43 protein-coding genes (2 of these 43 running past the window's edge) are annotated in these 57,671 nt (G+C 46.5%); 25 read left to right on the plus strand and 18 right to left on the minus strand.

Annotated features, from left to right (window positions below):
- From FHW36_RS18765 to FHW36_RS18785, 5 genes are all read right to left on the minus strand, one after another.
- On the minus strand, positions 1-1,133 hold the 5' portion of the coding sequence (locus tag FHW36_RS18765) for a hypothetical protein (RefSeq protein WP_145671107.1). The gene continues 559 nt to the left of window position 1, outside the view; 1,133 of the gene's 1,692 nt are visible here — the first part of the coding sequence; the start codon lies at positions 1,131-1,133; the stop codon falls past the left edge of the window.
- Between the two features lie 18 nt (positions 1,134-1,151).
- Positions 1,152-4,622, minus strand: a complete 3,471-nt coding sequence (locus FHW36_RS18770; RefSeq protein ID WP_222429119.1) for a carboxypeptidase-like regulatory domain-containing protein — start codon at positions 4,620-4,622, stop codon at positions 1,152-1,154.
- A 27-nt stretch (positions 4,623-4,649) separates the two neighbouring features.
- Positions 4,650-5,621, minus strand: a complete 972-nt coding sequence (locus FHW36_RS18775; RefSeq protein WP_145671108.1) for a FecR family protein — start codon at positions 5,619-5,621, stop codon at positions 4,650-4,652.
- A 66-nt stretch (positions 5,622-5,687) separates the two neighbouring features.
- Positions 5,688-6,263 carry a sigma-70 family RNA polymerase sigma factor gene (locus FHW36_RS18780; RefSeq protein ID WP_145671109.1) on the minus strand — a complete coding sequence of 192 codons (576 nt, stop codon included), beginning with the start codon at positions 6,261-6,263 and terminating at the stop codon, positions 5,688-5,690.
- Positions 6,264-6,409: 146 nt separating this feature from the next.
- Complete coding sequence (locus tag FHW36_RS18785; RefSeq protein ID WP_145671110.1) at positions 6,410-6,877, minus strand: hypothetical protein; 468 nt, start codon at positions 6,875-6,877, stop codon at positions 6,410-6,412.
- Between the two features lie 260 nt (positions 6,878-7,137).
- On the opposite strand from FHW36_RS18785, the gene FHW36_RS18790 reads away from it, so the two are divergent.
- Together FHW36_RS18790 and FHW36_RS18795 are read left to right on the plus strand one after the other, a co-directional pair.
- A complete protein-coding gene (locus FHW36_RS18790) occupies positions 7,138-7,707 on the plus strand; it encodes a Crp/Fnr family transcriptional regulator (RefSeq protein WP_145671111.1) in 570 nt (189 codons plus the stop codon).
- Positions 7,708-7,798: 91 nt separating this feature from the next.
- A complete protein-coding gene (locus tag FHW36_RS18795) occupies positions 7,799-8,269 on the plus strand; it encodes an SRPBCC family protein (RefSeq protein WP_145671112.1) in 471 nt (156 codons plus the stop codon).
- A gap of 83 nt (positions 8,270-8,352) precedes the next feature.
- On the opposite strand, the gene FHW36_RS18800 is transcribed toward FHW36_RS18795, so the two are convergent.
- Positions 8,353-9,648: a DUF3108 domain-containing protein gene (locus tag FHW36_RS18800; protein ID WP_145671113.1), complete on the minus strand. Its 1,296-nt coding sequence runs from the start codon at positions 9,646-9,648 to the stop codon at positions 8,353-8,355.
- 247 nt (positions 9,649-9,895) lie between these two features.
- Between FHW36_RS18800 and FHW36_RS18805 the strand changes: the two genes are divergently transcribed.
- The gene (locus tag FHW36_RS18805) at positions 9,896-11,314 is read left to right on the plus strand and encodes a hypothetical protein (RefSeq protein WP_145671114.1); all 1,419 of its coding nucleotides are present in this window, start codon (positions 9,896-9,898) and stop codon (positions 11,312-11,314) included.
- 64 nt (positions 11,315-11,378) lie between these two features.
- Here the strand turns inward: FHW36_RS18805 and FHW36_RS18810 are convergent, their stop codons facing one another.
- The 3 genes from FHW36_RS18810 to FHW36_RS18820 form a co-directional block, all read right to left on the minus strand.
- Positions 11,379-12,575, minus strand: coding sequence for a Ca2+-dependent phosphoinositide-specific phospholipase C (locus FHW36_RS18810; protein ID WP_186452519.1), 1,197 nt, complete (start codon positions 12,573-12,575; stop codon positions 11,379-11,381).
- An 18-nt stretch (positions 12,576-12,593) separates the two neighbouring features.
- Entirely contained in the window at positions 12,594-15,392 is a 2,799-nt protein-coding gene (locus FHW36_RS18815; RefSeq protein WP_145671115.1) for a TonB-dependent receptor, read from the minus strand.
- A gap of 147 nt (positions 15,393-15,539) precedes the next feature.
- Positions 15,540-16,796 carry a helix-turn-helix domain-containing protein gene (locus tag FHW36_RS18820; RefSeq protein ID WP_145671116.1) on the minus strand — a complete coding sequence of 419 codons (1,257 nt, stop codon included), beginning with the start codon at positions 16,794-16,796 and terminating at the stop codon, positions 15,540-15,542.
- Positions 16,797-17,116: 320 nt separating this feature from the next.
- Here FHW36_RS18820 and FHW36_RS18825 point away from each other — a divergent pair, with 320 nt between their 5' ends.
- On the plus strand, positions 17,117-17,572 hold the full coding sequence (locus FHW36_RS18825) for an SRPBCC family protein (RefSeq protein ID WP_145671117.1): 456 nt from the start codon (positions 17,117-17,119) through the stop codon (positions 17,570-17,572).
- 74 nt (positions 17,573-17,646) lie between these two features.
- On the opposite strand, the gene FHW36_RS18830 is transcribed toward FHW36_RS18825, so the two are convergent.
- Together FHW36_RS18830 and FHW36_RS18835 are read right to left on the minus strand one after the other, a co-directional pair.
- Positions 17,647-19,212, minus strand: coding sequence for an FAD-dependent monooxygenase (locus FHW36_RS18830; protein ID WP_145671118.1), 1,566 nt, complete (start codon positions 19,210-19,212; stop codon positions 17,647-17,649).
- Positions 19,213-19,252: 40 nt separating this feature from the next.
- On the minus strand, positions 19,253-20,071 hold the full coding sequence (locus FHW36_RS18835) for a helix-turn-helix domain-containing protein (RefSeq protein ID WP_145671119.1): 819 nt from the start codon (positions 20,069-20,071) through the stop codon (positions 19,253-19,255).
- A gap of 175 nt (positions 20,072-20,246) precedes the next feature.
- On the opposite strand from FHW36_RS18835, the gene FHW36_RS18840 reads away from it, so the two are divergent.
- Complete coding sequence (locus FHW36_RS18840; RefSeq protein WP_145671120.1) at positions 20,247-20,756, plus strand: VOC family protein; 510 nt, start codon at positions 20,247-20,249, stop codon at positions 20,754-20,756.
- Between the two features lie 46 nt (positions 20,757-20,802).
- On the opposite strand, the gene FHW36_RS30965 is transcribed toward FHW36_RS18840, so the two are convergent.
- On the minus strand, positions 20,803-20,928 hold the full coding sequence (locus tag FHW36_RS30965) for a hypothetical protein (protein WP_262713399.1): 126 nt from the start codon (positions 20,926-20,928) through the stop codon (positions 20,803-20,805).
- Between the two features lie 243 nt (positions 20,929-21,171).
- Here FHW36_RS30965 and FHW36_RS18845 point away from each other — a divergent pair, with 243 nt between their 5' ends.
- Positions 21,172-22,263, plus strand: coding sequence for a calcium:proton antiporter (locus FHW36_RS18845; RefSeq protein WP_145671121.1), 1,092 nt, complete (start codon positions 21,172-21,174; stop codon positions 22,261-22,263).
- Positions 22,264-22,302: 39 nt separating this feature from the next.
- Here FHW36_RS18845 and FHW36_RS18850 read toward each other — a convergent pair whose 3' ends face one another.
- Positions 22,303-22,704 (minus strand): hypothetical protein, encoded by a 402-nt coding sequence (locus tag FHW36_RS18850; protein WP_145671122.1) that lies wholly within the window; start codon positions 22,702-22,704, stop codon positions 22,303-22,305.
- Positions 22,705-22,933: 229 nt separating this feature from the next.
- On the opposite strand from FHW36_RS18850, the gene FHW36_RS18855 reads away from it, so the two are divergent.
- From FHW36_RS18855 to FHW36_RS18865, 3 genes are all read left to right on the plus strand, one after another.
- Complete coding sequence (locus tag FHW36_RS18855) at positions 22,934-23,728, plus strand: alpha/beta fold hydrolase (protein ID WP_145671123.1); 795 nt, start codon at positions 22,934-22,936, stop codon at positions 23,726-23,728.
- A gap of 412 nt (positions 23,729-24,140) precedes the next feature.
- Positions 24,141-24,710 (plus strand): hypothetical protein, encoded by a 570-nt coding sequence (locus FHW36_RS18860; protein WP_145671124.1) that lies wholly within the window; start codon positions 24,141-24,143, stop codon positions 24,708-24,710.
- A gap of 3 nt (positions 24,711-24,713) precedes the next feature.
- Positions 24,714-25,370, plus strand: coding sequence for a glycosyltransferase family 25 protein (locus tag FHW36_RS18865; protein ID WP_145671125.1), 657 nt, complete (start codon positions 24,714-24,716; stop codon positions 25,368-25,370).
- Positions 25,371-25,506: 136 nt separating this feature from the next.
- Here the strand turns inward: FHW36_RS18865 and FHW36_RS18870 are convergent, their stop codons facing one another.
- On the minus strand, positions 25,507-26,637 hold the full coding sequence (locus FHW36_RS18870) for a TlpA disulfide reductase family protein (protein ID WP_145671126.1): 1,131 nt from the start codon (positions 26,635-26,637) through the stop codon (positions 25,507-25,509).
- A gap of 518 nt (positions 26,638-27,155) precedes the next feature.
- Here FHW36_RS18870 and FHW36_RS18875 point away from each other — a divergent pair.
- Positions 27,156-27,710 (plus strand): RNA polymerase sigma factor, encoded by a 555-nt coding sequence (locus FHW36_RS18875; RefSeq protein WP_145671127.1) that lies wholly within the window; start codon positions 27,156-27,158, stop codon positions 27,708-27,710.
- 50 nt (positions 27,711-27,760) lie between these two features.
- On the opposite strand, the gene FHW36_RS18880 is transcribed toward FHW36_RS18875, so the two are convergent.
- From FHW36_RS18880 to FHW36_RS18890, 3 genes are all read right to left on the minus strand, one after another.
- Positions 27,761-29,635, minus strand: coding sequence for a RagB/SusD family nutrient uptake outer membrane protein (locus tag FHW36_RS18880; protein ID WP_145671128.1), 1,875 nt, complete (start codon positions 29,633-29,635; stop codon positions 27,761-27,763).
- Positions 29,636-29,706: 71 nt separating this feature from the next.
- Complete coding sequence (locus FHW36_RS18885; RefSeq protein ID WP_186452520.1) at positions 29,707-33,063, minus strand: TonB-dependent receptor; 3,357 nt, start codon at positions 33,061-33,063, stop codon at positions 29,707-29,709.
- 241 nt (positions 33,064-33,304) lie between these two features.
- Positions 33,305-34,492 carry a FecR family protein gene (locus FHW36_RS18890; protein WP_145671130.1) on the minus strand — a complete coding sequence of 396 codons (1,188 nt, stop codon included), beginning with the start codon at positions 34,490-34,492 and terminating at the stop codon, positions 33,305-33,307.
- Between the two features lie 144 nt (positions 34,493-34,636).
- Here FHW36_RS18890 and FHW36_RS18895 point away from each other — a divergent pair, with 144 nt between their 5' ends.
- The 6 genes from FHW36_RS18895 (at position 34,637) to FHW36_RS18920 (ending at position 43,380) form a co-directional block, all read left to right on the plus strand.
- A complete protein-coding gene (locus tag FHW36_RS18895; protein WP_186452521.1) occupies positions 34,637-35,194 on the plus strand; it encodes a sigma-70 family RNA polymerase sigma factor in 558 nt (185 codons plus the stop codon).
- A gap of 69 nt (positions 35,195-35,263) precedes the next feature.
- Positions 35,264-36,310 (plus strand): FecR family protein, encoded by a 1,047-nt coding sequence (locus FHW36_RS18900; protein ID WP_145671132.1) that lies wholly within the window; start codon positions 35,264-35,266, stop codon positions 36,308-36,310.
- A 93-nt stretch (positions 36,311-36,403) separates the two neighbouring features.
- Positions 36,404-39,562: a SusC/RagA family TonB-linked outer membrane protein gene (locus FHW36_RS18905; protein ID WP_145671133.1), complete on the plus strand. Its 3,159-nt coding sequence runs from the start codon at positions 36,404-36,406 to the stop codon at positions 39,560-39,562.
- A gap of 17 nt (positions 39,563-39,579) precedes the next feature.
- On the plus strand, positions 39,580-41,181 hold the full coding sequence (locus tag FHW36_RS18910; protein WP_145671134.1) for a RagB/SusD family nutrient uptake outer membrane protein: 1,602 nt from the start codon (positions 39,580-39,582) through the stop codon (positions 41,179-41,181).
- Between the two features lie 166 nt (positions 41,182-41,347).
- On the plus strand, positions 41,348-42,280 hold the full coding sequence (locus FHW36_RS18915; protein WP_145671135.1) for a pentapeptide repeat-containing protein: 933 nt from the start codon (positions 41,348-41,350) through the stop codon (positions 42,278-42,280).
- 116 nt (positions 42,281-42,396) lie between these two features.
- Positions 42,397-43,380 (plus strand): methylenetetrahydrofolate reductase, encoded by a 984-nt coding sequence (locus FHW36_RS18920; protein WP_145671136.1) that lies wholly within the window; start codon positions 42,397-42,399, stop codon positions 43,378-43,380.
- A gap of 57 nt (positions 43,381-43,437) precedes the next feature.
- On the opposite strand, the gene FHW36_RS18925 is transcribed toward FHW36_RS18920, so the two are convergent.
- Positions 43,438-45,873 (minus strand): outer membrane beta-barrel protein, encoded by a 2,436-nt coding sequence (locus FHW36_RS18925; RefSeq protein WP_145671137.1) that lies wholly within the window; start codon positions 45,871-45,873, stop codon positions 43,438-43,440.
- Positions 45,874-46,066: 193 nt separating this feature from the next.
- Here FHW36_RS18925 and FHW36_RS18930 point away from each other — a divergent pair, with 193 nt between their 5' ends.
- From FHW36_RS18930 to FHW36_RS18970, 9 genes are all read left to right on the plus strand, one after another.
- Positions 46,067-47,080, plus strand: coding sequence for a sensor histidine kinase (locus tag FHW36_RS18930; protein ID WP_186452522.1), 1,014 nt, complete (start codon positions 46,067-46,069; stop codon positions 47,078-47,080).
- 9 nt (positions 47,081-47,089) lie between these two features.
- Positions 47,090-47,812, plus strand: a complete 723-nt coding sequence (locus FHW36_RS18935; protein WP_145671139.1) for a LytR/AlgR family response regulator transcription factor — start codon at positions 47,090-47,092, stop codon at positions 47,810-47,812.
- A gap of 185 nt (positions 47,813-47,997) precedes the next feature.
- Positions 47,998-48,516: an RNA polymerase sigma-70 factor gene (locus tag FHW36_RS18940; protein WP_145671140.1), complete on the plus strand. Its 519-nt coding sequence runs from the start codon at positions 47,998-48,000 to the stop codon at positions 48,514-48,516.
- 77 nt (positions 48,517-48,593) lie between these two features.
- Complete coding sequence (locus FHW36_RS18945) at positions 48,594-49,583, plus strand: FecR family protein (RefSeq protein WP_145671141.1); 990 nt, start codon at positions 48,594-48,596, stop codon at positions 49,581-49,583.
- 114 nt (positions 49,584-49,697) lie between these two features.
- Positions 49,698-52,247, plus strand: a complete 2,550-nt coding sequence (locus FHW36_RS18950) for a TonB-dependent receptor plug domain-containing protein (protein ID WP_145671142.1) — start codon at positions 49,698-49,700, stop codon at positions 52,245-52,247.
- 302 nt (positions 52,248-52,549) lie between these two features.
- Positions 52,550-53,281: a DUF4397 domain-containing protein gene (locus FHW36_RS18955; RefSeq protein WP_186452523.1), complete on the plus strand. Its 732-nt coding sequence runs from the start codon at positions 52,550-52,552 to the stop codon at positions 53,279-53,281.
- Between the two features lie 40 nt (positions 53,282-53,321).
- The gene (locus FHW36_RS18960; protein WP_186452524.1) at positions 53,322-54,428 is read left to right on the plus strand and encodes an efflux RND transporter periplasmic adaptor subunit; all 1,107 of its coding nucleotides are present in this window, start codon (positions 53,322-53,324) and stop codon (positions 54,426-54,428) included.
- A 26-nt stretch (positions 54,429-54,454) separates the two neighbouring features.
- Entirely contained in the window at positions 54,455-57,553 is a 3,099-nt protein-coding gene (locus tag FHW36_RS18965; RefSeq protein ID WP_145671145.1) for an efflux RND transporter permease subunit, read from the plus strand.
- A gap of 7 nt (positions 57,554-57,560) precedes the next feature.
- Positions 57,561-57,671: the start of a TolC family protein gene (locus FHW36_RS18970; protein ID WP_186452525.1), read on the plus strand. The gene runs 1,152 nt beyond the window's last position; the window shows 111 of its 1,263 coding nt (coding positions 1-111); it begins with the start codon at positions 57,561-57,563; the stop codon falls past the right edge of the window.

The following is a 57,671-nucleotide window of genomic DNA, read 5'->3' on the forward strand; positions in this document are numbered from 1 at the left end:
TCGCCACCATTCACCTGGATATTTTTTTCTACCAGTGATTTGCCGGCAGCATCTGTTATGCGAATGGCGTGTGCCCCTGTCACCAGCGTTACGTAATCGCCCGCTTTTCCATAGGCTACTGCGGGTGCGTCGTGGCCATCTACCCGCATGTGTATACCCTTCTCTCCTTCTACTGCCGCATTCACCAGCTGTATGCGTCCATAGGCGATATTGGCAGGTGGATCTATGTCGGTGACCACCACAGATGTATTGGGATATAATGGATTGTCGCCATACTGATAACCGCCTGAAATCCGGGCTACGACCACGGTATACACTCCTCCGGGCTGGAAAGTCTGCACCGGGTTATAATACACCTGCGTGCCGTTCAGCGAGTAATTATCCGGCGAAATAGTGCTAATGAGCGTAGGGGGTCTACCGGGAATCTGTGCACCTGTACCGTCTATTAATACTTTAAACTGGTAAGTACCGGCGGGCAGCTCTACGTAGTCCGACCAGGTATGATTCGCAATGTGAGAAGTAGTGGTATTCACGGGTGTACCATCTGCAAAGGCCAGTGTCAACCCTTCCGTACTTCCATTACCGGTAGCCGTACAAAGGTTTACCAGGCGGATACGTATATGGGTAGGATCGGCGGGAATAGCCGTGGTGCGTGGCACACGGGTAGTACTGTAAATACCCAGGTGATCCACTGCACTGGTATACAGGTAATAGTCCGAAGGTTGATAATAATCGTCTTTTACGGTAAAAGAATCAACCAGGTAATCCGGTTGCGAAGCGCCTTGCGCAAGACCTACTTTAATAATCGCCTCGCCTTTGCTATCAAGGAATTGCTGGGGTAAATACCAGCTGTCTTTCAGCTTGCCCGTAGTGGGAAAATACGGCGTTGGAAATGGTACACCTGCTAAAGGGCTGTTGCTGGGTACAAAGAACCAGTTAGTGACTTTGGTGCCATTCACGATGAGATCCCAGGTATTGAAGGTGACCAGTCTCACCGACGACCTGGCCGAATTACTGTAATCCGGTTCATTGCCGGTGCGCACGTCTTCCTTGTTTTTGCTGCACGCTGCCGTCAATAGCAATACACCAGCCAACAGGGTATGATAGAAAGTTTTTGTAATTGTAATGCTCATATGTTACTGGTAATTTTTTCAGAAGAGATTATAAGTAAGACCTAACATATACTCCGTACCGCGGCGATAACTTCTCCTGACGTACTTTGTTCCATAATATTTACCGCCCGTACCAGGATTGCTGTATACTTCTTCAAAGGCACTGTTCAACAAGTTTTTGGCGAATCCTTTTATCACCAGCCGCTTCGCCAGCTTTTGGCTAAACACCAGGTCCAGTACCGGCGTGGGCCGGCTGTAGAGATCAGGTGCACCGTCCATGTTCACCTGTATGAGGCGCTCTCCTACCATGTTGAAAGTGGCGGTGATGTCGGTACCCCATTGCTCGTGGGCATAGTTCAGGAAACCATTCACAGCATAAGGCGCCTGTTCAAACAGCGGGCTTTTTTCGGGCGACTGCCGGTCAATGATCCTTGCGGCATCCAGGCGCTCGTTGTTTTTGCGTACATTACTGGAAGCTACCATCAGGTTGGAGCCCAGGAAGAAATGTTGCAGCGGGCGCCAGAGCAATCCCAGGTTCTTCACCACTTCCAGCTCTATTCCCCATACATGACCTGTATTAGGGTTATTCTGGTAAGCAATGGTGGGAAATTCAGGGTAAGTAGCTTTTATGCCATCAGAATTTTGTATAAATACTTTCTCCAGCTGGTTATTGATTTCCTTTGCAAAAAGTGAGGCGGCCAGCACTTCTCCTTTGTTGGGAAACCATTCCCAACGGAAATCATAGCTTTTTGTTTGCTGGTTCACCAGGTGAGGATTACCAACAACCAATGCCTGCTGGAAAGGATCGAATTCAAAGACATTCGTCAACTCGCGGATTTCCGGGCGCGCCAGTGAGGTACCATAGGCCAGGCGGAAATTCATGGCATCGTGCAGGGAGTAAGTGAGGTTGGCAGAATAATAAGGCTTGTAACCCGAAATATATTTTGATACCGGATCAGTATACACCAGGTTAATCCCTCCTTCAGAAAGCGATGGATCGATATAAACACCGGCTGTATCTATCTTGCTTTGGATATTCGTTTTCTCAAAACGTACGCCGCCGGCTAAACGCAGGTCCTTCATCAAATGCAGGTCCAGCATGCCATAAAAGGCGTTCGTTTCATAAAAACCGGTGTAGTTATTGGGTGATTTCCTGATATTATATAAAAAACCATTTGCCAGCGGCATTCCTTCCGGTGAAGTAGCAGTAGGGAGATGGATGCCTACCTGGTCGTATCCTACCAGCCGATCCAGGTTACCATATACCTGGTACATGGGATACTGCTTCAGCGTAGAAAAGTTAGACCCGGGCAGCGACAATACATTTTCGCTGAAATCGCGCTCGCGGTACAGGTAGTTCACCCCTGCTTTAAACACCTGGTCTAGTCCGCGGATGCCGAACGGCCAACTAACATCCGCCTTGTAATTGTAGTTGGTTTCCGTCATCCCGCGGAAGCGGCGCCCATTAGGGTCTGCCTGTATTTTACCGTAGGGACCGAAGCCATTTACATAGCCAGATACCTGCGCATAATAATCAGTAACGCCGATGTAACTGGTACCGTTGATATCCGGAACAGGTGACTGGTAGTATCCGCCGCCTGCAGGCCGGTAATCGGCCAGGTTGATGAAGCGGTAGTCGGGGTCATCTTGCGTTGACTTCGACGAAGCGCCGTTATAGCTCAGGCGGGGCGCATATTTGCTATCGCCGAACTTATGCTCTCCCTGGAGATTATACGTATTGAAGGTGCGATATGTTTGCTTCAGCGAATAAATGTTGCTGTAAACAGGTCCGTTAAGTCCCGTTACATACGCATACTGCCCACTCAGGCTGGTGGCCTGTGTTTCTCCCCCGCGGCTACCCATATATTGGAAACTGATTTCATGGTTGGGATTAAAGCGATAGGCCAGTCCACCAAGTAATCCGTAGCTGAGTGTTTGTGTGCCGGTATTTTCTTTATACCCCACATACTTTCCCAGGTTAGGCGTATTGGGCGTGATATACGCCGGTATGTTGCGGGATTCATCTATCACCGGGTTACCGGTCATCACGCCCTGATAAATGCTGTACTGGTTCAGTGTTCCATCTACCACATCAGCGGTGCGGTTATAGTAGCTGCCGCTGAGGATCAATCCCAGCTTATGCTGTTTAAAAACGGAAAAAGAATTGCCATAAGTAATATTATAAATGCCATTTAGCGGCGCTCTTTTATAGCGGGTAGTCAACACCGGGTCAAAGTGATGCATGATACCATTGATACGATCGATTTCTGAGAGTAATGCCGGGTCATTTTTAGCACCCGCGGCCAGCTGCTGAATCTGAGGTAGCCCGCCAGGGTATTGCTTATTTAGGTCCATGAACGCGGGCTGCAGATCATGTTCCTTAATCTTATTACCCCAAAAACCCATATCGCTGTTATAGAAGCTGTTCACTTTGCCTCCCGGTCCCACGTTGGAGTTGAGTCCCGTTTGCGCAGTAAAGCTCAATGTTTGTTTAGTGGGAATCGACAGTGTTTTCAGTTCCACGATGCCCCCGGAGGCATCCGCTGGTTTATCGGGTGTCATGGTTTTATACACCACAATATTATCCAGCAGGTTGGCCGGTACCAGGTCGAGCGGAATGGTGCTCCTGTCGGGATCTGAGGAGGCCAGGCGGATACCGTTCAGTTGCCCGATTACGCTACGGTCGCCGAGCCCGCGTACGGCTACGTATTTATCGTCTGTCACCGTAACGCCCGACACCCGTTGCAAGGCTTGCGTGGTGGTGATGCTGGCTGTTTTCTCAATATTTTCTGCAGAGATACCATCAGATACCGTGGCGGCATGTTGTCTTTCATTGAGCAATGCTACTTCGCTGTTCATCCGGCGGCGGGAGGAAACGGTGACGCCGGACAATGTGCGGTTATCAGGCATCATCTTCAGGTCCATTGCCGTGTGGGTGTTGGCGGTGATTACCTGGCTGGCGTAGCCTGCGTGGGAAAAGATGAGCAGGTCGTGCGTTGCTTTTGCCTGCAGCGTAAAATCGCCGTTGCCATCTGTGGTGGCGGATACATGGCTTTCCTGCGCGTATACTTCCACATGTGCCACCGGCTTATGGGTGTGGGCATCGGTAATATGTCCTTTAAAGAGATATAACGCGGTGGTGTCGCCATTCACCGGAGGAGGCGCTGTGGTTACCTGTACGGAAATATTGTTTCCTGATACCTTGAAGTCCAGCGGCGCGAGGGCCTTCAGTTGCTGTAAAGCAGTACCCAGTGGCCCTTTTGACTGGAAGGCATTTATTTTTACCCTTCCCAGTTCTGCCGCAGTATAGTAGAAGGAACATCCGGACTGTTGCCCCAGGGAAGTGATGATCACGAGGGCGGTGGTATGTTCCAGCCGGAGATCCACTTTTTGTTTAAGGCCGCCCCATTGTGCCTGGCTGGAGTATACCCGCGGCAGGAACAATATAGTCAATAGCATAGCCTTAAGGAACCGGCGCTGTGCCGGTTTCTTTCTAATCTTATGATCCATTTTTAAACTAGTTGAATAAGGGTGTAGTTACCGCTTGTTTATATATACAATTCCGTTTTTAGTGGTATACTTCAGTTTGTGTATGAAAAGGATATTATCCAATACTGTTTGCCATTTATCGGGACTGAAATCACCGGTTACTCTTTTATGTTTTACCAGTTCCTTGTCATACTGCAGGGTAATGCCGTATTTGTAGGCAAAGCGGTCGAGTACATCTGCCAGCGGCAATTCTTCAAATATCAGGTGGCCGTTCAGCCAGTTGCGCACCATGTTGGAAGAGAAAGATACTACGCCCCATTTCTTATTTCCTTTAGAATAGCGCAACATTTCGTTGGGATGCAACAGCGTGTAGTTGTTGGTATGCATGTCTTTCACCGCTACGGCGCCATTTACCAGGGCTACCCTGATTTCTGCTTCACCGGGGTACGTTTCTATATTAAAGCTGGTACCCAACACCTGGGTGGCTATATTTTCTGAGATGACGATAAAAGGACGTGTATCATCTTTGGCAATTTCAAAATACCCTTCTCCTGTGAGGCGTACCTGCCGGTGTGACTTGTTAAACTCATCGGCTATGTATTCCAGTCTGGACCGGGCATTCAGCCATACGGCCGATCCATCGGGGAGTTGTATATGTTTGGCATCCTTACCGGTAGTGGCAATCGTAACATACACCGGTTCCTTGCGGCCTTTACGGATGCCGGTTAATAAAAACCAGGATAAAAAGGCGAATACCACTGCTGCTGCCGCTACTTTCCAGATAGTCAATAATCTTACTTTCGTTTTAACAGGCGGAGCGACTGTGGCAGCTCGCGGCGTGGCCATTACGCGGTGCAGCATCTCGTGTTTTTCGGCCTGCAATCTTTCTGCCGACATGGTAGTGTCGGAAATATCCATCGCCATCATCCAGCGGCGGACGAGTTCCTGCTCAGCATCGCTGGCCGTTCCTTTAAAAACGCGGTCGAGTATATCTCCAGGTATTTGTTGATCTTGCGCCATACATACAGTTAGAGCACAACCTTGAAAAAGTCCCGGGTAGTTTGGGTTAAGGAATTGTTACCAGATTTAATCTTCCAGGAACAGCAGGATAACAGGTAGTAAAGCAGTAGCGGGATAAGAGCCGGCAAAATCTTTCAGGCGGCGCATGGCATCGCTCAACTGGTTTTTAACCGTTTTGGGTGCAATGGCGTATAAGTGAGCAATTTCTTCGATCGATTTATTTTCATAGCGGCTCATGACAAATATTTGCTTCATGCGTTCCGGCATCCGGTCGAGTTCGGCCATGATCGCGATATTGATGGCCTCCAGTTCTGCTTCCATCTCCCCGGCATTAAAATGCGGATCGAGGCTTTCCTCATTTTCCAGGTAGGTCCTGAAATGGAGCAGGTGTTTTTCATTCAATCCCCTGGATCGTAAAAAATTGAATATCCGGTAATACAAACAGGTGATCAAAAAAGGTTTCGCAGTGGGCGTATCCAGTTGCAGCGTAGGAAACTGCTGCCATATATAAGTAAACGTATCCTGCACAATATCCATCGCATCGGGGGCATAGCCTATCTTCTTATTGGCAATCCCGAAAAGGGTATCCCAATATGTCAGGTAAATGTCCTTAAATAAATCGTGTGATACTGAAGATTCCATGGGCTGATCGTACGGCAAAAGTAAAATAGTTGCGGTAACAGGGGTAGCCAGGGTATGTTATCAATTTATTAAGTGGGGAGCAGCGGTATTAACGGGGCGTGATACCCTTTTGAAGATGGGTATCACGCCAGAAGATAAGTTATTTCTTACCAGCTTAAAGTAGCCAGCACATCCTCATCAATATCATCATTAGGATCGCTGGGGTTAGGCTGTATGCTGGCGGTTAAGCGGTATTGATCGCCTGCCTGTAAAGTAACTGTAGTAGTTCTGTAAGTGGCTTCCCCCGGCCAGGTAGTAAAGCGCTGGTAAGTTCCTTTTGTCAGGTTTTCAAAAGTAACATAGGGTTGCTTTACGCTGTGCCACAGGGGGATGTTCAGGGTCAGGCTGGCGGTTCCACCGGTGGTAGCGGTAAATACCTGGCTTCTGTAAGGATCGTTCGGTTGGTCGTCTTTTTTGGCGGCAACAAATACATAGCCCCTGGCTTTTTCTTTACCTTCCTTACTATCCAGTGCGGTAGATGTGGTGGAAGGATTTTCAGCGCCTGATTGTGCCTGTAAGTTAAAAGATGCGAACAGTACAATGCATAGGGAAAGGATTTTTACGGTGTTTTGCATGTGGTTTGGGTTTTATATTCAGGTAATCAAATGATAGATGTTCACTTACAAGGTTTTCCGGGCATCAGCGCAAACAGTTCGGGATATGCTACTACTACGCAGGTAAATATAATATGAAATTCAATCAGGCGTACCTGTTATTGGGGGGATAATGATTTGTTAATATATTAGCTACCTAGACTGCCATCCTGAAATAACAACCCCTTTATGTAAATTGCCAAACGGTACCAATAGATTTTATCACCATTCAATTTTTCGAATTGAACGAACTGGCACAATACATCAATAGTTACTTTGGCGTTCCTCCAGAGGAAATTGAAAAAATCGCGTCTTTTTTCAAAATAACGACGCTGCATAAAGGCGACTTTTTCCTGAAGAAAGGAAGGGTATGCGACCATCTCTCTTTTCACAGGAAAGGGCTAATGAGAATATATACAAGTACCGCAGATAAAGAGGTAACACAATGGATCTCCTCCCCCGGCTATTTTATTACAGATCTTGCAGGGATTATATTCAATAAACCCTCCAGGTGGAACATTGTGGCGTTGGCCGACTGTGAATGCTATACGATCCATAGAGATGATTACAACAACATTGGGAATATCATACCACAATGGCACTATTTAGAGAAGCTATTTATTGCCAAATGCTTCAACTCACTTGAAGACAGGGTTTTCACCTTATTATCTATGAGTGCGGAAGACAGGTATAAACAGCTATTACAATCCAACCGGGAGCTATTCAACCAGGTTCCACTACAATACCTGGCATCTATGCTGGGGATGACGCCAGAAACGCTGAGCCGTCTGCGTAAAAAGGTATTGGAGTAAATTCTTGATCTAAATCAAGAGCAGGCGTTCATATACGGGGGATATTTGTATCACAAAACAAAAATATTTTCATTCACATAAGCCACCCGATATGATGTCAGTATCCTCTCTTGAAAATGCAAATTTCCTCAGTATCGATCATGCCGCTGCTGTTCGTTGCAGCAAATCCATCCACATCCAGGCGAAACCTGAAAAAGTATGGTCATTATTAACAAATATCAATGAATGGCCTACCTGGCTCACCACCGTAAAAAACGCGCAGCTTAACGGCACCCTGAAACCCAAAACCACTTTCGACTGGAATAGCAGCGGCCTGAAAATACATTCCACCCTGGAAGTGGTGACCCCCTATTCAGATATAAGCTGGACTGGCGTCGTATTAGGCATACATGCCATTCATACCTGGCGCCTGGAACAAGCAGATGGAGGAACGACGGTATATGTAAGTGAAAGCATGACGGGCTTTCTTACCAGGATTTTCAGCAGGTTCTTTAATAAAACGCTGGAGAAAGGCATGATAGATTCACTGCATCTTTTAAAAGCGGCCGCTGAGCAGCTGTAAACAGACCGCAGCAAAAAAAATTTCAACAACTAAAAATGCCGCATACAAGGAAATGTATGCGGCATTTTTAGTTCGTATATACGCTACGCGCGTGTTTTCTTCAGCTTCACGTCTACCTTTTCCCCTGGCTTGCTCACCGTTACCACCTTCTTCACCACGGCGCTGGCGCCGGTGCTATAGTTCCTGTTTACCGTATTAGCGGTAGTTCCCTGGAACATCCCATTGATATAGTGATCGGTGTAACCGGTTACTTCTGTTTGGGTATAGCTATGATCGTAACCAAATTCGGTATATAGCAGGTATTCCCCGGGCATCAGGTTTACGAATTCGAAATGCCCTTCGTCGTCATACACGCGGGTACTTTTGATACATTGTGCGGCTTCATCCAGCAGAGCAATCCCTTCCCTGCCCTTTTTGCGTTGGGATTCGTTCACCTTAATCCATTCTTTGAAGTAATCGTTGTAAGGGATGAGAATCACCTGGGTACCGCGGGGCGCCACCTGCTTGGCCTGGATGTTCATCACCTGCACCCTGGAACCATAATCGTTGAAATCGCGGGCAAATACCTGTCCGTATATGATGGAGTTACCTCCCTTTATCATTTTCATGGTAAGATCCTTATCGAAAGGCGCCTTTACAGCGTTGAAATCTGTTTCCGTATCCACCATCCTGATTTGCTGGCCGTTGGACCACATATCTACCTGCCACAAGCGCCTGGTTTGTTTATCGATGTAAGAAACCGATCTTTCGTCGGTAGCCGGTTCCACTACCGTAACTTCCCACACATCATGTTTGCCGGTGTATTTACTCACCCAGGTGCTGTTCTTTACTTCTTCCACTACGGCCTTTTTCAGGTTCTCTTTGTTCTCCGGCTTGTATTCATACACGGGTAAATCCGTGCTGTAGCCGGAAGTCAACGGCAACAGCGATAAGAGGAAGGGGTAGGTATAGCTGTCAATGAAGTACTGGTTGCCCGGTTCTTTGATCTGGGTTTTTGCTTTTGTTTTCTTATCTACATAATACCCGGTAACATCGTTCCCGAAGTGCAGCACCATATCTTTCAGGGTGCTGTGAGAGGCGCGGTAAACGGGCTTAAAGTTGTTCAGGTTAGAGATGGCGGTATCTTTCCATTCTTCCAGTCCTGCCAGTGCGGTATTGGTGGTTAAGGTCAGCTTATCGCCGGTCGTATTGATACCAATCGTAAAAGTACCAATGACCGAGGCATCGCTGCCATTAACAGCATAACAGGCAAGGGTATACTTTCCATTCTTCAGCAGTTTACTATCAAATTTATCCTGTGCCTGGGCAGGTGCGGCGATGGCGATAAAGAGCAGCGAAGCCGCGGCCACCAGGATGGGTTTACGAAATTGAAAAAGCATATTCTGATCTTTTATCTGACGACGCAAAAATAGGTAATTCTGTAAGTACGGCATATACTGGATTAACGGGAAGCAAATCTACTGGTTTTTCAGTAGATAAGATGAGGAACAATAACGTTACCGGGTAATCTAAAATATTTAAATTGTAACTTATCACCGCTATAAATCGCCCTTTTGCATGCCAAAGAAAATATATCTATCTGTTCTCCTTCTCTTGTGCATCATAGTTGGATATACCCAACAAAAGGTGAACGAAAAATTATATTCCACCTACCTGGCAGACACGGTATATTATTCCGTGTACACACCCGGGGGATGGGATGCGAAAATACCATCACCTGTATTGTACTCCTTTAATTACGGTATGGTTACCGGCGACTATCTCGCAGCACAGGCAGATTATTTTTCAAAGGCAAATTATACATTTCCCGGTACCATCATTGTCAATATCCAGGCAGATATGGACCGCATTGGCTATGCCTATCGCACGGGGGAATTAACGGCTACCGGCCAAAAATTCGTGAACTGTCTTAAACAGGAGATCATCCCGGCTGTGGCACAAAAATACCATACCACGTTCCGGAGCTATATTGGCCACTCTTACGCCGCCAGCTACGCCAACTACCTGTTTTTGCACGACTGGCGCCTTTTTAACGGTTACATATTATTGGCGCCGGAGAAAGTGAACTCCGAAGAACCTCCTTTTTATATCAGCGACGAGGCAACAAATTTCTATAATAAAAATGTAACATTCTATTACGTGGCGGTGGGAGAAGCCGACATGTCGCGCCGGCAGGACTATGCCCGGGAAATAGCAGCCAACGTGACAGCGCTCGACAGCACGCATTTTTTCTTTCGGCGAGACAGCCTGCCAGGCGCCAATCATAGTAATATCGTTACACTGGCCATCCAATCTGCCTTTGAGCACCTTTACCAGCTTTACAATCCCTATCTCGAAGCCGGCCATACGCAAAACACGGCACAAGAGCTACAGGCAGTGAACAACCGGATAGCCGATGCCTATAAACTTCCTATGAGTAAAACGGCTCCCTTTTATCAGCGCTTTGCCATGCTGGCTATTCTTAATAAAGATACCACCGGGTTGGAACATGTCATGAATTTCTTCCTGAACAACAAGATGAAAGGCTGGAATATTATGCAGCTGGGGATGTACGGCGATCAGTTGGGATTAAAAGCCAAATCGAAGGCATATCTTGAACAAGCTATCGAAAAAATTCAAAGAGATGAAATGGATACGGAGCTGGGTCCGCCCAACCTGGCCGCCTGTTATACCTTCCTTGCTACCCGCCTGCTAACAGACGACAAGGCGAAGGCATGGGAATACCTGGAAAAGAGCCGGCAGCTTAGCGCGCTACCCAATAAGAATGGTTACAAAAACATAGACATCTACTACGACATGGGCGTATTTGCCGCCGACAATAACTACCGCATAAAAGATGGTCTTACCTGTTTAGAACAATTTATTTCATTATCGAAAGACGTAAGTGAAGATGCCCATTGGCTGGCCTATCGAAAAACAGACTACTATCTCGGCAAATGCTATCTTCTCCTGCATGATAAACCGAATGCCCGCCGCTACCTCGAGAAAGCGCTCAAAGCCAATCCAGAGAATAAACAGGCAAAAGCGCTGCTCTTACAATTATAGCAGCGCCGCTGGTATGTAACCCCGGTTGCTATAATTATGTAGCAACCGGGATTTTAATATTCACTTATCTGGCTGCATTCACTGGGTTAGCACGCACTTCGCCTCCCCCGGGAAGCCTCACAAAATAACTGGTGCCGTATGCATTACCAGGACGGAAAAAGTCGGTGGAAATAATTTGTGCACCGCTTTCAAACGCTGCTTTCGCCCGGCTATAGTCGTTTATTTTTGCTTCGTAGGTTTCAATATCGGACCGGGTTCTCACCATGTAACCCTCTTTTACATATTGCCGGATGTCCTGCTGTCTTACGATAGCATTGTCCAACAGGAAAAAAGCGGCAAAGCTATCTTTCGCTGTCGACTGCACAAACATCATTCTCTTTTCAAGATTAGGCCTGTTCTGAACATATGGCGTATTCATGTCCATCCCGGCAGTAGAAGGCAACAGGAGGAAAATAAACTTGCCCCTGGCAGCCTTCACGGTGGGCCAGTTTTGGGCGGTTACCGCTTCTTTCAGCGTAGTGTAACTTCCGCGTACATCGTCAGGCGTAATTAATTTATCTCTTCCGATGATGCTGGCCACCTCTTCATCGAGTTCGTCAAAAGCAGCTGCTGGAAAGGGCAGTACTTCGGCCGATTGAGGAAACATAGGCATGCCCTTATCTTTAGCTTCTACCATAATGGATATGGGTAAGTGATCCGGATGTTTGTCAGACCAGTCTTTTAAGGCCAGCAATGCAGATTTCAGCGTGGTATAATGCGTGCGGAAATCAAAATCTGCCATGTGCAGCACTTTAAATCCCGGCTTATCCAGGTCGGTACTATCGAAAGGCAGCAGGTTGCTGATGCCCTTCTCTGCCAATGCGCGATAAGACGCCGGATGGTTAAAACGGTTGCCGGTAGGATCATAGTAAATATCTATTTCGAGACTGCGAATACCGGCATCCAACTGTACATCGAAGGAAGGATGATTGTAATTCAGCCCTTCACTGAGCTTCATGCCATTCGGATGGTACTCCTTAAATGCGGCCGCCTGCTCTTTAGAGATATTCTTTGTTAACTGGCCCATCATTTTTTCTACGATGGGATCGGCCAGCGCGAGCAACTTCGGATCTACCGGGCGGGCGTAGCTGTTGTGCGTACCTAATACCTGGATCTGGTTTATTTTAAGTGCATCGATAGATTTTCCCTGCTGGGCATAAACAGCACTCATGGCAAAGGTTGCCAGCGCTGCTGCGGCTAATGTGGTGATCTTCTTTTTCATCTGGTTTGTTCTTAAAAATTAGAAAAGTTTTATACTGGCGCCTATTTGTCCGCGGAGGGAAAACCAACTGGCTTCTTCAGGTCTGTTGTAAGTGCCATGGTAGTATCGTACAGGCGCATTAGTGAGATTGTTGAGTTCTGCAAACAGCCTCACCTTCGGCGTAACCGACCAGGAGGAAGAAAAGTCGACCGTGAAGTTCTCTGCATACCAGCGATAATGATCTGGGCCCGCTGCCTGCCGGATTACATCGAGATATTTTCCTTTATAGTTCCCTGCTACCCTGGCGGTAAACTTGCCATATTCATACATCACGGAGGCGTTAAAAACATGTTTTGCCTGCTTGGGAATCACGCTGCCATCTTCTATTTTCTGCCCTGCTGCAAAGCGTGGTATCTTTACTTTAGAATCTGTGAAGGTGTAGTTTACATCAATGCCGAAGCCCTTCCAGAAGCCAGGCAGGCTTGTAAACCTTTTGGAAAACCCGGCTTCCAGGCCACCCAGCCACGCCTGCTGCATGTTTACCGGTTCGCTAACGCGGTATATTACCCCGTTGATGTCCTGTGAAGACTCGTTGGTATAGATAAGGTCCGTCAATCTTTTATAGAATGCACCGAAGGTGACCGATCCAACGCCGCCAAAATAATGTTCCGCCATCAGGTCGAAGTTGCTGGCAAACGTAGGCTTCAGGTTGGCGTTGCCGCGACTAATAGTACGGTTAATGTCGTCCTGGGTGGTTGCGGGATTAAGGTTGTTGAAATCAGCCCTGGCAAAAGTCCGTGTATAGGCCAACCTGATAATATCATTTGCGGTGGCATTCAACTTCACATGCAGCATCGGCAGGAAGGCATTGTAGCTATTATCCTGTGTCAGTGGCTCCACGCGGCTGCTACCGGCTTTGGTAGTTACCTTATTTCCGTTAAAGGTTACCTTGTTATACTCATTACGGATACCACCTATGATTGTTATTTTATCGGATAATTTGTACTCTCCCATTACATATACCGCATACACATTTTCTTTACCGGTGAAATATTTGGCAGCGCCGGCGGCATTGGTGGCGGAATCAACTTCCACCGCCAACAGGTTATATTTCCTGATTCCTTCGGGTGTAACGAGGCTTTTCACCTGGTTTATGGGCATCTGGTCGATCATCACATTTTTATAAGGCGTATTGATTTCAGAAAGAAATCCGCCGTTATACGGGTATGGCTCTGTCCCTATTTGCGTCAGCGTGGGCGCTTTCCCGGCAATACCAGCCATGTATACATTCATGGGAGATTCAACCAGCTTGTCTTTGTGAATCAGCTTACCCCCGAATTTTATTTTCAGTTTTTCGCTGGGATGATAATTCATATTAATACCAAAACGTTTGTTGGCTTCCCAGTTAGTACTTCTCAGCATGATCACCTGCGATAATGTCATGGCTTCCGGGCTGATGGTACTGGTGGCAGACAGGTGTGGCAATACGGCGTCCATCCGGTCGCCCGCGCCATTAGGGGCATCCATGGCCAGGTATTTCTTGCCATCAGGGGCTAAGCCATCATAGGTTACTTTTTGGGAGAAGAAAGCCATAGGATAAAATCCCGGATCACCAAACTTAAACCTCGATTTATCGATACTGGCAGCCCAGTCAAGGTCCAGTTTACCAGATAAAGTGGATTGCCCGCTAAGCTCGGCCGAATACAGGTTGGTATTATATTTAGCCGAACGGGTGGTAATCGTTGAAATACCGGTATTAAAGTAGAAATAATTTTCCCGCACCATCTGTACATCCTGGTATTCTGTATAAATTCCTTTGGCCTGTATTTTATGGCGATCGTTAAACTTATACTCAATGCCCCCATTCAGGCCTGTGGTTCTGCGTCCCGCCAGGTAATCGCGGAGCTGTAAATCTGTGATGGAATAAGACTGGGCAGTCTTGGGATTAGAGAAATCGTAGTTAACATTATACCGGTCGGTACCTGAAGTACGGTTCCAGACTACCGCAGACAAGATATAACCCAGTTTTCCTTTGGCGAGCCTGTCGCCATACACCAATGACGCATTGTAAGATCCTTTGTTGGCCTGGGCATTATATCCGCCGGCGGCGTTGATATTCAGCAACCGGTGTTGCGGGGCTGCCTTTGTAATAAAATTGATGGAACCACCGATGGCATCTCCTTCCATATCTGGCGTCAGCGCTTTCGAAAGCTGTACATATTCAATCAGCTCAGATGGGAAGATATCCATTTGAACCCGCCGGTCGGTATAATCGAGACTGGCAGAAGGTAAGCGGTTTCCGTTGAGTAAGGTAGCACTCCATTGGATGGGCGTTCCTCTTACAGAAACATAGCGTCCTTCTCCCCCATCGCGTTCAATAGATACCGCCTGGATTCTTTGCACCGCCTCTGCCGCATTACGGTCGGGCAACTTGCCGATGGCGTCAGCTGCCAATACTTCCATGATACCAGTGGCGTTTTTCTTAATGCTGATGGCCTTTACCTGGGATCCGGCAGTGGCCCCGCTGACAATCACTTCTCCCAAAACACCTGCAGCAGGGGCTAATTCAATATTTCCGATGTTGTTCAGACCTCCCTTCACCTCCACTTCCAGTGTTTTGTTGGCATATCCCAAGTAGCGGAAGGTAAGGGTAGTTTTCCCGGTATGTTTGAGTACCAGGGTAAATCTTCCGTTAAGATCAGTTTGCGTACCCAGGCCACCCGCACTAACCGTAGCGCCGGGAAGCAACTCGCCTTTCGACATGGTGACCCCGGTTATTTGTTGTGCCCAGCCCGTTACAGGCGCAAGTAAGAACACTAGTAAAAGAACCTTATTCATGGTGCATTTTAAATTTTGCACAAAGATGAAGGCGGAAAAATGCGGCGTCGTCCTTGCCGATAGCGCAGTACGTACGTTTAGATCAACGGCGTATGGATCTATTGCACATAATTGAAAATCAATCTATTATACAATATTAAGGATTTATTAAGCCCCATTTTTCAGGTAGGCAGAAGGGGTAAGACCGGTTGTTTTTTTGAAATATTGGTTAAAGGAAGACTTGGAATGAAACCCAGCTTCGAAGGCTACAGACAGTATATTGGGTACCGTATTATTTTGCCGGGCTCTTTCCATCTCCTCCACTACCTGGTTAATCCGGTATTCATTTACATATTGATAGAAAGATTTTCCCAGGTATTTATTGAGCGACTCCGACAGATGATGGCGGGGCACTTTAATCAATACTGCCAGCCTGTCTAATGATAAATCAGGATCGGTGTATAGCTTTTCTACCATCATCTGATGGTTTACTTTTTCTATGATGTCGGCCTGGAGTTCGTCAGCTAACCCGGATTTCTTTTGCCTGTTTTGCAACACCGTTTCTGCAGAAGGCATTTCTATCGAAGCTATTGCTGCATTTTCTACACGCTGCTCCCCATCTTTTACCAGGGGGTATTCCATTAACGCAGGAACGATAAAGTCCTTTTCGTCCTGGATTAAATGGGCCAGGGAGGAGCCAGACAATGCCAGGTTTCCGCTGGCAGCCGTTTCCATATGGTGATAGTAAATAGAAAGTATTTTCACCCTGCCGATAGCCAGGCAAATAATTAACAGGGTGGTATAGCTAACAATGCGGATCCAGAGATGTATATCCGCGTATGAAATTTCGTGGGGAAACATTCCACTTCCTACAGATAGTATTAACGCCAACGCCACAACGCCCATGAATATGATAGCTATCAACCGGATTAATTGCTTTCCAGAGAGCGACAATCCCGGCAATCGCTGTGATATGTTTAATGATTTGATCCCGTAAAAACTATAGGAGACCAGGCTGAAATAGCCAACGGCGTTGTTATACACTGCAATGAAGACGGGGGTTTTACCGCCGTGGGTAATCACATAGCCGCCAATGATAAAATATGCGATGGCTGCGATCCCGGCGGGGACAAACAGGAGAAAAACCTTTATCCCTGGCAGCTTCCGGCCCTGCTGCAGCTTCAATGCATACAACCACAATAGGGGTGCATACAGCAACGAAATAAAAGTAACATACCCATTGTGTATTTCCGCATCGGGAAATGCTTTATTCATGATGAAGCTGCCCGTCAGGTGCGTAAATATACAAGCCACCAGCCAGTTTAATATACGATCGCTATCAATGGGTTTGGGCGCGGAAAAAACACCAAAAATGCCCAGTATAATCAGTGCCTGGAAAGCACCTAGCAGACTAATATAGTTCACACCAAATTCTTTAATGACTTCTAATTCCTGTTTCCTGCCGGTAACATGTTGCGCAAAGCTAAGGTTCTTACATTAAGGAATTATTAATTCGCTATAGCTGCCTGTTGTAGTGGTGTTTATAAAATATTGACAAACAGACTAAGGTGAAGTCGCAAATCACCCTATAATTTGTCGCATAGCCCCTCCGTGTAAATCCTATTTTCCCTTCATCTTTGTGCTATCAAAAGTTAGCTAGCATACCTGATAAATGGAGCAGCCACCATTTCAAAAAACGGGCGGAACCGAAAAGCCAGATGAGTAGGAACCAAAAAGAATATGATATGTCCAACAATACCGTTTCATTGCACAGAATGTTGAAAACCTCTCCGGAAAAAGTTTACCGCGCATTTACGGATGCCCTGGCGATTGCTTCCTGGTTACCTCCTTATGGCTTCCTTTGCACCGTTCACGAAATGGATGTGAAAGTAGGTGGCACTTTTAAGATGTCGTTCCACAACTTTTCTACCGGCAATGGCCATTCATTCGGCGGCAGCTACCTGGAACTCAAACCCAATGAGTTTTTGAAATACTCTGATAAATTTGATGATCCTAATCTTCCGGGAGAAATGATCACATCCGTATCACTCCGGAAAACGATCGCTGGTACAGAAATAAAGATTACCCAGGAAGGTATCCCCGCTGCGATACCCGTGGAAATGTGCTACCTGGGCTGGCAGGAATCTCTGGAAAAGCTGACCAAACTGGTAGAACCAGAAATACCAGATGCCGGATTATGATATAGTAACCTGGTTAAAGCCGCGTAAAGTGGGCGATTTAAGCGGCTTTAACCAGGCATAAAAATGTTTCAGGATCACCTTTCGACCAATGCTTCTTTCCTCACCAACCAGCGTGCAGCTGCCCGCTGTAATTCACGCACATCCGGTGTACTGCTAGCCACCCAGACCATTATTCCATCAGGACGTATCAACGCAGCGCTGATGCCTAACCGGTCCTTTGCCAGCCCGGTGATATACCTGATCCCGTCTTCCTTTGCCCACATTTTGAGTGCAGCATTTTCATCGAAATCAAGCAATATCCATTGGCCACCGTGCATAAATGCACCCATGCGGGTACTATCTTCAAATGCGAAGTCAGGAACGCTGTGCCCGGCCAGCGGGTGGCCTTCTATCGGGTAATGCGTGAAAACGCCCCATATCCTGCTGGCAATGTAAGTAGCGCCATCGCGGGTATTGGCCAGGTCCTGCATAATGGCATACATAGCGCGTGCTCCCCTTTCCGGCTTCATAATGGCCACCTGGGCTCTGGACCAATCCAGTACCTGGGCGCCAATGGGATAACGTTCGGCATAATAGGTATCCAGCAGGCCTTCGGGCGCTTTTCCCTGGATGGTAGCTGCGAGCTTCCAGCCCAGGTTCATGGCATCGCCCAGGCCCAGGTTCAGTCCTTGTCCACCTAAAGGCGAATGAATATGCGCAGCGTCGCCGGCGAGCAGCACCCGGCCGTTGCGATAGGCAGTGGCCTGTCGTGCCCGGTCGGTCCAGGTAGTAGCCATATGCAAAGCGGTGAGTGTAACATCAGTGCCAGCAATGCGGCGTAATACCGACTGCACATGCTCCAACGTAACTGGCTCGCCCGATTGATGGAAAGCTCCACCATCAAAATCCTGTATACCAAAGTAGCCAGGCTGGGATTGCAGGTATAAGCCGGTAGGCGTAAGATTACGGCCCGGGCGGAGCTTTTCGGGATCGGCCATATCTACCTGGACAGAATAGCCGGTAAATTCCGGCTCTGTACCGGCGAAATCAAAGCCGCCGGCCTTGCGCACCACGCTGCGGCTTCCGTCGCAACCTACCAGCCATTTGCTGTGGAAGGACTGATCGCCTGCCTGCACCATTACGCCATCGGTAGTTTGGTGAAAGCCGGTAACCACCTGGCCTCGCCTGATTGCTACGCCCAGGGCGAGTGCGCGGCGGGTCAATACGGTTTCCAGCTCTCTCATTTCAGTCAGTAGATGTGTTGCTGGTGAGCCAGGCAACACATGCTGCCATTGTGCCGTATCAATATTATTTTCGTAAAATGAGATGCCGGCAAAATGTCCATCCTGGCGCGGAGGCGGTGGGCCTTGCGTAACGGCCGGAATAGCATGGGGATTTTTTACCCGTTTATGGAGTTCCAGTTCTTCCAGCAACCCACGGCGGTAAAGTGCTTCAATAGTAGGCGCCGAGAGGCCCCGTATACCGAAAGGAAATTGTTTCAATGGGGAATGCGGATCTTCCGCCTTTTCCAATATCAGCACGGAGCATTTAGCCAGGGCCAGTTCACAGGCGAGGAATAGCCCTACAGGGCCGCCACCGGAAATGATGACATCGTAGTTAACAGGTGTTGCGGGTTCCCGGTTTTCAAGTGTTATGTTCATATAGCATGATTGAAACACAAAATTCCGGAAAGCGCACCTATCAGGATTGTATAAACGCGACAAAATCGTCGCTTACCTTCTGCTTCCTTTTCCTGGCCTTCCGCGCAAATGCGGCGGGCGTAACGCCGCTGTAGCGTTTAAACTCCCGGCTCAGGTGCGATTGATCTGTATAACCCATCTCCGCTGCCAGGGCGGCGATGTTGGCATCAGGGTAATGCCATAACTGGTTGCGCACCTGTTCAAAGCGCATCAGGCCGGATACATCTTTTACCGTATAGCCGGAAGATTGCTTAAACTTCCTTTCCAGCGTACGTACCGTAGCATGTGCCGCCGAGGCTACCTGGCTTACCGGCAGTGTTCCGTTAGCTTTGCTCATGGCCACCCCCGCTTTATACAGCATGCTGTCGACCGCAATATGCGACCGCGCCTCCAGGAAATACTGTTTCACCAGGGTAATCGCATCCACGATCTTACCTGCACGGATACACGCACTCAGCGGTGATTGCAGCCGGGCAACAGGATGCTCAAACACATGTAATCCGTATTTACCGGACGGCAGGCCGAGCAAATCGAACACTGTCCAAGGAAAGCAGCGGATCGCAATAATCTCCAGGCAGTTTTTCGCGTAAAATTGAACAGGCTGATTGAGCAGCCCCACCATAAACGGAGAAGGCAATGGTTGCAGGTTGCCTTCATGAATAACGCTGCAGTCGCCTCCAAAATGGAAAATGATTTCTGCATAGCCATCAGGGACGACTTCGAAACTGGCGGGTTGCGCGCCAAAGTCCTCGCGGTTGTACCAGAAGCACTTAATAGCGTCTGATAGCTCTTCGGGTGGGGAAAATTCCTGGTGGTACATGTTCGATACAAAAATACTGAGTCATATTGCAAAGATTAGGTATTCTGCCGGAATAACCATCACCTGGAGGCAGCTAAATTCACTATCACGGTAGTCGTAAACCACCTCTATATTGGCGTAAATCCCCCCGACACAAACGCTCCATTCATTTTAACTTCGTTTCAAAGCAAATAACATGAATACTATCAACGATACCATTAGTGGATTAGAACTGGCACAAATAGGTTGGGTAGTTCCCGACATCCATGCGGCGGTGAAATTCCTGGAGAGCGCCCTGGGCATTCCCGGCTTTCCTGCACCACAACACGTTCTTGCGCAGGACCTGGATATGACTTACCACGGCGACGTTGTAGCTGCTGATTGGCTAACTACACAAACTTATAACGGAGGCACTTTCATAGAACTTATTCAACCGCTTTCCGGTCAAAGTATGTTCCATGATTACCTGGCGCAATATCCGGCTGGCGGCACACAGCACCTGGCTTTCCGTTTGCCGGCAAGCGATTTTGAGCGGATCACAAACGATTTACGTCAGCAAGGTTATGCTGTAATCAGTGAAGTAGATCATCCTATTGCCCGAATGGCTTTCTTTGATACCTATCGGACGCTAGGCGTTGCGACGGAAATCATGGGTATTACGCCGGAAGGATGGAAAGCGATTAAGCAAATGGAGCAGGTAAAATAGTGTTGATATTTGTGCCACAGATTGTGGCACAATTACAAAGCAGACTTTATTCAAATACTATCTCAAAGTATAACTCTTCCGGTCGCTTTTCCAAAAAGGCGAGCACATATTCATATTTACTATCCGTGAGTGATACGATCTTTTCTAACTGCCGGCGAAAAACCAACTCCATAATGGTATTTTTCATGCGATCTACCTCACATCAAAGCGTGACCTGGCGCATTGGTCATCCCATAATGTGAAAAGCAGCCTGAAGTAGGCTGCTTTTTACATTATTAAACCGGCGTTGGTAAATAGATTTCCTCTCTTTCATGCCATAAAAGCGGAATAAATTAATATTTTTAGATAATCCGGTACAAAACAGGAAACAAAAGCCGGGGAAATCTGTCAATAGTAAAAACAAGAAGGCTGAGCTATGAAATTGAACCTTACACTTCCCATCTGGACAATTATAAGCCCGGCGCTGGCCTGGATCGCTTACTTTACTGCCGGCGATAAATCGGGCGCCCTTGCTTTTACTATCCTGGCTGTTATACTCATTGCCAGCGTACTCGCGGCGGTTCACCATGCGGAGGTAGTGGCCCATCGGGTAGGCGAACCTTTAGGCACGCTTATTCTGGCCCTGGCAGTTACCGTTATTGAAGTAGCATTGATTGTTTCCCTCATGTCTTCAGGTGGGCCCAAAACTACTGCATTGGCCAGAGATACTGTTTTTGCAGCCATCATGATCATTCTTACCTTCATTATAGGTATCTGCATCCTGTTAGGAGGCGTTAAGTACCGGGAGCAATTTGTTACCAAACATGCCGTTACCTCCGCTCTAATGACGCTGACCGCTATCCTGGTACTCACCCTGGTGTTGCCCAACTTTACCATCGGCAAACCTGGCCCGGAATATACACAACCGCAGTTGGTCTTTGTAGCCATAGTAAGTTTAATCCTCTATTCGAGCTTCATCATGATACAGTCGGTGCGCCATCGCGATTACTTTCTTCCAAAAGATGAAGATGGAAACCTGAGCGATGAAGATACCCATGCCCAACCTCCTACCCTCACCACTACAGTGACCAGCTTTGTGTTGCTGGTCGTTTGTTTAGGCGCAGTGGTGCTATTAGCAAAAAAACTATCGCCGGCTATCGAATCAGGTGTTGAATCCATCGGAGCGCCCAACTCCCTCGTGGGCGTGGTGATTGCATTGGTAGTACTATTACCCGAATGCCTGGCAGCGGTGCGGGCCGCCCGGAAAAACCGTTTACAGACCAGCATGAACCTGGCATTAGGTTCTGCCCTGGCAAGCATCGGGCTCACTATTCCCTCTATTGCTATCTTCACGATGTTCAGTCATACCCCGGTTTTATTGGGTATCGACACGACTTCTATCGTTTTGCTGATACTCTCTATTTTCACGGTGCTACTTTCGTTTATCACCGGTAAAACAAATATGCTGTATGGGATTGTGTTGCTGACGATTTTTGCGGCTTATTTATTTTTGACGATATTTCCGTAGTAACAGAAAATTGCGTCGGAAGCAATTAAAAAACTATCACTAGCCACGCCATATTCTAACAAGTAATGTCCAGCAAATAATGATCAACGGGATTCCTGAAATGAGCATCCATTTTCCATGATTCCTTGTTTTTATGGAGAACGCCGCTATACGTGAGCCATCGGGTAAAGTTTTCTTAGTCAGACGGATAAATGCTCCCATAAAGATACCCAGGAAGGATAAGGCAAATGTAAAAGGAACTGGCGCAAATAATATCAAAGGAGAAAGGTAGCCGATAACCAGCCAGATGGCAGGCAGGTCCTGTGGTTGAGAAAGTGCTTCCAACCGGTTGCTCCTCAAATGCTCCAATTGTGCAAGAGAATAGGATATACCCTGCTTTTCCAGCAACTTCGCAGCCAGTGCATAATCACCCAGGTGTCGCTGATCAAAGTTCTGCCCCACACACATGCTATCTATCAACAATACTTCTTCTTCATATTGCGCCGGAATATGATGTGCCTCCAGGAGGGAAATATTTCAACAGCCTGTTCTGCGGCTGGAAATCTTTTAAAGGTGAGTAGTGATTTCATAGGTATGCTATAGTCGTATAAAGATACTATATCCGTCTAACAATATTCCTATAACTCATTACCTTTACCCCGAATCTTACACCGGAAAGGAAAAATAACCAATGACCCACTGGACCAGCACCATCTGCAAAGCAAACAACATCAGCATCCACTACACAAGAACCGGCGGCAATAAACCGCCTTTAATTTTACTGCATGGCTTAATGACGAATGGCCTGTGCTGGATGAGCCTCGCCCGCGTGTTGGAGCAAGACTATGACGTGATCATGCCGGATGCCAGAGGGCATGGCCAATCAAGCGTACCTGACTTTGGATACAGCTATGAAGACCATGCTAATGACGTGGCCGGATTGATAGGCGCCCTCAAACTTCCGCCCCCCATTTTACTCGGTCATTCCATGGGCGGTATGACCGCCGCCGTGGTAGCAAGCCGTAAACCCAATCTGCTCCGTGCCCTCATCTTAGCCGATCCAACCTTCCTTAGTTCACAAGTTCAACGCGAAGTGCGCGATAGTGATGTAGCCGAACAGCATCGGAAGATGCTGACGTTGTCGCTGGAAGAAGTAATGGCAGCAGCACGCGCCAGGCATCCAAACCGGTCAGCGGAAACGATTGAGCTATTTGCCAAAGCGAGACTTCAAACCAGCATGGCCGCATTTGACGTACTCACGCCACCGAACCCGGACTACGAGCAGCTGGTACAAAAAATTGATATTCCATGTCTGCTTGTATTTGGCGATAAAGGAGTGGTAACAACTGCCGTTGCGGAAACGTTGCAAGGGCTCAACGTGGAGCTTCGCGCGGAACTAATCCGGGAAGCGGGGCATAGTCTTCATATGGATCAGCCGGAGCGTTTTGCTGCGGCGATCAAAGCGTTCTTAGCTTCAATGATATGAGCTCTGCGTCATAAACAAGTTTAAGCAAAATAATGCCTTATACTAGAATAAGAGTCATTATCCAAGTAACCTACATATCAAAAAAACAATGAAATAAATCAAGAAAACGGCAGTTTTTAAAAAAACTCCAATTTATATTTGCGAGTGTAATCTACATCCGAAGGTACCATTTACCAACGCTACCAAACCCTTACTAGATAAAATCTATAATATAATGTACGGCCCAATATTATTTGTACCCAACTCGTAACCGCATTGATTAACATTCCTATAATAAACACACCTTAATACATTCTAAAAGCGAGATACTTCGTCCCATGCATAGATCCAGACCAGATAGCCAAACATGCTCCACTTAAAAAGTGTCAATATCTAAAAAACAATAAATTCTTTGACCCAAAATACAAATGTTATGAAATCAGTAGTATCCGACTCCAGTGACCAACTGCCAGGCGTTAGATGGCATGTTATACCGCAGCCTGATTGGACGACCCTGTGTATCCTAGCCTCGAATGCCGAAAGAGATAATCTTGATTTTTTCATACTCAGCGATATCAAATATCAATTTCATTCCAACTACAAAAAAGATCATTTAAATACAGGCATACTAAAAGCGCAAGAAGCCAATGCCGACATCCTTTTGGGTACAGTCGAAGCGTTTGAATCGGCCATTCAAATCGACCATAACCTATTCTGGATAGACAAGTTTAAAGGTCTTTCATTTGTGATTATATTTAAGCAATTCTATAATCGGCTATTACAGGCAAATGAAAATGATATCAACTTATCGCCAGACCATTTTTTGTCTTTAATTACGGCCAGTAAATTGCTGCTCTACCCTTTTATCTCTAACCCTAGCGAGAAACCGTCCCAATCAAGCGACTTGTCAAAAACTCCTCTTCCATCAGCTAATCCAGCCGCTCAGCTCGAATTATTAGTACACATAAAAAAACACTATTCATCACACCCAACATCTTATTAACACATGGATTTTGATAATATTATCTTGCCCGCTTATGTCATTAATATAAAAGAACGAACAGACAGGTATCAACATATACAGGAACAGTTCTCTGGAAAATCTGAATTCGATCTGCATATATTCGAAGCCTGCCGAGGTGAGAATGGCGCTGTCGGACTTTGGAATAGTATGGTCGCAATAATAAACTTAGCGATACAACGGGATGAAGATGTGATCTTGCTATGTGAAGATGATCATACATTTACTTCATCGTACAGCAAAACCTATTTATTTAAAAACATAATAGAAGCGCACCAACAGGGAGCCTTGGTATTAAGTGGCGGGATAGGCGGCTTTAACCATGCAGTACCACTTAGTCCCAACAGGTACTGGATAGATTCATTTTGGTGCACCCAATTCCTGGTACTTTATCGTCCTGTATTTAAAAAAATACTGGATATAAATTTCCAATCTACCGACACTGCCGATGGGGTATTCTCTGGGATAACCAGCCACAAAATGGTGTTATATCCCTTTGTTTCTGTGCAAACGGATTTTGGATATTCTGATATTACGCCAAGAAACCACAATGAAAGAAGTCTCATCACCGAATATTTCAAAAGAACAGAAGCACGGTTGGACAAGTATAATAGCATATATCAATGCTACTTGAATAAATAAGTGTTTCCCAGTTTAAACTATCATATAAAAAAATATTCCCCTCTTTTATGCGCAATATCACAGACTTGAAGAAGTTCATAAGTGGGCAAACGTTTGTGTGAGCAAACGTAAAGAACGATATAACAGAAGAAACCCTTTATAATATTTGGGACAGCAACTCCTCTACTTCGGCCAGCGGAGAATTCAATATCAATAAATTACCTTTAGGATCTAAGAGAAATCTGGCAGGTATACCAAATACGCGTAAAAGTTGAGCCCCTTTGTTATTACCACCCTTCAAATCTGAAAGATTTGTCCAGTTTATATTATTCTCCTTTATTGCATCCTTCCAAAGCGTCTTTTCCGTATCCAGAGAAATTCCCACTATTTCCAATCCCTTCTTACGATATAGACTGTCTATTTTCTTCAATGCCGGGAGCTCTGCAAGACAAGGGCCACACCAACTTGCCCAAAAATCAAGCAATACATACTTACCCCTGAAATCTGAAATACTTCTCATGCACTGAGTGGTATCCGGCATCGAAAAATCCGGCATTTTCTTCCCTTTCTGAATAATCTTATCATACTCGAACACCGAGTAGTATAATACTTTACCCAAGCTAGTCCTCTTTATCTCATTTGAAAATTTTGAATAATATTTCTGCACGCTATCTCTAGGTATAAAGGTTGATACTCCCCAGAGTTCATATAATAAACCGTAATTATCGGGATGCTCAACTATTTGATTGAAGAGATCCGCTTCATCTCTCCGATTACTCATGGTTCTATATTCACTAATCAATTTCTCTGATCTGCCCGAGTCCTTTAGCGCCGCCAGACTGTCAAGAACCTTCTCGTCATTTATATGTGCCGGATGAGATATATCATATATATAATGATGGTATACATCTGTTTGAGGAGACCCTGACACCTTTGCGTCGTGAATTGCGTTCTTATCCCCGTCAATCCGTATATCCTTATTCTCTCCTATAAATGTCAACCAGGACCGATCCACAAATGGCACCTCAATTGACAAGAACTTAATCTCGTTCAGTTCTCCAGAAAAAGAAAAACAATCATTCGTACTATAGCAGGAATCATAAATTTCCTTTTTAAATGCACTACCTATCCCACGCGGTTTATTCATCAATAATACCTTGGCGTCTCCAATTCCTGTTATTTTTCCAGATATTTTATACCTCCCATCCTGAGCATAGGATATTTGCACAAGAGAGAAGCATACAACAATCAAAAAAAAATAAAACACACTGGGCTTATATTTTCTCATAAAAAAAATTTACGACTCCCACCGTGCATTATCTCTAATGCCACTAAGCGGGAATCAATTTTATTACTGAACACCAATACTGTTATGAACACTTTTCGGTGTAGATCTTACCATTATCGCAGGAAACCCGCGTACCATTAGTAACACAGATATTACCCAAACCACAGTTAATCTTTTTCACTCCCACTGTCCCTCCACAATCTACAGAACATGTAGAATTAACGCTAAATCCATCAGATCCATCACCACCCAAAACATTCTTCAGTTGGGTCCGAGTTAAAACCTCTCTGGCTCCCAGGTTAATTGCTGCCAGTTTTAATTCTTTTATAACTTTTCTTAAAATTTAGTTTGCCGCTGCCAGCAGTGCCTTCCTGCAATCAATTCACTGTTAAATATAAGACAATAACTACACCGCTGAATTTACTATATTTGCACCATTCCAACAATCTCTTTAAAAATCCAATTGTTTGTCCTTTATATTAGTGTAACTATTCTTGATTAAATAGGTTATTATAGTTATGTCCACGTCTGAAGATTCAGCCACTTTTTTAGCCAATGGTGATAGAGATCTATTTAACGATTTATATATACGGTATTGGGAAAAATTGTTCCTTGTTGCCAACAAGCACTTAAAAGATGCCGTGGTAGCGGAAGACGTGGTACATGACGTTTTCCTGAGTTTATGGAATAACAGGAAAAAAGTAGCTATCCAACAGTTCGAAAACTACCTTGTTACCGCCGTCAAATACCAGGTGCTCACACAAATCAGGAAAAAAGCCTATGCCCGGAAATATACCCGGGAGGCCGCTATGGATAGCGCTGCTGAATTAGTACCAGAGATCAGCCATGTAGTACACAACAAAAAAATATTGGAACTGCTGTATAAAGAAATTGACCTGCTACCAGAAAAATGCAGACTTATTTTTCAATACAGCCGGGAAGCAGGCATGACCTCCAAAGAAATAGCACAAACGCTGAAGATCAGCAAAAAAACGGTAGATAACCAGATCCACAAAGCATTGGAGCGTTTAAAGTTCAGACTTAAACATATGCTTTTTATGTTTTTGGGATAACAGGAACAGTGCCGGTGCGTATACTTCGCACCGGCACTGTTCTTTCGACTTTACCACCCTAAGTTCTGCACCAGCTTCCCTCCTCCCTTGTCTATTTCTGACTGTGGGATTGGCATAAGATAATGCCGGTCCAGGAACACCCGGGTTTGAATGGTAGTGAGCTTGTAAAATACCGCAACGCCTGCGGCCTCGCTGTTAGGATCAAGTCCGGTAGCCTGCAATTCTGCCGCAGTGGGCCGCGCATTCATACCATGTACACCTCCATTGTCCACATTCCTGGCAATCAGCCAGCGGCGTACATTCCAGAAACGTTTTCCCTCAAAGGCAAATTCTACGCGCCATTCATTCTGAATCCGCTTCCGCATGCCAGCTTTGGTATTGTCGTTTGTACCGCTCACCGGTAATGCCGGCATTGATACACGAGCCCTTACTTTATTGATGGCATCATATACGTCCTGGCTGGGGGCATCCAGGTATTCATTCATTGCTTCCGCGTAAATAAGATAAATTTCCGCCAGCCGGATGATCGGGAAATTCCGGTTGCCATTTCCTGAGCCTCTCAGGTTTACGCCCGGATCACACCATTTTCTCATGTTATACCCGGTCTCGCAATTGGTGCCTGATTTGGGCCATCCGTCGGATGCACCGCCATTGTTACCGAAATAAGCATATCGCAATGGCCGCCGGTGATTAGCTGAATCCCAGTAGGCATACTGGAAATTGATGCTGGCATAAAAACGGGGATCCCTGTCTTTATACATATTGGAAATGTTGGCCGCCTGCCGGAACGTTTTCCCATCCCACAGCGGTCCGTTCCAGAAACCGTCTTTAGTATAACCAGCATTAGGATCGGTAATAGGCAGTCCGTTTTTCATTTCGTAAGCATCTACCATTTCCTGTAGCACACTAAATTTACCATATCCTCCGGCAGACTGGGCATCCTGTCCATTCGGTTGTATATTCTGGTCCAGGTCTCTGGTAGAGCCCAGTAACAACGGCAAAATGGTTTCTTTGTACTCCCGTGAGTAGAACAGGCGCGCGTAATTGTCGATAGGGTTCGTTGGATTGGGATTATTTAACGTATATACGTTCATATCCAGTACCGCTTTTGCTGCGTCAGCAGCCTTCTTCCACTTTTCTTTGTCGTAAGCCTGTGGGAAAAGCTGCGTTCCATCTGTGTTTTTTATACCTGCATACATCGTATTACCGTTCAACAAAGGGCTGGCGGCATATAGTAAAGTAATCGCTTTTAATGCCATAGCTCCGCCACGGGTAATGCGTCCGGTTTCTCCGGGATTATCGGTGTAGTCAATGGGCAAAGTGGGTGTTACCTTGTCCAGTTCCGTTACTATATAATTTACCACCTCATCAATCGGCTTCCTGATGTTCAGTTCATCAGGTACTTTCGCACTTACGTCTGTAACATCATCTCCCAGCAACGGCACCGCACCATAGGCCCTGAGCAGCTCAAAATATAATTTGGCCCTGAGAAAACGAACTTCCGCCTTATACTGGGGAATCCGGGTGCTATAATAATCTGCCCTGTCCTGGGGTATGGGGGTCTTATCAATATTTTTCAGGAAAATATTAGCTCTCCGGATAAACTGCCAGGCAGTTCCCCAGGTATCGAGGGAGTTGTCTGTTGGTCCCCAGGCACCGGAATTAAACTTTAGTTCCGGAACATTTTCCCAGTGATTCTTACATTCGTCGGTACACGCAGCAAGGGTAGTGTTGGTATAAATATTTGTGGAACTTGTATTTAATGACGTGTACATATTGGCCCAGGCCCGTTCTGCCGTATTGATATTGTCGTAAATATCTTTCTCAGTAACCACTTCCTTGGGAACAACATCCAGATATTTTTTACAGGATATGGTTGTTATGCAAAACAGCATTAGTCCGTGGTATAATAATTTGCGTATCATTTGTCGCTGATTTTAATGTAATCAAATAACCAGTGCGGGAAACGTATAATTATCCAATCGCGTTGATATTATTAAAATGAAAAAGTTAATCCCGCATTGATAACCCGCTGCTGGGGATAGGTACCAGTACCACCATTGGAAATCTCAGGATCAAAAATTTTCAGTTTGTCCCAGGTAATGAGGTTAATACCATTTACAAAAATCCTGGCATTGCTGAACCCTATCTGGCTAAGCCAATACCGGGGAATATTATATCCTATCTCTACTGTCTTTAAACGCAGGTAATTGCTGGAATAAATCCAGAACGTGGAATTTTGTTGGTTATTGGTATTGTCTTGTGAAGAGAGACGTGGATATTTATAGTCGCCATCAGGATTAGAAGCTACCCAGTGATTGTCTTTCACCTCCGCCAGTACACCGGCAAATCTTGAAAATGGGAAGATGCCAGACCCATTTACTAATAATGAGCCACCATAAGCTCCCTGAAATAATACACTGACATCGAAGCCTGCATAGTGGTAGGAAAGACTCACGCCTAACATAGAGGTGGGCTGATTACGCTTACCAGGCAGGAAACCGGCATCAAGGGAGTTGATGATACCATCGCCATTGATATCTTTGTATTTGATATCTCCCGGCTGAACGTTGCCAAACACGGATTGTGAAGGACTCTTTGCAATATCATCAGCATTTTTGAAGAAGCCAATGGCAGTATAACCATAAATAGATCCGACTTCTGTACCGGCTCTTGCCTGCCATTCCCTGCCTTTATAATCGGGCTGCGCATAGTAGGCAATGTTGTTAGTGGCATATGAATAGTTAACACGAACAGCGTACCCCTGTTTCCGGAACTCCTGCCGGTGCTCTACAGACAAATCAATCCCATGTTTATTCACAATGGCGGCATTCAGCGCCGGTTGATTCAACAGCCCCACAGTGGCAGGCACCAGCTCCGAGTTAATCAGGATATCCTTTCGTTTCTCCCTGAAATATTCTACGGTCAGGTTCAATCCCCCCTTCCACAAACCGATGTCTAATCCCAGGTCCGTCTTGTATCCCTTCTCCCAGGTAAGATTGGGATTCGGAATACGCTGTTCATAAGCGCCGCCATAGCCGGTACCATCCCGGTTTACACCGAATTGGTATCCTGCATCATTCGGATTCCACTGGCTCAGATAGGAGAACCTGCCCGATGGCAATGCATAAGTACCGGTGATCCCATAAGAACCTCTTATCTTAATCTGGTCAATAAAGTCCAGGCTGGGGCTTGACTTCACAAACTGCTCTTTTGCGATATCCCAGCCGGCAGAAATAGCGGGAAAAAAGCCAAAGCGCTTACCTGCGGGGAAGTTTTCCGCACCATTGTAGGCGCCCGAAAACTGTACTGTATAACGGTTATCATAGTTATACATCACCCTTCCAACCACACCTTGATTCTTATAGGGAAGCCCGGGAATAGCATTGGATATCCCTCCATCTACCGCATCAAAAAATGAGGATTGCGTGTAGAGCACCATCGCCTGCACGGTATGACGTCCGAAAGTATTGTCATAATTGAGATATGTTTCCAAAGTCGTACGCCTGTTACCGTTAGCAGTCACACCATACCCCAGGGTGCCATCCCCGTTTTCCACCACCTGGTAGGTACCACTTTTCGCCAGGTCGGTAACTGTATCCGCTATTACTCCCGGCAACAACTTATACAGGAAAGTACGCCTGGAAAGATCCCGCCTCACGTTACGATAGTTGGTATTGTCAAAAGACAGCCTTACTCTTGAACTAAGTCCTTTCAGGAAATAACGCATGTCCCATTTGAAGCCCGCGGTTGACTGCAGGTTCGTTTCAAAATTCCGCTGGTACCCGGATTGGGTTAACTGCACATATGGAGAGGCCGGTACGTTATTAAATGCAGCCGGGCTGCCATCGGGATTGGTGACAGGATACCACCAGGCGGGTGTTGATTTAATGGCGCTGAAAATATCACTGGCATTGGCACCGGGATAGTTCCGGTCCCGCACAATCGCGCCCAGTCCTAATTCCATGCTCAGGTCTTTCGACACCTGGAGATCGATATTGGAACGGAAGTTATACTTGTTGGTAATAGCCTGCATGTTGTATCCCTTAATCTGATCTTCATACCGGTACAATCCGTTTTGCCGCAGATACCCCATGGAGACAAAGTATTTGGCAAACTCATTACCGCCGGTCACATTGATATTTCCCTGCTGCATGAGGGAGTAGGGCTTCAGCATCGCTTCCATCCAATCTACGTTGGGATAGATGTATTGATAACCGGGTTTGCTTCTATCGCGGTAATACTGCAATACAGAATCTGTATACTGTATGGCCACCGGTAAACCGTCGTTGATCAGCCCTTCGCGGTACATGGTAAGCCCATCGTATGAGTCGGCATATTTTGGCAACCTCGTAGGACTTTGCCACCCGTTTTGTAAGGTTACATTGATACGGGGTTTGGAAGAAGTGCCTCTTTTGGTAGTCACCAGGATCACGCCATTAGCGCCGTTGATACCATAGATTGCAGTAGAACCGGCATCTTTCAGGATGCTGATATCTGAAATCTCGTTGGGATCAATGTCGCCAAAGGAACGCTGGATACCGTCCACCAGGATAATGGGGCTGTTGTTGCCGGTAGTACTTAATCCGCGGATATAGAGATTAGATCCGTCGGCACCGGGTTCTCCACTGTTTTGTACGGTGATGAGGCCCGGTAATCTCCCCGCCAGCGCATTGCTGATATTAGCGACAGGGCTCTGCCTTAGTTCCCTCGGACCAATAGACGCGATGGATCCCGTGAGATACTTTCGCTTCTGGGTACCATATCCTACTACGACTACTTCCTCGATGCTCTTGGCATTCAGCTGCAGTATCACGTCGACCGGAAAGCGGGTGGTATTGAGCACGCTGACTTCCTGGGAAACATACGTGGTATAGCTGATCACCAGGGTTCCGCCAATATCAGGCACTTTCATCGAAAACTTACCCGCATTGTTGGTGATCGTGGAAAGTTGCGTTCCCTTGAGCACGATGGTGGCGCCCACCAATGGTTCACCAATGTTGTTATAAACGGTGCCGCTGGCCTGGAAATATTGCCCCTGCCTGGTTGCAGGCAGCACAGGTTTTCCCCGGATGATAATGGTTTTGTATTTTAATTCATATACCAGCGGCTGGTTCCTGAAAACCTGTAACAGCACTTCTTCCAGCGGCTTATTGACTTCGTCGACCGTAACCGGTACTGCTTTTTTCAGCAGATCATCCTGGTATACAAACGCATAACCCGTTTGTGACTTGATTTTCTCAAATATGGTCAGCAGCGGTAGGTTCGCACCTCTTAACGTTACAGTTTGCGCCATGGTGGTGGCATTCACCTGGAAGGTAGCAACAAGTAGAAAACAGATCATTAACTTCATGAGTAGAAAAAAACGGGCATGAAAGGGCCACAGATATTTAAATCTGCCCCAAATGGGAATAAGATTCATTATCTTTAGAATGTTTGGGTGATAAATTGGTTGTAAAGCGATTTAATTACAGACGGTTTGGGCCCAAATATATCCATCCGGAAGTGTGTCCGCACTTCCGGATTTATTTTTAGGACCTGCGTGTTCGTGGAATTTTACGTACTATTCATTGGCAGCGATTTTGGGAATATGCTTATTTGGTTGATACGATAATTTTATTTCCTGTCAGTTGAAAATGCACCGTACCAGTGGCTTCCAGGATATCCAGCATTTGCCGGATGTCGCTCTGCCTGGAAAAAACACCCGAGAGGTAAATATGATCTACATTCCCCTGGTATTCTACCGATACATCATACCAGCGTGTAACTTGCCGCATGATACCCTTAATATCCATCCGGCTAAACCGGAACTCTCCATTCTTCCAGGCGAGTGCCCGTTGCAGGTCGGCCCTGGAAACTTTAAATCCTAACGTTGTTTTCTCCAGGGTGGATTGTAAACCGGGCGATAGCAACGCATTGTTACCGGAGTAGGCCGTTTCTACCTTTCCCTCCACTAACGAGGTTTCTATGGTTCCCTCATCGCTATAGGCCATCACGTTAAACTTGGTGCCCAGCACCTTTACCTTCATGTCGTTGGGCAATCCTGTATGGCGAACGGATACGATGAATGGAATGTTACCACCCTGTGCAGACATCGCCGTGGCGACTTCAAAATATCCCTCACCAGTCAATTCCACTTCCCGCAAGCTGCCGCTAAACGGTACCGGGTACCGGAGCGATGATGCGGCGTTGAGCCACACCTTCGTTCCATCTGATAAGGTAACGCTGTATTGTCCACTTTTGGGCGTGATAATGGTATTATACACCACCGCGGATGATGACGCCGGTTGCTGGGTAGGTACATAGGCCACCTTTCCATCTTCCGACTTGATGATCTGCATGCCATTCTTGCTGTCGATAGGTCCATCAGCGGTGCTGTCCAGCGCAATGGCTTTGCCATTGGCCAGGATAAGCGTTGCTTTGTTGTTGCCCACCGCATTTCCCTTTTCCGCCACTTTAGCGATCAATGGCGCCTGTTTGCTTCGCTGCATCCCGAAATACCATCCAACGCCCAACAGGATAGCAACTGCCGCAGCAAATTGCCACGCCCGGGTGCGCCGTTGCTGTTGCTGTTGCTGTTGCTGCCTGATAGTCAGATCAATACTTTGGTTCAGGCGACGCTGTATTTTTTTCCCTATCTCCTCTCTCAGCACCGCCAGTGCTTCATCCGCAGGTTCGGCACTGGCATCGAATGAATAGAACCAGTCGTTTACCAGCCGGGTTTCTTCTTCGTTGGCTTCTCCACGCAAATACTTTTCTATGATGTGAATTGGTAAGTCCATGATAATAGAAGTATACTGAAGGAACAGGGATACCTATGCCGGATGAAAAAAATTGGATTTTTTTTTTGAAACATTTTGCTTCGGCGGCATTTCTGGGAATTTCCACATTTATTTATTTAAATTGCTATGGTAAACTGCCACGTTTTGAATACGATTGCTGCTTTGAAACAGGGTAACCTTTTGGTATTTAATGAAGTCTATTACTCCTGGCACAAAAGGATCTACTATTTTATTCTACAAAAAACCAAGTCATCCTTCATTGCGGAAGAGGTGACGCAGCTTACTTTCATCAAATGCTGGAACTACCGGGAAAATCTCGCTGATGACCTCAATATACAGTTACAGCTGTTCCGCATTGCCCGCACCACCCTGATCGACTTTCTCCGTAAGGAAACTGTTTACAAGGAGAAGGTGATCCACGTAATTGATAAATATACCCTGCCGGTAGATGATGATCTCTGGGGGAAGCTGGCGGAAAAGGAATTGCAGGTGAAGCTGGCCAATGCATTGAAAGAAATGCCTCCGATGCGTCGTAAGGTGTTCGAAATGAGTCGTTTTAAAGGGATGAGCTACCAGCAGATCGCACACGAACTTTCCTTGTCGTCCAGAACGGTGGAAACACATATTTTTCAGGCCATCAAGCAGATAAAACATTATCTCGGGTTCCTGATCTCCATCCTGGCCTGGCTCAGCCGGTTTTAAATTTTTTTTGAATCAGACTACGTAGTTCGGTCTTTACAAACGTATTACTTATCTATCAGCCTTTTTAATATGATCAATGATGAATTACTGAAACGGTTCTTCAGCAATCAGTGTACAACGGAAGAAGCCCGCAGCGTAGCCAATTACCTGCAGGAACACCCTGACATGCTCGAGAAATACCTCCCGGAAGCCGAATTCCTGCAATTACAGGAAGAAGGTCATTTCCCGGAAACCGTTTCCCAACAGTGGCTGAAAAATATTCATCAACAAACGGTATTGGGGAATAACCGGAAGAAGTGGACCAAACGACTGGCCATTGCCGCCGTAACAGCCGGCGCGCTGGTAGGCGGAACCATGTTGTTCCACCGCAATCAGCAAAAAATAGCCGCTGTCAACCCGGGAATAACCATCAACATCCCTTCTGAACAACAGCAGCTGACCGCCAATACCAGCAGCAAAGCAATGGCCGTTGTATTACCGGATGGTTCTGTAGTACAGCTGCTGCCGGCAGCCTCCATGGTGTATAACAAACAATTCCGGGAAAACAGGAACATTTACCTGACCGGAGAAGCCGACTTTACAGTAGCCGCCGACAAATTACATCCATTCGTAGTATATAGCGGCGAATTATATACCACCGCCCTGGGCACCTTTTTTCATGTGAAAGCCATCCCCGGAGAAGACATGATCAGCGTAAGACTGAACAACGGGAAAGTAGTGGTACAAGGATCCATCAACAAAAAGAAAATTATCAACGATGTGGTACTTACTCCTGGGAAAGAACTCAAGTACTACCGCAAAACAGGAAAAGCTTTTATATCCGACTTCAATACAAAGGGTACAGACGTATTGGTAAAAGCCGGTAACAACGGTCCCGGTTATACGAAACCAGACTGGTATAAATTTAACAACCAACCAATGTCACAAGTATTGGATCAGCTGAGTAACTACTATGGAATAGCCATCTATTATTATCCTTCAGACGTGATGGAAATTTATTTTGATGGTAAATTTGAAAAAACAGACTCACTGGAAAAGATCCTGACAGATTTAACGCTTCCCAATAATCTGAAGCTGATCCGGAATGATAGCGGATTTATAATCAAGCGGAAATAAGACAATAATTCATCAATATAGTTCTATTCCATTTGCAACGCCTTGCGCGTTGAGGGCTTGCTTTGCCCTATACATTTAAAACACGTTCCAGTTATGAAGATGTTCTATCGACCAAAATGGCGCCTGTTCCTGCTACTTGTCATGCTGATATCAGGAATTTCAATGACCGCCCAGGCGCAGGGCCGCATGCAGGTGACCGGCACCGTGCGCACAGATCAGGGTGACCTTCTCCCCAATGCCTCTGTAGTAGCGCTTAATGAAAAAACAAAGTATACCGCTGGTGTGGTAACTGACAGCAATGGCGTATTCCGCTTCTCCGGACTACCCCCCGAGGGAAAATACGCTTTCAGCATTTCTTACATGGGCTTCGAAACCCAGCGGCTGAACAACGTATCCCTGAAATCAGGCGCCACCCTCACTTTTTCCATACGCCTCGTCAAAACAGTGGCAGCCCTGAACGACATCGTCGTTATTGGTTACGGTACTGCCCGGAAGAAAGACGTGGTAGGCGCCTTCAACGTAGTAACGGTGAAAGAAGCTGGTGCAGTAAATGCCACCAATCCCTCCCAGCTACTCATCGGTAAAGCCGCCGGCGTACAGGTACTGCAAAGCAGTGGCGTACTAGGCGCCGATGCCCAGATCATCATCAGGGGTACCGGTAGCTTTACCGATGTCAATCCCCTGTATGTCATAGATGGTATCCAGGGTACCAAAAACCTTTTTAATACACTCAATCCCCAGGACATCGAAAATATCACTGTCCTGAAAGATGCCTCTTCTACCGCCATTTATGGTTCCGCCGCCGCCAACGGCGTGGTAATCATCACCACCAGGAAAGGAAAAACAGGTCCTCCCCGCGTTAGCTTTACCTCCCAATGGGGTATGGCTAAAGCCTGGAAACAACTGCACCTGCTCAATACCGCACAATATGTGGAAGCGTTGAAAGATCTCGCCGCTACCAAGAATACCGTACTACCTGCCAAGTTCAACACACCAGGAGGCTTACAGGACAGCACCAACTGGCAGGACGCCATTTTCCGTAACGCCATGGTGTCTGAAAATGACCTGAACATCAGCGGTGGCGGTGAAAAAGTAAACTATAGCGTATCTGCCACCTACATCGATCAGCAGTCCATCTTAACCGACGCTACCAACAAAAGATTCCAGGCACGCGTAGGCCTGGAGGAAACACTCGGCCGGTTCCGGTTTACACAAAACGTGATCGTACGCCAATACGTAGGTAAAGGCAACTATGCCAATATCATCAACGCGATACAGTATGCTCCCTATAAACCGGTGCTCGACCCATCTATCCAGGGCGGATACTCTATCGTTTCCAATATCGACGACTATAGTAATGCGGTGAACCCCCTGCAGGAAATTGCAATGAAAAGTCAGACCGCCAAATCACTGGCTTTCTTCCCGCAGCTATCCGGTGAAGTACGTATCATCGATGGATTGAAATTCCGCTCCCAGTTTGCCGCAGAAGTAAACTCCAGCCGTACCAGCAGCTACCAGAAACAGTACCAGGCATCTAACTTCCTGAACCAGGCACGGCAGTCGATGCTGGTATTTTCAGAAAACTCCTACTATATGCTGGAGAACTACCTGTCGTACGACAAATTATTCGGTAAGCACCAGCTGGCTTTAATCGCAGGACAAAGCTATATTAATCCGGGACGCACCAACGGCTCCTCTATCAGGGGTACCGGCCAACCTAATGATAATCTCACAGATGTGGTGGTGGCCTCTTCCCAATCCGTTACCAATACCTATTCAAACTATTCACGCCCTTCAGTGATCTCTTATTATACCCGGGCCAACTACACTTACGACGATAAATATATCCTGACCGGCAGCTACCGGAGAGACGGCGCCTCCAACTTCGGCCCCAATAACCGCTATGGTAATTTCGCCGCCGGAGGTGTATCCTGGCGCTTTTCGGAAGAAAACTTTATGAAAAATAACTTCCCCGTTTTATCAGAAGGAAAGCTGAGTTTCAGCTGGGGACAAACCGGTAACAATAATATTCCTAACTTCCTCAATACCTCCAAAACCTACCAGGGTACCCCCGGAGGCGCGCTGGTGTATTCTTTAGGCAGTACCGAAACATTTGTGTCCGGCACCACGCTCACCACCTTAAGCAATCCTGATTTAAAATGGGAACAAACCAACCAGACTGATATCGGCCTCGACCTGGCCTTCTTAAATAACCGCCTCACCGTGGAAGCCGATTGGTACGATCGTAAAAGTACCGGCCTGCTGGTAACTACCCTGCTGCCTGCCAGTATTGGCGTAAGTCCTACCGGCACCCAACCTAAGAAAACCGTGAACGCTGCCAACGCCCGGAACAAAGGTTTTGAGCTGACCGTCGGATTCCGCGATAAAATCAACAACAACCTCAGCTTCAACGTAAGCGTAAATGGCTCTATTAACCACAACGAAGTATTATCATTAGGCGACCAGTTCTCCGCACCTATACAGGCGGGCGCCTTTACCCCGGTACCTACTACTACCTACACTGCGGCCGGCTATGCCATCGGCTCTTTCTACGGCTACCGCATGGATCATGTGGCAAGGGATGCCGACGAAATAACTGCCCTCAACCAGGAAGCCGCTAAAAAAACAGGCAACCCCAATGCCAAGTACCAGGATGGTTTGTTACCGGGAGATTTTATTTATAAAGATATCGATGGCGACGGCATAGTAACAGCAAAAGACCAGGAAATACTAGGCAATGCCATCCCTAAATATGTATACGGTATCAATGCCGGTATCACCTGCAAAAACTTTGACCTGAACCTGGTATTGTCCGGTGTCAGCGGTTCCCAGCTTCTGAATGGACTGAAATTAAATACCAGCTTCATGTCTACCGGCCATAACGCCACCACCGACATCCTCGACAGATGGCGTAAACCCGGCGATGTAGCTGCGCTGCCCAGGATAGGCCAGAATGTAACCGGCAACGGTAACCTCCGTCCATCTGACTGGTGGCTGGAAGACGGCAGCTACCTGCGTTTGCGCAACATTACCATTGGCTACAATGCTCCGGCTGCTATGTTAAGCAGTGTAACCAAAGGCACCCTGAAATCCCTGCGCGTTTACATCGCAGCGCAAAACTTACTGACGTTCACCCGCTATACCGGCTACGATCCGGAAGTGGCAGGCGACTATATTTTTGCCCGCGGTATTGATCAGGGACAAGTGCCACAGCCAAGAACTTTCCTGGCAGGTATTCAATTAGGGTTTTAATTTTTAAAAGTGATTTTATGAAGAAGTACATACGTCAACTGCTGCTGATAACTAGCCTGATGGCCATTTCCACCGGATGTAAAAAGTCGCGCCTCGACCTGGTAGATCAGAGCGCCTACGCATACGATACTTATTTCACCAACATATCTGCGCTGAACCAGGCTACCATCGCCAGTTACGCCACACTGCTGCACCCGGGATTATGGGCCAGGGAGTATTATTTCATTTTTGACCTGATGGGCCATGAAGCTAAGCGCGCCAGCTTTTTGCTGGGAGCAGAACAGGAATTGGGTGACTATACCTTCGGTACCAACAATGCAGACCTGGGCAGCTTATGGGGCTCTCTTTACCGGATGATCTTCAGGTGCAACCTGGTGATAGACCGCGCTGCCGCCTGGAATCCGACTGCCACCGCAGATCGCGCAAAGCTGAATCAATACCTGGCCGAGGTAAAGTTCCTTCGTGCCTATGCTTACCTTCATTTAGTAACATTATGGGGAGATGTGCCATTGTATACCGACTATCAAACCACTCTTCATAACAACTATTTATCCCGCAGCCCGGCTGCCGATGTATGGAAACAGATAGAAAAAGATCTGACAGAAGCACAGGGCACCACAGCATTACCCACCGTATACCCTTCGGCAGAATTAGGCCGCGTCACCAAAGGCGCTGTGATAGCCCTGCTCGGCAAAGTATATTTATACGAGAAAAAATGGGCACTGGCACAAGCTTCCTTTGAACAGCTGATGGGGGCTCCGTACGCCTATAAACTCGACCCTTCCTTTGATAATGTTTTCAGCACTACCAACCAGGGCACGCCGGAAAACATCTTCCAGATCATGGACCAGCAGTGGACCGACTGGGGTATTGGCTCTCCTTACTATATGTTTGGCAATGGCGCAGAACAGGTAGGTAAACAAACGCATACCGGTCGCGCGATGGAGTATGGCTGGAACGATTGGAAGAACGTATATATCAGCAACGCCGCCGTAAAAGCATTCACCTATCCAAATCCTACAACAGGTCTACCATATACCGATCCACGGGCTAATTCCACGTTCTATGGCACTCCGGCTTCCGGCGGAGATGCCGTGTACTGCCAGCAATGCGCCACAGGCGCCAAACGGTATCCATTTGATGCTACCGATCCACAGGGCGATTATCGCTGGAAAAAATATGAATATTACAACCTGGTGGAAAAGTATGGTGATCCTAAAAGCCCGATTAACGGGCAGGTAATCCGCCTGGCCGACGTTATGCTGATGCTGGCCGAAGCGCATATCCAGCAGGGTAATACCGGCGATGCACCACTGGCACTGATCGACAGCGTGCGTTCCCGCTCTCACGCCGTTCTGTATACCACTTTGGGCGACAAAAATAACGCGATGAAAATATTGATGCGGGAACGCCAGCTGGAACTATGCGGAGAACAATGCCGGTATTTCGACCTGCTGAGATGGGGCATCCTTAAACAAACCATCAACGCAGAAAAGGCGGTAGAGCCAGGCACCGGTACACAACCTTTCCAGGATAAAAACCTACTGCTCCCTATACCTGATGTTGAGAAAAACTATAATCCAAATGTTGCCAAAGACATCAAAAATGGCTGGAATTAAAGTTGTCAACGTCAAAAGATTTACCATGAGGCCTCCGCTATGGCGGAGGCTTTTGCATGTATACAACTATAAGTAGTACAGATACCACTAATAGTTTTCATTTTTTGTTGATTCGGGAAATGGAGCAGCCTATCTTCGCCCTATCGAAAAATAAAATATATTGTGTATGGATACTAAGATCATCGGCAGCAAAATTGCCAAAGCACGAAAGGCAATGGGAATGTCCCAGGCAAAACTTGCCCAACAGCTGTTTATTAGTCCTCAGGCGGTTGGAAAATGGGAACGTGGAGAATCCATGCCTGATATCACTACTTTTAGCCGTCTTACAGAAATATTAGGCGTAGACCTTAATCATTTTTCGGAAGGCACGCCAACGGGGGATCATGAAGTATCACCACCGGTTAAACAACCAATAGTGGAGGCCAGTGACCCATCATTGTTACCTTCACCTTCGCCCGAACGGCAGGTACAAATTGACCTCACCGCCATCGATCTGCAAAAAGGCGACTTTGCAGACGTTACTTTACATAAAGGGAAATTCGAAACGAGCTCACTCCGTGGAGCCAACTTTGCCCGTGCTAACCTCTCCGGGACTTTATTTGACGTGGTGGATGCCCGCGAAGCCAATTTCGATGGCGCCCACCTGACAGACTGCCGTTTTTCCACCACTGACCTTACAGATGCCAGCTTCCGTACCTCCATCCTGGAACGTACCACCCTGCATATCTCCGGACAAGGCGCTCAATTCATAGGCGCTACCCTGACAGATGTTCATCTCACCAAAACTGACTTTAGGAAAACAATTTTCGAGCAATGTGTTTTTAATAACGTAGACTTTAATCACTGCGATTTACGAGGGATGCGTTTTGACGGGCAGACGTTCACCAGTGTACAGTTTAACAAGTGTGCCCTGAAAGATGCCTCATTCAGAGGCACCTCCCTCCGGAATGTATCCTTTACGCTGCCTTTTTCACTTACCAACAAATCATACCTCGCTATTAAAACTACCTGCTTTGACGGCGCCACCATGGACAAGCTGACCTATGCGGCGCTGAAAGGACTGCGTGTGATTGATCTATCAAATGTTACTGTTATATAAAACCCAGGCTCCCTTCACACAGAAACCCGCAGTGCAAGATGATTTGAGTAGCCACACCAACCAATAAATCGCCCAAAATACCGGCCCATTTTGTACTTTTGCCGAAATTATCATGTATGCTCAAGGAAAAGATACATCAGCCGGGGTCCAATTTGGTCTTTTATAGTTTAACGCCGCCGAAGGCAACCACACAGCCTGAACAGGTAAAAATTATTGCCGGCAAACAAATTGAAAGACTCCAGGGGCTTCCCATCGATGGACTGCTGCTCTACGATATCCAGGATGAATCTACGCGGACAGAAAAAGAAAGAACCTTTGCTTTCCAGTCTACCATTACGCCGGAGGAGTATAGCAAAAACTATTTAGCGTCGCTGCAAGTTCCTAAAGTGATTTATAAAAGTATTGGCAACCTGGATAAAGAACAGTTTACCACCTGGCTCCAGGCCAATCAACATATCGGGTACGCCGTTTTTGTAGGCGCCTCTTCTCACCAACAGGTGGAAGCCACCAACTTCTCTCTCCAGGATGCATACGACCTGCGGAACCAGTATGCTAAGTCGCTCGTATTAGGTGGGGTGACCATTCCTGAACGCCATACCAAAAAAGGCGACGAACATCAGCGCATCTTCAATAAAATAAATAAGGGATGCAGCTTCTTCATCTCACAGTGTGTTTATAGCCTGAATGATACGAAGAACCTTCTCTCCGACTACTATTACGCAGGACTGGACAATGACAAGATGCTCTCTCCTATTATTTTCACCCTCGCCCCTTGTGGATCACTCAAAACGTTGCAGTTTATGGAATGGTTGGGCATAGAGGTACCGAAGTGGCTTTATAACGACCTTAAACACTCGAAAGATATTTTGTCTTCTTCTATCGAAACCTGTAAGAATATTGCGATAGAAATTTTGAACTATACGCAGGCCAAAAATATTCCCATTGGTTTTAATATTGAAAGTATCTCTATTAAAAAAGAGGAAATAGAAGCGGCCAATGAGCTGTTAAAGGATGTATTGCAATTAGCAAAGAGTACTGGTACTTCGGCTGGCAGCCTTGATCTGGCAAAGCATACCGACAAACTCCAGATGATATCCTGATAGCGTGTATTCATGCTATGCTCAACGCGTTTGATGTAGTGGTGAAGACGGTACTGGTTAATACCGGCCTGTCCGTCTCCGCTCCGGGCGTGTTGGCTGTTCCTCCGGTATTTTTTCCTCCTTACTTTTAGGCCCTTTGCCAAACCGCCAGCTAAACGCGACCGCAACAGATCGATTGTAATAATAGGTAGTCGACTGTTGATGAAAGGCAGGGGCAGTGGCCATACTACGCTGCCGGAGGTTACGCTGAAAAGGATTCACGAATGACAACGTAATACTGCCCCGCTTTTGCAGCACTTCTTTTTGAACAGCCATACGGTAGGTATAGTCCGATGTATTTTTGCCTTGTAGTGTTATAAACCCATTGTTATAGTCGCCGGATAACTCGAACGTATACCCGCTGGGAATAGTATAGGAAGTGTTGACATTAAAAGCGTGAAAGAAGCCGCTGTTGGCAATCTGCAAGGCATTGCTCTTAAACCATACCTGGTATAGCTCTAGTCCTCCGTTGATCGTCCAGTTATCATTGAGCTGGGTATACGCATTGATATTTGCGCCCAATCGTTTGTTAGCGGCAATATTTTGGGGTAACGCCCGCGAAATACCGTTGCTGTCAACGGCTAAAAGCGATTCAATTGAATTAGAACTGAAGTTAAAGTAAACGCTGCTGACCAGGTTAAGGCCGGAAGGCGCATTGTAAATGTGAGAAGCCTCCAGCATCCGTGTAAGCTCCGGGCGTAAACGGGGATTGCCCATGGTCAGGTTACGGGGATCGCTGGCATCTATATAGGGATTGAGGTCCCAGATGAAAGGCCGGTGAATGCGTTCAGTATAGCTGAACTTGAGCTCATGTGCTTCATCGACTTTTTTTGCGATTAACAGGTTAGGAACGAGGTTACTGAAGTTTGTTCCAAACGAAGGTTTGGTACCTTTGAATACAGCGTTTATCCGCGTATACTCATAGCGGGCGCCCAGGCGAAAACGCCAGTTGTTTTTCGTTTCCAGCTCCGTGCTCACATAGGAGGCAAAAACATCCTGGAAGTAAGCCATCGAGTCGCTACGCCCGGGGTCCTGCTTCAAGTCCCCGCTACCGCGATTATTCATATTATTGTAAACGGCAAAGTTGCTGGTAGCATCATTTTTGCTCCAACGTATACCCATTTCTACAAAACTGCTCCCCGCTTTATTAAAAGGCTGCGTATAATCAGCCTGGAAGCTGTAATCCTTACTCCTTCCCGCGTTGGGGCTCACTTCCCGGAAGAAATGGGTACCGTCAGGCATAAATTGATCTGTCAGGTAACTGGAATGGTCTACAGAATGGCTAAGATTTCCTAACAGCTGCAACGATTGCTTTTTGCGTTTAAGCCGTTTCTGGTAATTTAATGAAAGATCAATATAATGAAAGCGTGCCCGTTGATCTGAGCTTTGATTATAGAGCAACGGAATGTTCGCATCTCTATAATCGTTATACAAATTGCTGCGTACCGGCCATTGGTCATGCCAATAAGAAAGCGTAGTACCGAGTTTCTGCGTTGAATCAGGCCGGTATTCCATACCCATTTCCAGGCTGGCTCCTTTTGTCCGTTGCCGGCTATCAGCTCGTTGCATCAGGCTGCCCACTGGCTGTCCCTTGTAAAATGATGCCCTGTTTAGCTCATTCTCTTTTTGCGTTTGCTCAAACATACCGCTCCCCATGAAGTTAAAGTCCAACTTAGCGCCCGACATATTCAGGCCAAGACTGGCAGACTGCTCCCGATTTCCCATGCTTACATCAATCGTACCGGAGGTACTCTTTAGCTTCTCCTTCGTAATGATATTAATCACCCCCGCCGCTCCTTCTGCTTCATACCTCGCCGAGGGTGCCGTAATTACCTCAATAGATAATATAGCGCTGGCGGGGATCATCTTCAAGGCTTCCTTCAGGTTTTTGGCAAGCATGCCAGACGGCATACCATTCAGCAAAATTTTAATGTTTGAATTTCCCCGGAGATTGACGGCGCCATCGGCGCTGACAGTTACCATGGGCGCCTTCCGCAGCACATCTGTTGCCGACCCGCTTTTATTACCAATATCAGCGGCCGCATTATATACTAACTTATCTCCTGTGCTTTGTATCAAAGGCCTACGCTTCTTCACTTCAATCACCTGCAACTGCTGGCTTTGCCTTACCAGGGTAAATTTAACGATGTCTCCTGTGGATGCCTTCACGTCTATCGTTCCATAACCGGTATGTGAAATCGTCAAAAAATAAATACCTTTTTCCGGCACTGCTAAATTAAATGCACCCGTAGCATCTGTCAACGTAGTTTTGATAACGGCCTTATCTTTATCCTTCAGGAGGATGGTAGCCAGTTCCAGCGTTTTTTTATCAAAGGTATCTGAGACTACTCCTCTTATTTTGAAAGAAACTGTACTACCGGGCATAATGGATTGTGAATGCACTGGCAAAGAAGCGATGATTAAAAATAAAATAGCGGCAAATTTACCTGGCATCTGATAGCTCAATTTTAATATTGACGTATATAATTTTATTCGGCACAAAAGAAAATGTTTATTTTCCCACCGGGAAATGAGAATGAGCAAAGCCTATATTTTAATGACGAACGTCCTTCATCATTTAAATTTTCTGCATACCTGCAAAAACGGGACATTGGTGGTACTGGAAATACAATAGAAGATGATAGTTATGACAAATTGGTTCAAAAAGCGTTACCTACAGGAGATTGGGATATTTATCGCCATGTTTATCCTGACAATGGTGAATCAATTTTTTCAGCTGGATTCATTCACCGCAGTTTTCAAGGGACTCGTTTTTTTTATCATCATATATGCGTTGGCGCAGCTGCATTGGCATTTTATTTTCCCATTGTTCTGGAACAGGAAATATGGGAAATATGCGTTGATCTCCTTTGGGGCCTTGCTCCTGGGGACCTTGATATTATGGCCTGTAGATTTCTTTTGGGTGGAACCCGGCATACTCCCGCAGGAGAATATACTGTATGTTTTATTGTACTATTTTGTTATTAATATTGCCAGCGTAAGTACCATCATGTTTTTATTCCTGGTGAGGCAGCATGCCTCGCAGATCAGGAAGAGGACGGAAGACAAGCTATTACTGGCTGAAATGAATATAAGGCTATTACATGCGCAGTTGAATCCTCACTTTCTTTTCAACATGTTTAACAATCTTTATGGTGTAAGCCTGACCGAACCCGATCGGGTTCCCCAACTGATCTTAAAATTATCCCAGCTTATGCGATACCAGCTGGAAGACGGCCGAAAGCCACAGGTGAAGCTCCAGGAAGAGATTTCCTTCATAGAAAATTATATCGTCATAGAAAAAGAGCGGGTGGGAACGCGTTGTGAAATTACCTTTGCGGTGCATGCCCGGCAGCCGGACCTCGAAAAGATAACTATCGCGCCGTTAATCCTTATTACGCTGATAGAAAATGCTTTTAAACATAGTACTACCGCCTCCGGGCAATCGTTTGTGCATATCAATATCCAATTAAATGGCAGTACGCTGACAGTAGCCATTGCCAACTCATTAGGGGATCTTTCCCTTAAAAGTGGCTCTACCGGTATCGGTCTTGCCACCATCCGGGAGCGTTTGGAACTATTGTATGCCGGAAAGTATCATTTGGATATTTCCCCGGATGAAAGTGAATTCAAGGTCGTTTTAAAAATGCAATTAAATTAGTAGTCGCCGATGGAATCATTACGCTGTATCGTAGTGGACGATGAAGAAGGAGCGCACCGGGTGCTTGACCACTATATTAAAGGAACCAGCAGCCTGGTATTGGTGGGTAACTTCTACAATGCCGTGAGTGCCATGGACTTCATGTTTAAGCACCCTGTTGATTTACTCTTCCTGGATATTAACATGCCGGGCATCTCCGGACTCGATATGCTGGAAGCCATGTCCAATCCACCACTGGTGGTATTAACTACGGCTTATACCCAGTATGCACTCACAGGGTATAAATACCGGGTAGTCGATTACCTGGTGAAACCTTTTGAGATAGCCAAATTCATGGCCGCAGTAGATAATGTGTTCGCCCGTTTCAAACCTCCTGTTGCCCGTCATACAGGTATTCCCCTACCACAAACATCCGACATCTCCTTAACATTAAAGGTCGATACAGGTATCGTCAGGATAATGACCAGTGATATTACCTATATTCAAAGCTATGGCAACTACGTGAAGGTATTTACAAAGGATAAAATGTACCTGAGTGCCTCCACTACCGGCGAAATAGAACAACAGCTGGATAAACGTCATTTCAAGCGCATACACCGTTCGTATATTGTAGCGCTTTCAAAAATACAATCCCTCGAAGGCGCACAGGTGCTGCTGGAAAACGGTTTGACGTTGCCTGTTGGCAAGACTTACAAACGTGAAATATGGGAGTACTTTACCAATAAAGGCTAAGCTCATTATATTACCTACCCCTGCGTTACCATCTCCCTATCCTCCTCTCCATTTAAAAGAGAATAGAGGGAAATCAACCACGACGCGTTTATAGATTACCAGGATGGAATTTTTTGAATAAAATTTCCATATACCTGTAGCGGGAAACACATGCGTATTAAGTATCATATTTATAAAATCCATTTGTGAGTACAGATGACCTTTACAAACAGTTCCAACTAGTATTCGAACAGTATTATAACCCGCTTTGCAAATACGCCTCGAGCTTCATCAAGGAAAAGGAGGCGTGTGAAGATATCGTGCAGGATGTTTTCGTGAAGATATGGGAAAACCGCAGAGACATCTTAGTGGTAGAAGGTGTAAAATTTTATCTTTTCACCGCTGTTCGCAATAACTGCCTGACCCACCTGCATCGTGGGCAGCGCAGGCCTGTGTACAGTCTGACCGACATGGATATAGAAGAAGATACCTGGCCGGTAAGCACAGAACCAGACGAAGGTGAGCTGGTAAACTATAAAGCATTGTTAGGAAAGGGAATTGACCAGCTTCCCACCAAATGCAAGGAAATATTTCTATTAAGCCGCCTGGGAAATTTCAGCAACCAGGAGGTGGCCGACAACCTGGGTATCTCCATTAAAACGGTGAATAACCAGCTTTGGAAAGCACTGAAATTCCTGAGAAATTTCGTTAAGAGTACCCTATAAACCGTCTTTAAATTATTTTTTCCTGTCTGTAGGAATTTCACAAATAATTATGTTTTAGTAAATGGGAGAAGAAAACAATGGAACAATTACCTGACCATATAAAAAAACTACTGCTCAGAAAGCTGCATGGCATATCCGCCAAAGCCGATGACAAAATAATTGCCGACTGGGCATCGCAGGACCCTGCCTATGAAGAGGAAATTGCGCAGCTGACTACCACCTGGCGGATGGCAGACGAATGGCTGGAAGAAAAAGAATTTGATACAAATAGCGCATGGTCAAAAATAGACCAACGAATTGCACTGGCTACGGAGAAAAAAAATGACACGACCAACACCGTTTTCTGGATGAATACGTTCCTGAAAACACTAGTGGCAGCGGCTATTGTAGCAGGCTTCATTTTCGGTGGCTGGTGGTGGTATAACAAACGGCAGGAGTCCTTTACCATCATTACCGCTGCCGCTGATCAACAGGTAACACTGTCCGAAGGCACCACGGTATGGCTACGGAAAGGCGCTACTATCCGGTTTCCCAAAATATTTAAGGCTGATGAGCGGAAAATATATCTTTCGGGTGAGGCATATTTTGATGTAAAAACAATCATACAGCAGCCATTCCGTATCGAAACAGGGAAAGGGCTGATCACGGTACTCGGTACCTCCTTCCTGGTAAATGCAGGGCGTCGGCAGGAAAGAGTGGCCGTCGTTACCGGTAAGGTATTGTTTGCAGATAAAGATCATCCACAAAAAAAGTGTACGTTATCTGCCAATGAAGAAGCCATCTTCACAGGAGAAACATTTGAAAGAAAAACATTTACCAGCTCCCCGCTGCGATGGCAACAGGAAGAATTAAGTTTCAGGAGTACCTCCTTAAAAGAGGTGATCCAAACACTAGCTATTTTTTATAATCATCCTGTTAAAATTGATAGCACACAGACGCCGGGGGCCGGCGAAATATCTATCACCGCCAGCTTTGGAAAGGAATCGTTATCTCAGGCAGTAGATGAAATAGCAAAATTAACAGGACTTCATTACCGACAACAACAAGACACCCTTATTCTGTACTAACTTTTTATTTGACTTATTGTAAGGAATTTTCAGCATAGCAAGTACACGCACATTTGCGGCCGGCGGTCGTTACGGCATTTCTATTTCAACAGCTATCATGCCGTCGGCCTTCTTATGTCCGTGATACTGCCTTGCACTGCATTGAGCACGCACGCCCAGCAATCCCTTACAAAGAAAACATTTGTGTGCCATGCTGCCACCGGTAGCATTCCTTCCCTATTATCGAAAATAAGCAGCTATAGCGGTACGGTGATCGAGTATTCTACCAACTACCTCACCACCGATAGTAGCTATGCTATTGCCGATGGCAACATCATGCTGGGCACTGTACTCCATAAGCTGCTGAGTGGACAGCCAGTAACGATAGAAGAAATAAACAACAAGATCATTCTTCTGCCCGAAAAAAAATTACCTGAACGGTATCCCCTCTATGGCTTTACGATGGAAGAAGGCAGCCTGGAACCATTGGCCTACGCCACTGTACAGGACCTGGCATCCGGTCAGGTCTGCCAGGCCAACAGGTTTGGGTATTACAACCTGATGTTATCACCGGGCAAGCATTACCTGGAAGTAAAACACAGCAGCCTGCCTCCTAAAATAATCACCATCCTGCTGGAGGCATCCACCCAAAAAAACCTGGTAATCTCCCCGGTTAAACTGCCGGAAGTAAAAATTGATGCAGGCAATATCCTGCAACCCGATGGCGGCTCCCGGATGGATAAATACCAAACAGACGCCTATAACAATTTCCTGGGAGAAACAGATCCGGTCAGATCCCTGTACTTGTTGCCCGGCAATGTGGAAACGCAGGAAACTACCGGGAAACTGGTGGTCAGGGGAGGCGATCCGGATCAGAGCATTTTCCTGCTGGATGGCAACCAGGTATATAATCCCAGTCACCTGCTGGGTGAAATTTCCATTGTCAACAGTACCCTGGTTAAATCAATCCGGCAGTATAAAAATGATTTTCCCAGCCGTTTCGATGGCGCAATCTCTTCTATCACGGAAGTGAATACCCGTGATGGCAACATGGATAAATGGACGGGAGAAGCCAATGCCGGACTGCTGGCTGGCGCCATGTCCGTAGAAGGGCCGTTACGAAAGCACACGACCGCTATGATGTTTTCCATGCGCCACAGCTGGTCCAATCCCCTGTTAAATATCCTGGATGATAACTACCGGCTGCGGTTTTATGACATCCATTTTAAGTTAACACATCTCCTGGATGCAAATAATAAATTGATGTTTACCGGTTACCTGGGTAAAGATCACCTGAATCTGGACCGCCCGGATTATCAGCGTTTGCAGGCCTGGGGTAACCGACTGGGAACGCTTAACTGGATTCATTTACTCGGCGCCCGCTCATTTGTGAGCACCACGGTAAACGCCAGCAACTATCGCAATCTCGCCGGCATTAAGTTCGCCTTATTCAATGACTCTACCCGGGAAGCCGAAGATAGTAAAGCATTTAACAACTATGCATCCATTGACAAACTGGAAGCAAAAACCCAGTTTGAATACAACGCATTGCCTAGTGTCCGGTTCCGGTTTGGCGTCCGATACGCCCATACCACCATCAAGCCTTTCAATACCAGCATCTCGCCGGAATTCCTGGAGGAGGTTGATTATTATCAGCCGATGCAACCACTTCGCTTCGGCGAGTTTGCCCTTTACGCTGAAAATGAATGGCGCATTGGGTCCAACCTGTTAATCCGGCCGGGGCTGAATTATGCCACGTACAAATTCCGTGACTATACCCACCGTTCCCTGCAACCCCGGCTATTTGCCGCATGGCGGGTTAATAAGGACCAGCAGTTTACTTTTTCGTACGCCCGCATGGTGCAATACCTCCACCAGGTAACCACGCCGTTTTTGGGCATCAACAGCGAGTTTTGGGTACCCAGTACCGGGTTACTGCGTCCTGTGGAAAGCCATATGGTCAACCTGGGATACAATTTCAATGATAAAAAAGGGCTGTTCCTCTCTGCAGATGTCTATTACAAGGTGATGAGAAATAATACCAACTTCGCAGAAAAGGGAAATATTTTCTATGATGAAGACACCTGGGAAACAGATATCCTTGCCGGGAAAGGCTGGAGCTACGGGCTGGAACTACTGTCGAGGAAACAAATCAACAAATGGCAGTTCCAGTTCTCTTATGCCCTTACGTGGAGCGAAAGACAATTTCCGGGTATTAACGAAGGAAAAAAATATCCCTTCCGCTATGACCGGCGACATAATTTAAATGCCACCATCAACTATAGTCCGCTTAAAAACTGGGAGCTGGGGCTGGTATGGTATTTCAGCTCTGGCGATGCTGAATTCCTGCCCCCTGGAACAAATGAAGACTTTGATACCCCCACGCCCGTGAACCCCAGCAATAAAGAACCCGACAATAATAATCCTTTTGTATTTGACAGAAGCGGGTACCGGTTCAAACGACTACCACCCTATCATCGGCTGAATTTTAACACCAGCTTCTCTTTCCCTACCGGTAAGCAACTTACACACAAGGTATCTGCGGGCCTTTACAATGCCTACCAGGCACGTAACAAATATATCCCCGATGTTTGGAACCTGGAAAATAGTGGCTACAATACTACCTTATCGGGAAACCGTTTATTTGATCTCACCTTCTATTTGTCCTATACGCTTAAATTCTAACTTTTTTTTCCTCCGCGTAGGAAGTTTCCACTTTTTGGTGTTTTCATGACAGATATGGTTATGTTGACCCCAAATGTAACTTTTGGCTCATATCATACCTACAATTAACCGGAGGCGCTGTAATAGCGCCTCCTATTCTCATTTCCATAAGATCCGGGATGCTTATAAAATAAAATGTTAAAGATCCTGTGTGCACTCACAAAAGATAGGAAGATCATACTACTTCCTGTTTATAAATCGTGTAGTCCATCAACATAATAACCGCATGATACATTTATCAGCAAACTAAAAATTAAATGAAAATGAGAAAAACAACAAACGCACTAAAAGTAGCATCTGTATGTGTATTAGCTGGCCTATCGATAGCCGCCTGCAAAAAGAAATCAGATAACACCCCGGATGTAGCAGTAGCTTATTTGCAGGTGATACACGCCTCTCCTAAAACAGCAGAAGTAATGGTCAATGTAAACGAAAAGAAAACACAGCAAAAAGTACAATACCTGACTGCGCCAAAACCATATACCATGCTGCAACCAGGCAAAGACCTTCCTGTTAAACTAACCCTGGGAAACGATGTGGTAGCGGAAAGTAAGTTTACTTTCGAAAATGCGGTGAGCTATAGCTTGTTCATATATGATACACTCAAGAATAACAAAGTAAAATTCATTGTGCTCAAAGACATGGTTAGCAACCCCGGCGCCGCTAAAACAAATGTCCGTTTCCTGCACCTCTCACCCAATACTACGCCGGTAGATATTGATGTATTCAAGGATAAAGACAGCACCAGGCTGGTAAAAGCCACTGCTTACATTGGCAATAATCCGGACGCCGCTGCGCTTTCCATGTTCAAAACCATTGCTGCCGGTACGTACCGGGTAAAAGTGAAAACCCAGGTAGGTACCGGGACTGTGACTCTGCTGGATATCCCTTCACTTCAGCTAGATGGGAAGAAAACAGTCACTTTATTTCTGAAAGGCCTCACTGGCGGTAAAGCAGATGCTGCTACCGGTTTACAACTATGGCTGCATAGATAAAAGCCCGGCACCCGCACTCATGACTCTTAACAATGGCACAATGAAACATATACAGGCGTTATTTTATAGTACCTTGCTCCTGGCATCCTGTACACAAAGCACTTCCCGGGCACCTGTCAGCAGCTGTGAACTACACGGCGACACCGTGATTGTATATCCGCAATCCGGCCTGGCAAAAAAAATCCATGTTGATACCATCACCACACAGCTGCTGCGCCAGCAGATGCCGGCAGCAGGCCTGGTAAAATTAATTCCGAACAAGTTCGCTGAAATAGCACCTACCTTTTCAGGCAGGATCATTTCCGCTTACCTGAAACTTGGCATGAACGTAACACCTGGCACGCCCCTGTTTGCCATGAGTTCACCGGATTTTATTAACGCACAGAAAGCATTTTTCCAGGCAAAAGAGCAACTGTTGCTGGCAGAGAAAAAACTGGCACGGCAGCGCAACTTAGTCGCTAACGGCGTAGGCATTCAGCGGGAATTGGAAGAGGCACAGATGAATTACGACGTAGAAAAAAAAGAATATGAAAGCGCACGGCTGAGCATCCGGTTATTCAAGGCCAATCCGGATGAATTGATCCTCGGACAGCCCCTGATCATCTATGCCCCCATTGCTGGTGAAGTAGTAGAAAATAAAGTGGTAGTAGGTCAACTGATAAAAAATGACGGCGCCAGCGTGGCCGCGGTGGCGGAGCTATCAAAGGTATGGGTGGCAGGTCACGTCAAAGAAAAAGACATGGGTGCGATTCGCCAGCTTAGTCAATCACAGATCACGATTGCGGCGTTACCAGGTAAAATTATACAAGGCACCATCTTCCATATCAACGAACTGATCGAAGAAAGCTCCCGCAGCGTGGAAGTATTGATGGAATGCGACAATGCCGATCACGTACTTAAACCGGGTATGTATGTGAACGTTAATTTCGAAAATACGCCGCAGCCTACCATCCTGATTACCCCAAAAGCATTACTGCAGCAAAGCAATAACTCCTTCGTATTCCGGCAGATCGCTGCTGGCAGGTACGTACGCCAGCAGGTAGAAACAAACGGTGCACTCGGCAACAAGGTGGTGATAAAGTCGGGGCTTTCTAAAAACGATACCATCATCAGCGATGGCGCCTATTACCTATTGGACGCCAGGTAGCCATTACCTATTAATCTGAGAATAACATGATGAACCTGATTTATATAACCATCCGGAAAAGATGGCTACTGATAGGCTTTTTTATAATGCTGGCACTGTTTGGCTACTATTCGTGGAAACAATTATCTATCGAAGCATACCCGGATATTGCGGATGTAAGTGCCCAGATTATTACGCAGGTACCTGGTCTGGCAGCAGAGGAAATGGAACAGCAGATTACCATCCCCGTAGAGCGGGTACTGAATGGTCTTCCCGGCATGAGTGTCATGCGCAGTAAAAGTACTTTTGGCTTATCTATCGTTACCGTTGTTTTCCAGGATGGTTATGAAGACTACTGGGCGCGGCAACGCATCAATGAAAAGTTAAATGCGCTGACACTGCCCTATGGCGCCAAACCAGGCATGGACCCATTGACTTCCCCCATCGGGGAAATTTACCGGTATGTTATTGAAAGTAAAGGCCACGATCTGCGGGAGCTTACCGACCTGCAAAACTGGGTAATTGTACCGCGCTTAAAACAGGAAGCCGGGGTAACCAACGTCACTAATTTCGGCGGCATTACCACGCAATACCAGGTAGAACTGGATCCGGCGCGGTTAGCGCAATATCAGCTGTCGCTCGGCGATGTACAGGCTGCCATCGTTAACAATAATGCCAACGCCGGCGGAAGTATCCTCAACCAGGGCGATCTTGGCTACGTCATCCGCGGTATCGGGCTGGTGAAAACACTGGAAGGACTTGGCGACCTTGTTATCAAAACCAATAACGGTGTTCCCATCCTGTTAAAAGACGTAGGTGAACTCAGGTATGGCAACCTGGAACGAAAGAGCATACTGGGTTTCACCGACCGGGAAGTAGACTACAATGAGAGTATTGAAGGAGTAGTACAATTACTAAAAGGGCAAAACCCTTCGTTGGTATTGCAGGGAGTACACAATGCCATTGATGATCTCAACAATCACCTGCTGCCTGATGGGGTGCGGATCCGGCCCTATATGGATCGCACTGACCTCGTGAATACTACCCTGAATACAGTTTCTCACACCTTGATAGAAGGCATGATGCTGGTCATCATCGTACTCATCGTATTTCTTGGCAGCTGGCGTGGGGCGTTGATTGTGGCCATTACAATACCATTGGCATTGCTGATCGCTTTTATATTGATGTACTTCACCAACATCCCGGCCAACCTGCTTTCCCTCGGCGCCATTGACTTTGGGATTATCGTGGATGGCGCTATTGTGATGATGGAAACGATTCTGAAAAAGCGGGAAGAAAATGAACTGGCGCCGCTGGAAGAGCATTCCATCGCGCAGCGGGCGGCGCTCGTTGGCAAGCCGGTATTATTTGCTACCATCATTATCATTACCGCCTACCTGCCTTTGTTTGCCTTTGAAAGAGTAGAACGTAAGCTGTTTACACCGATGGCGTTTACAGTGAGCTACGCCCTGGTAGGCGCATTGATAGTGGCGATGTTGCTGATACCTGGTCTCGCTTACAGTGTATACCGGAAGCCCCGCAGGTTATACCATAACAAATGGCTGGAGAAATTATCTGTATCCTACCTGGCCCGTATCAGGAAGATTATGCAAAAGCCTAAAAGGGTATTGTGGCCACTGGGCGCGGTGTTGATAAGCGCCGCTATACTTTCCGCCACTGTAGGCAAAGACTTTCTTCCCTCTTTAGATGAGGGCTCTATCTGGTTACAGGTACAACTCCCCACAGGTATATCGCTGCAGAAGTCGAAAGAGATGAGTGACTCATTACGCATAGTGACCATGAAACACAGGGAGATCACCTATATGATGGTGCATGCCGGCAGAAATGACGATGGAACAGATCCCTGGTCGGCCTCCCATTTTGAATGTTCTATAGGCCTCCGGCCTTACAAAGAATGGCCTAAAGGAAAAACCAAAGCCGACCTTATTGAGGAACTGGTGGCCGACTATGCCGCTATGCCGGGTTATACCGTGGGGTTCAGCCAGCCGATGATTGATAATGTGATGGACCGGATATCAGGTGCCCATAGTGAGTTGGTGGTAAAAGTATATGGAGATGATTTTACAGAAACCAGGCGAATAGCTCAACAGGTGCTACAGAGCCTGAAAAAAATAAAAGGTGCGGTAGATCTGTCTATCGACCAGGAGCCTCCGCTCCCACAGTTGCAAATTAAAATCGACAGGGCCGCTTTGGCGCAATATGGACTGAATGTAAGTACGGTGTCAGAGCTAATAGAAGTGGCTATTGGTGGCAAACCGGTGTCCCAGCTTTTTACCGGCAATAAGGTATATGATATCACCTGCCGTTATAAAGAAGATAGCCGGAATACGCCGGAGAAGATTGCCAACCTGATGCTGGCATCCCCCACGGGGGCCAGAATTCCTTTGTCGCAGGTAGCTGCTGTCAGCACTACTACCGGGGAAGGTACCATCACCCGGGAAATGAATAAAAGGCATCTAACGGTAAAGCTAAATCTCCGGAACGTGGACCTGTCTTCTTTTATGGAACAGGCCAGGAGCAGTATTGAAAAAAACATCTCTTATGATCACGGGAAATACCGGATTGTATGGGGAGGCCAATTTGAAAATCAAAAGCGCGCCTACGCAAAACTGGCAGTGGTGGTGCCCGTAACGCTGCTGTTTATGTTCTTCCTGTTGTATGGCGCATTTGGGCGGTTCAGGCAGGCGGGACTGATCCTGAGCATTGTTCCGCTAGCGCTGTTTGGTGGCATGCTGGCGCTCAACATCCGGGGAATGACGTTGAATGTATCCTCTGCAGTGGGCTTTATCGCCTTGTTTGGCGTAGCCATTCAAAATGGGGTGATCATGATTTCCAATTTCAATGAACTGCGTATACAAGGGGCTACCTTATTGGAGGCGGTGATTGCCGGCGCTGCGAACAGGTTCAGGCCTATCCTGATGACTGCTACCGTAGCCATTCTTGGCTTATTGCCTGCCTCGCTGGCCACCGGTATTGGCTCAGACGTTCAGCGCCCGCTGGCTACCGTGGTAGTATATGGATTGCTGGCTGCTACCGTCATCACATTATTTGTTTTGCCGGCATTGTATTATCTGTCTGAAAGCAAATGGGGCGCTACAGACTATCAGCAAAAGGATGAAAAATAGTAAACAGATGGCTATGAGATATGGTAATATCCTGCTATTGCTTTTTTTAGCACTACAGGGAAATGGACAAACCAAAGATTCACTGATCTATCCCCGTTTCCTGGCGGAAGTCACCAAT

It is taken from the genome of Chitinophaga polysaccharea, assembly GCF_007829335.1.
GTDB lineage: Bacteria > Bacteroidota > Bacteroidia > Chitinophagales > Chitinophagaceae > Chitinophaga > Chitinophaga polysaccharea_B.

What these genes read in the sequence shown, in the direction of transcription:
- FHW36_RS18770 (WP_222429119.1), bottom strand. Translation starts at nt 4,622, where the DNA reads ATGGATCATAAGATTAGAAAGAAACCGGCACAGCGCCGGTTCCTTAAG.
- FHW36_RS18775 (WP_145671108.1), bottom strand. Translation starts at nt 5,621, where the DNA reads ATGGCGCAAGATCAACAAATACCTGGAGATATACTCGACCGCGTTTTT.
- FHW36_RS18780 (WP_145671109.1), bottom strand. Translation starts at nt 6,263, where the DNA reads ATGGAATCTTCAGTATCACACGATTTATTTAAGGACATTTACCTGACA.
- FHW36_RS18785 (WP_145671110.1), bottom strand. Translation starts at nt 6,877, where the DNA reads ATGCAAAACACCGTAAAAATCCTTTCCCTATGCATTGTACTGTTCGCA.
- FHW36_RS18795 (WP_145671112.1), top strand. Translation starts at nt 7,799, where the DNA reads ATGATGTCAGTATCCTCTCTTGAAAATGCAAATTTCCTCAGTATCGAT.
- FHW36_RS18800 (WP_145671113.1), bottom strand. Translation starts at nt 9,648, where the DNA reads ATGCTTTTTCAATTTCGTAAACCCATCCTGGTGGCCGCGGCTTCGCTG.
- FHW36_RS18810 (WP_186452519.1), bottom strand. Translation starts at nt 12,575, where the DNA reads ATGAAAAAGAAGATCACCACATTAGCCGCAGCAGCGCTGGCAACCTTT.
- FHW36_RS18815 (WP_145671115.1), bottom strand. Translation starts at nt 15,392, where the DNA reads ATGAATAAGGTTCTTTTACTAGTGTTCTTACTTGCGCCTGTAACGGGC.
- FHW36_RS18825 (WP_145671117.1), top strand. Translation starts at nt 17,117, where the DNA reads ATGTCCAACAATACCGTTTCATTGCACAGAATGTTGAAAACCTCTCCG.
- FHW36_RS18830 (WP_145671118.1), bottom strand. Translation starts at nt 19,212, where the DNA reads ATGAACATAACACTTGAAAACCGGGAACCCGCAACACCTGTTAACTAC.
- FHW36_RS18835 (WP_145671119.1), bottom strand. Translation starts at nt 20,071, where the DNA reads ATGTACCACCAGGAATTTTCCCCACCCGAAGAGCTATCAGACGCTATT.
- FHW36_RS18840 (WP_145671120.1), top strand. Translation starts at nt 20,247, where the DNA reads ATGAATACTATCAACGATACCATTAGTGGATTAGAACTGGCACAAATA.
- FHW36_RS30965 (WP_262713399.1), bottom strand. Translation starts at nt 20,928, where the DNA reads ATGGAGTTGGTTTTTCGCCGGCAGTTAGAAAAGATCGTATCACTCACG.
- FHW36_RS18845 (WP_145671121.1), top strand. Translation starts at nt 21,172, where the DNA reads ATGAAATTGAACCTTACACTTCCCATCTGGACAATTATAAGCCCGGCG.
- FHW36_RS18855 (WP_145671123.1), top strand. Translation starts at nt 22,934, where the DNA reads ATGACCCACTGGACCAGCACCATCTGCAAAGCAAACAACATCAGCATC.
- FHW36_RS18860 (WP_145671124.1), top strand. Translation starts at nt 24,141, where the DNA reads ATGAAATCAGTAGTATCCGACTCCAGTGACCAACTGCCAGGCGTTAGA.
- FHW36_RS18865 (WP_145671125.1), top strand. Translation starts at nt 24,714, where the DNA reads ATGGATTTTGATAATATTATCTTGCCCGCTTATGTCATTAATATAAAA.
- FHW36_RS18870 (WP_145671126.1), bottom strand. Translation starts at nt 26,637, where the DNA reads ATGAGAAAATATAAGCCCAGTGTGTTTTATTTTTTTTTGATTGTTGTA.
- FHW36_RS18875 (WP_145671127.1), top strand. Translation starts at nt 27,156, where the DNA reads ATGTCCACGTCTGAAGATTCAGCCACTTTTTTAGCCAATGGTGATAGA.
- FHW36_RS18880 (WP_145671128.1), bottom strand. Translation starts at nt 29,635, where the DNA reads ATGATACGCAAATTATTATACCACGGACTAATGCTGTTTTGCATAACA.
- FHW36_RS18885 (WP_186452520.1), bottom strand. Translation starts at nt 33,063, where the DNA reads ATGAAGTTAATGATCTGTTTTCTACTTGTTGCTACCTTCCAGGTGAAT.
- FHW36_RS18890 (WP_145671130.1), bottom strand. Translation starts at nt 34,492, where the DNA reads ATGGACTTACCAATTCACATCATAGAAAAGTATTTGCGTGGAGAAGCC.
- FHW36_RS18900 (WP_145671132.1), top strand. Translation starts at nt 35,264, where the DNA reads ATGATCAATGATGAATTACTGAAACGGTTCTTCAGCAATCAGTGTACA.
- FHW36_RS18905 (WP_145671133.1), top strand. Translation starts at nt 36,404, where the DNA reads ATGAAGATGTTCTATCGACCAAAATGGCGCCTGTTCCTGCTACTTGTC.
- FHW36_RS18910 (WP_145671134.1), top strand. Translation starts at nt 39,580, where the DNA reads ATGAAGAAGTACATACGTCAACTGCTGCTGATAACTAGCCTGATGGCC.
- FHW36_RS18915 (WP_145671135.1), top strand. Translation starts at nt 41,348, where the DNA reads ATGGATACTAAGATCATCGGCAGCAAAATTGCCAAAGCACGAAAGGCA.
- FHW36_RS18920 (WP_145671136.1), top strand. Translation starts at nt 42,397, where the DNA reads ATGCTCAAGGAAAAGATACATCAGCCGGGGTCCAATTTGGTCTTTTAT.
- FHW36_RS18925 (WP_145671137.1), bottom strand. Translation starts at nt 45,873, where the DNA reads ATGCCAGGTAAATTTGCCGCTATTTTATTTTTAATCATCGCTTCTTTG.
- FHW36_RS18930 (WP_186452522.1), top strand. Translation starts at nt 46,067, where the DNA reads ATGACAAATTGGTTCAAAAAGCGTTACCTACAGGAGATTGGGATATTT.
- FHW36_RS18935 (WP_145671139.1), top strand. Translation starts at nt 47,090, where the DNA reads ATGGAATCATTACGCTGTATCGTAGTGGACGATGAAGAAGGAGCGCAC.
- FHW36_RS18945 (WP_145671141.1), top strand. Translation starts at nt 48,594, where the DNA reads ATGGAACAATTACCTGACCATATAAAAAAACTACTGCTCAGAAAGCTG.
- FHW36_RS18950 (WP_145671142.1), top strand. Translation starts at nt 49,698, where the DNA reads ATGTCCGTGATACTGCCTTGCACTGCATTGAGCACGCACGCCCAGCAA.
- FHW36_RS18955 (WP_186452523.1), top strand. Translation starts at nt 52,550, where the DNA reads ATGAGAAAAACAACAAACGCACTAAAAGTAGCATCTGTATGTGTATTA.
- FHW36_RS18960 (WP_186452524.1), top strand. Translation starts at nt 53,322, where the DNA reads ATGAAACATATACAGGCGTTATTTTATAGTACCTTGCTCCTGGCATCC.
- FHW36_RS18965 (WP_145671145.1), top strand. Translation starts at nt 54,455, where the DNA reads ATGATGAACCTGATTTATATAACCATCCGGAAAAGATGGCTACTGATA.